Origin of the sequence: Gluconobacter sp. OJA, assembly GCF_039638325.1 — a bacterium.
Classification (GTDB): domain Bacteria; phylum Pseudomonadota; class Alphaproteobacteria; order Acetobacterales; family Acetobacteraceae; genus Gluconobacter; species Gluconobacter cerinus.
Map to the genome: position 1 here is coordinate 945419 of NZ_JBDIWI010000001.1, position 55246 is coordinate 1000664.

The 55246-nt window shown below is 57.5% G+C and carries 58 protein-coding genes (2 of these 58 cut by a window edge); 26 read left to right on the forward strand and 32 right to left on the reverse strand.

Going from position 1 to position 55246, the window contains the following annotated elements; all coding sequences use genetic code 11:
- Positions 1 to 377: the beginning of a glutamine-hydrolyzing carbamoyl-phosphate synthase small subunit gene (carA, locus tag ABDK75_RS04405; protein ID WP_346005071.1), read on the reverse strand. The gene continues 985 nt to the left of window position 1, outside the view; 377 of the gene's 1362 nt are visible here — the first part of the coding sequence; the start codon lies at positions 375 to 377; its stop codon lies off the left edge, out of view.
- A 242-nt stretch (positions 378 to 619) separates the two neighbouring features.
- On the opposite strand from carA, the gene ABDK75_RS04410 reads away from it, so the two are divergent.
- Complete coding sequence (locus ABDK75_RS04410; RefSeq protein ID WP_346005072.1) at positions 620 to 1075, forward strand: GatB/YqeY domain-containing protein; 456 nt, start codon at positions 620 to 622, stop codon at positions 1073 to 1075.
- Positions 1076 to 1224: 149 nt separating this feature from the next.
- Positions 1225 to 2181, forward strand: coding sequence for a cation diffusion facilitator family transporter (locus ABDK75_RS04415; RefSeq protein ID WP_346005073.1), 957 nt, complete (start codon positions 1225 to 1227; stop codon positions 2179 to 2181).
- Positions 2182 to 2190: 9 nt separating this feature from the next.
- Here the strand turns inward: ABDK75_RS04415 and ABDK75_RS04420 are convergent, their stop codons facing one another.
- The 7 genes from ABDK75_RS04420 to ABDK75_RS04450 form a co-directional block, all read right to left on the reverse strand.
- Positions 2191 to 3081 (reverse strand): alpha/beta hydrolase, encoded by an 891-nt coding sequence (locus tag ABDK75_RS04420; protein WP_346005074.1) that lies wholly within the window; start codon positions 3079 to 3081, stop codon positions 2191 to 2193.
- A gap of 50 nt (positions 3082 to 3131) precedes the next feature.
- Positions 3132 to 4160, reverse strand: coding sequence for a retropepsin-like aspartic protease (locus ABDK75_RS04425; RefSeq protein ID WP_346005075.1), 1029 nt, complete (start codon positions 4158 to 4160; stop codon positions 3132 to 3134).
- Positions 4161 to 4246: 86 nt separating this feature from the next.
- Entirely contained in the window at positions 4247 to 5230 is a 984-nt protein-coding gene (locus tag ABDK75_RS04430; RefSeq protein WP_346005076.1) for a zinc-dependent alcohol dehydrogenase family protein, read from the reverse strand.
- Positions 5231 to 5264: 34 nt separating this feature from the next.
- A complete protein-coding gene (gene adhP / locus ABDK75_RS04435; RefSeq protein ID WP_339407225.1) occupies positions 5265 to 6293 on the reverse strand; it encodes an alcohol dehydrogenase AdhP in 1029 nt (342 codons plus the stop codon).
- 23 nt (positions 6294 to 6316) lie between these two features.
- Entirely contained in the window at positions 6317 to 7738 is a 1422-nt protein-coding gene (locus tag ABDK75_RS04440) for an NAD(P)(+) transhydrogenase (Re/Si-specific) subunit beta (protein WP_346005077.1), read from the reverse strand.
- Complete coding sequence (locus tag ABDK75_RS04445) at positions 7735 to 8055, reverse strand: NAD(P) transhydrogenase subunit alpha (protein ID WP_202207682.1); 321 nt, start codon at positions 8053 to 8055, stop codon at positions 7735 to 7737. Before ABDK75_RS04445 ends, ABDK75_RS04440 begins: the two co-directional genes overlap by 4 nt.
- Positions 8052 to 9272, reverse strand: coding sequence for an NAD(P) transhydrogenase subunit alpha (locus tag ABDK75_RS04450; RefSeq protein WP_317215558.1), 1221 nt, complete (start codon positions 9270 to 9272; stop codon positions 8052 to 8054). The genes ABDK75_RS04445 and ABDK75_RS04450 overlap by 4 nt, the downstream gene beginning before the upstream one ends.
- A gap of 333 nt (positions 9273 to 9605) precedes the next feature.
- Between ABDK75_RS04450 and dnaG the strand changes: the two genes are divergently transcribed.
- The 7 genes from dnaG (at position 9606) to ABDK75_RS04485 (ending at position 17013) form a co-directional block, all read left to right on the forward strand.
- Positions 9606 to 11444, forward strand: coding sequence for a DNA primase (gene dnaG, locus ABDK75_RS04455; RefSeq protein ID WP_346005078.1), 1839 nt, complete (start codon positions 9606 to 9608; stop codon positions 11442 to 11444).
- Between the two features lie 134 nt (positions 11445 to 11578).
- The gene (gene rpoD, locus ABDK75_RS04460; protein ID WP_064275007.1) at positions 11579 to 13534 is read left to right on the forward strand and encodes an RNA polymerase sigma factor RpoD; all 1956 of its coding nucleotides are present in this window, start codon (positions 11579 to 11581) and stop codon (positions 13532 to 13534) included.
- 11 nt (positions 13535 to 13545) lie between these two features.
- Positions 13546 to 14118 (forward strand): GNAT family N-acetyltransferase, encoded by a 573-nt coding sequence (locus tag ABDK75_RS04465; RefSeq protein ID WP_046901238.1) that lies wholly within the window; start codon positions 13546 to 13548, stop codon positions 14116 to 14118.
- A 158-nt stretch (positions 14119 to 14276) separates the two neighbouring features.
- Positions 14277 to 14759 carry a 30S ribosomal protein S6 gene (gene rpsF, locus ABDK75_RS04470; RefSeq protein WP_046901239.1) on the forward strand — a complete coding sequence of 161 codons (483 nt, stop codon included), beginning with the start codon at positions 14277 to 14279 and terminating at the stop codon, positions 14757 to 14759.
- 5 nt (positions 14760 to 14764) lie between these two features.
- Entirely contained in the window at positions 14765 to 15055 is a 291-nt protein-coding gene (gene rpsR, locus ABDK75_RS04475; RefSeq protein ID WP_046901240.1) for a 30S ribosomal protein S18, read from the forward strand.
- A 10-nt stretch (positions 15056 to 15065) separates the two neighbouring features.
- Positions 15066 to 15659 (forward strand): 50S ribosomal protein L9, encoded by a 594-nt coding sequence (rplI, locus tag ABDK75_RS04480; RefSeq protein ID WP_064275005.1) that lies wholly within the window; start codon positions 15066 to 15068, stop codon positions 15657 to 15659.
- Between the two features lie 133 nt (positions 15660 to 15792).
- Positions 15793 to 17013 carry a cyclopropane-fatty-acyl-phospholipid synthase family protein gene (locus tag ABDK75_RS04485; protein WP_346005079.1) on the forward strand — a complete coding sequence of 407 codons (1221 nt, stop codon included), beginning with the start codon at positions 15793 to 15795 and terminating at the stop codon, positions 17011 to 17013.
- 4 nt (positions 17014 to 17017) lie between these two features.
- On the opposite strand, the gene ABDK75_RS04490 is transcribed toward ABDK75_RS04485, so the two are convergent.
- The 10 genes from ABDK75_RS04490 to ABDK75_RS04535 all read right to left on the reverse strand — a co-directional run bounded on the left by ABDK75_RS04490 (position 17018) and on the right by ABDK75_RS04535 (position 27465).
- Positions 17018 to 17593: a DNA-3-methyladenine glycosylase I gene (locus tag ABDK75_RS04490; protein WP_346005080.1), complete on the reverse strand. Its 576-nt coding sequence runs from the start codon at positions 17591 to 17593 to the stop codon at positions 17018 to 17020.
- On the reverse strand, positions 17574 to 18398 hold the full coding sequence (rsmA, locus tag ABDK75_RS04495) for a 16S rRNA (adenine(1518)-N(6)/adenine(1519)-N(6))-dimethyltransferase RsmA (protein ID WP_346005081.1): 825 nt from the start codon (positions 18396 to 18398) through the stop codon (positions 17574 to 17576). Before rsmA ends, ABDK75_RS04490 begins: the two co-directional genes overlap by 20 nt.
- A 1-nt stretch (position 18399) precedes the next feature.
- Positions 18400 to 19758, reverse strand: a complete 1359-nt coding sequence (locus tag ABDK75_RS04500; RefSeq protein ID WP_099213214.1) for a peptidylprolyl isomerase — start codon at positions 19756 to 19758, stop codon at positions 18400 to 18402.
- Positions 19759 to 19760: 2 nt separating this feature from the next.
- Entirely contained in the window at positions 19761 to 22079 is a 2319-nt protein-coding gene (locus ABDK75_RS04505; protein WP_099213215.1) for an LPS-assembly protein LptD, read from the reverse strand.
- A complete protein-coding gene (gene lptG, locus ABDK75_RS04510) occupies positions 22079 to 23266 on the reverse strand; it encodes an LPS export ABC transporter permease LptG (protein ID WP_346005082.1) in 1188 nt (395 codons plus the stop codon). Before lptG ends, ABDK75_RS04505 begins: the two co-directional genes overlap by 1 nt.
- A complete protein-coding gene (lptF, locus tag ABDK75_RS04515; RefSeq protein WP_046901247.1) occupies positions 23263 to 24411 on the reverse strand; it encodes an LPS export ABC transporter permease LptF in 1149 nt (382 codons plus the stop codon). The genes lptG and lptF overlap by 4 nt, the downstream gene beginning before the upstream one ends.
- Before the next feature lie 56 nt (positions 24412 to 24467).
- Positions 24468 to 24950 carry a hypothetical protein gene (locus ABDK75_RS04520; protein ID WP_211508724.1) on the reverse strand — a complete coding sequence of 161 codons (483 nt, stop codon included), beginning with the start codon at positions 24948 to 24950 and terminating at the stop codon, positions 24468 to 24470.
- Between the two features lie 3 nt (positions 24951 to 24953).
- Entirely contained in the window at positions 24954 to 25967 is a 1014-nt protein-coding gene (locus tag ABDK75_RS04525) for an L-threonylcarbamoyladenylate synthase (protein WP_346005083.1), read from the reverse strand.
- On the reverse strand, positions 25964 to 26761 hold the full coding sequence (locus ABDK75_RS04530) for a 3'(2'),5'-bisphosphate nucleotidase CysQ (protein ID WP_346005084.1): 798 nt from the start codon (positions 26759 to 26761) through the stop codon (positions 25964 to 25966). The genes ABDK75_RS04525 and ABDK75_RS04530 overlap by 4 nt, the downstream gene beginning before the upstream one ends.
- 65 nt (positions 26762 to 26826) lie before the next feature.
- Positions 26827 to 27465, reverse strand: coding sequence for a hypothetical protein (locus ABDK75_RS04535; RefSeq protein WP_211501390.1), 639 nt, complete (start codon positions 27463 to 27465; stop codon positions 26827 to 26829).
- A gap of 105 nt (positions 27466 to 27570) precedes the next feature.
- Here ABDK75_RS04535 and ABDK75_RS04540 point away from each other — a divergent pair, with 105 nt between their 5' ends.
- The 10 genes from ABDK75_RS04540 (at position 27571) to ABDK75_RS04585 (ending at position 37253) form a co-directional block, all read left to right on the forward strand.
- Complete coding sequence (locus ABDK75_RS04540; RefSeq protein WP_346005085.1) at positions 27571 to 29052, forward strand: leucyl aminopeptidase; 1482 nt, start codon at positions 27571 to 27573, stop codon at positions 29050 to 29052.
- Positions 29053 to 29054: 2 nt separating this feature from the next.
- Positions 29055 to 29498, forward strand: coding sequence for a DNA polymerase III subunit chi (locus ABDK75_RS04545; RefSeq protein WP_346005086.1), 444 nt, complete (start codon positions 29055 to 29057; stop codon positions 29496 to 29498).
- Between the two features lie 65 nt (positions 29499 to 29563).
- Positions 29564 to 30409, forward strand: a complete 846-nt coding sequence (locus ABDK75_RS04550) for an aldo/keto reductase (RefSeq protein WP_346005087.1) — start codon at positions 29564 to 29566, stop codon at positions 30407 to 30409.
- Between the two features lie 105 nt (positions 30410 to 30514).
- Positions 30515 to 31762 carry a hypothetical protein gene (locus ABDK75_RS04555; RefSeq protein WP_346005088.1) on the forward strand — a complete coding sequence of 416 codons (1248 nt, stop codon included), beginning with the start codon at positions 30515 to 30517 and terminating at the stop codon, positions 31760 to 31762.
- Positions 31759 to 32619 (forward strand): hypothetical protein, encoded by an 861-nt coding sequence (locus tag ABDK75_RS04560; protein ID WP_346005090.1) that lies wholly within the window; start codon positions 31759 to 31761, stop codon positions 32617 to 32619. The genes ABDK75_RS04555 and ABDK75_RS04560 overlap by 4 nt, the downstream gene beginning before the upstream one ends.
- Complete coding sequence (locus tag ABDK75_RS04565) at positions 32616 to 33137, forward strand: hypothetical protein (protein WP_211503325.1); 522 nt, start codon at positions 32616 to 32618, stop codon at positions 33135 to 33137. Before ABDK75_RS04560 ends, ABDK75_RS04565 begins: the two co-directional genes overlap by 4 nt.
- Complete coding sequence (locus ABDK75_RS04570; protein ID WP_211498456.1) at positions 33137 to 34228, forward strand: hypothetical protein; 1092 nt, start codon at positions 33137 to 33139, stop codon at positions 34226 to 34228. Before ABDK75_RS04565 ends, ABDK75_RS04570 begins: the two co-directional genes overlap by 1 nt.
- Complete coding sequence (locus tag ABDK75_RS04575; protein WP_346005091.1) at positions 34198 to 35664, forward strand: hypothetical protein; 1467 nt, start codon at positions 34198 to 34200, stop codon at positions 35662 to 35664. The genes ABDK75_RS04570 and ABDK75_RS04575 overlap by 31 nt, the downstream gene beginning before the upstream one ends.
- A 14-nt stretch (positions 35665 to 35678) precedes the next feature.
- Positions 35679 to 36146 (forward strand): hypothetical protein, encoded by a 468-nt coding sequence (locus ABDK75_RS04580; RefSeq protein ID WP_346005823.1) that lies wholly within the window; start codon positions 35679 to 35681, stop codon positions 36144 to 36146.
- 171 nt (positions 36147 to 36317) lie between these two features.
- The gene (locus tag ABDK75_RS04585) at positions 36318 to 37253 is read left to right on the forward strand and encodes an ROK family protein (protein ID WP_346005092.1); all 936 of its coding nucleotides are present in this window, start codon (positions 36318 to 36320) and stop codon (positions 37251 to 37253) included.
- Between the two features lie 85 nt (positions 37254 to 37338).
- Here the strand turns inward: ABDK75_RS04585 and ABDK75_RS04590 are convergent, their stop codons facing one another.
- From ABDK75_RS04590 to ABDK75_RS04600, 3 genes are all read right to left on the reverse strand, one after another.
- The gene (locus tag ABDK75_RS04590; protein WP_046901261.1) at positions 37339 to 38220 is read right to left on the reverse strand and encodes a phosphatidylcholine/phosphatidylserine synthase; all 882 of its coding nucleotides are present in this window, start codon (positions 38218 to 38220) and stop codon (positions 37339 to 37341) included.
- 14 nt (positions 38221 to 38234) lie between these two features.
- Positions 38235 to 38912, reverse strand: coding sequence for a phosphatidylserine decarboxylase (locus ABDK75_RS04595; RefSeq protein ID WP_317215575.1), 678 nt, complete (start codon positions 38910 to 38912; stop codon positions 38235 to 38237).
- A gap of 61 nt (positions 38913 to 38973) precedes the next feature.
- On the reverse strand, positions 38974 to 39690 hold the full coding sequence (locus ABDK75_RS04600) for a methyltransferase domain-containing protein (RefSeq protein ID WP_346005093.1): 717 nt from the start codon (positions 39688 to 39690) through the stop codon (positions 38974 to 38976).
- 40 nt (positions 39691 to 39730) lie between these two features.
- On the opposite strand from ABDK75_RS04600, the gene gloB reads away from it, so the two are divergent.
- On the forward strand, positions 39731 to 40447 hold the full coding sequence (gene gloB, locus ABDK75_RS04605; protein ID WP_346005094.1) for a hydroxyacylglutathione hydrolase: 717 nt from the start codon (positions 39731 to 39733) through the stop codon (positions 40445 to 40447).
- Positions 40448 to 40502: 55 nt separating this feature from the next.
- Here gloB and ABDK75_RS04610 read toward each other — a convergent pair whose 3' ends face one another.
- The 8 genes from ABDK75_RS04610 to ABDK75_RS04645 form a co-directional block, all read right to left on the reverse strand.
- Positions 40503 to 40658, reverse strand: coding sequence for a DUF2474 domain-containing protein (locus tag ABDK75_RS04610; RefSeq protein ID WP_086633006.1), 156 nt, complete (start codon positions 40656 to 40658; stop codon positions 40503 to 40505).
- 19 nt (positions 40659 to 40677) lie between these two features.
- Positions 40678 to 41703 carry a cytochrome d ubiquinol oxidase subunit II gene (gene cydB, locus ABDK75_RS04615; protein WP_046901265.1) on the reverse strand — a complete coding sequence of 342 codons (1026 nt, stop codon included), beginning with the start codon at positions 41701 to 41703 and terminating at the stop codon, positions 40678 to 40680.
- Positions 41704 to 41709: 6 nt separating this feature from the next.
- Entirely contained in the window at positions 41710 to 43134 is a 1425-nt protein-coding gene (locus ABDK75_RS04620; protein WP_046901266.1) for a cytochrome ubiquinol oxidase subunit I, read from the reverse strand.
- A 210-nt stretch (positions 43135 to 43344) separates the two neighbouring features.
- A complete protein-coding gene (locus ABDK75_RS04625; RefSeq protein ID WP_346005095.1) occupies positions 43345 to 44421 on the reverse strand; it encodes a DUF2125 domain-containing protein in 1077 nt (358 codons plus the stop codon).
- A gap of 250 nt (positions 44422 to 44671) precedes the next feature.
- Positions 44672 to 45421, reverse strand: a complete 750-nt coding sequence (locus ABDK75_RS04630; protein WP_346005096.1) for a lysophospholipid acyltransferase family protein — start codon at positions 45419 to 45421, stop codon at positions 44672 to 44674.
- Positions 45422 to 45465: 44 nt separating this feature from the next.
- On the reverse strand, positions 45466 to 46107 hold the full coding sequence (locus ABDK75_RS04635; RefSeq protein WP_408874405.1) for a YdcF family protein: 642 nt from the start codon (positions 46105 to 46107) through the stop codon (positions 45466 to 45468).
- A complete protein-coding gene (locus tag ABDK75_RS04640; RefSeq protein WP_211508738.1) occupies positions 46056 to 46955 on the reverse strand; it encodes an FtsX-like permease family protein in 900 nt (299 codons plus the stop codon). The genes ABDK75_RS04635 and ABDK75_RS04640 overlap by 52 nt, the downstream gene beginning before the upstream one ends.
- A complete protein-coding gene (locus ABDK75_RS04645; protein WP_046901269.1) occupies positions 46952 to 47629 on the reverse strand; it encodes a cell division ATP-binding protein FtsE in 678 nt (225 codons plus the stop codon). The genes ABDK75_RS04640 and ABDK75_RS04645 overlap by 4 nt, the downstream gene beginning before the upstream one ends.
- 122 nt (positions 47630 to 47751) lie before the next feature.
- On the opposite strand from ABDK75_RS04645, the gene ABDK75_RS04650 reads away from it, so the two are divergent.
- The gene (locus ABDK75_RS04650; protein WP_346005097.1) at positions 47752 to 48219 is read left to right on the forward strand and encodes a zinc-ribbon domain-containing protein; all 468 of its coding nucleotides are present in this window, start codon (positions 47752 to 47754) and stop codon (positions 48217 to 48219) included.
- A 9-nt stretch (positions 48220 to 48228) separates the two neighbouring features.
- On the opposite strand, the gene ABDK75_RS04655 is transcribed toward ABDK75_RS04650, so the two are convergent.
- A complete protein-coding gene (locus ABDK75_RS04655; protein ID WP_086633011.1) occupies positions 48229 to 48639 on the reverse strand; it encodes a hypothetical protein in 411 nt (136 codons plus the stop codon).
- Between the two features lie 117 nt (positions 48640 to 48756).
- Between ABDK75_RS04655 and ABDK75_RS04660 the strand changes: the two genes are divergently transcribed.
- From ABDK75_RS04660 to ABDK75_RS04680, 5 genes are read left to right on the forward strand one after another with little or no spacing between them, the layout of a single operon-like run.
- Positions 48757 to 50577, forward strand: a complete 1821-nt coding sequence (locus tag ABDK75_RS04660) for an ATP-binding protein (protein ID WP_346005098.1) — start codon at positions 48757 to 48759, stop codon at positions 50575 to 50577.
- Positions 50574 to 52478 (forward strand): response regulator, encoded by a 1905-nt coding sequence (locus tag ABDK75_RS04665; protein WP_346005824.1) that lies wholly within the window; start codon positions 50574 to 50576, stop codon positions 52476 to 52478. Before ABDK75_RS04660 ends, ABDK75_RS04665 begins: the two co-directional genes overlap by 4 nt.
- Positions 52479 to 52533: 55 nt before the next feature.
- On the forward strand, positions 52534 to 53112 hold the full coding sequence (gene hslV / locus ABDK75_RS04670; RefSeq protein WP_211496620.1) for an ATP-dependent protease subunit HslV: 579 nt from the start codon (positions 52534 to 52536) through the stop codon (positions 53110 to 53112).
- A 1-nt stretch (position 53113) separates the two neighbouring features.
- Positions 53114 to 54430, forward strand: a complete 1317-nt coding sequence (gene hslU, locus ABDK75_RS04675; protein WP_346005099.1) for an ATP-dependent protease ATPase subunit HslU — start codon at positions 53114 to 53116, stop codon at positions 54428 to 54430.
- Positions 54431 to 54444: 14 nt separating this feature from the next.
- Positions 54445 to 54879: a SufE family protein gene (locus ABDK75_RS04680; RefSeq protein WP_211501406.1), complete on the forward strand. Its 435-nt coding sequence runs from the start codon at positions 54445 to 54447 to the stop codon at positions 54877 to 54879.
- A 63-nt stretch (positions 54880 to 54942) separates the two neighbouring features.
- Here the strand turns inward: ABDK75_RS04680 and ABDK75_RS04685 are convergent, their stop codons facing one another.
- Entirely contained in the window at positions 54943 to 55152 is a 210-nt protein-coding gene (locus ABDK75_RS04685) for a hypothetical protein (protein ID WP_346005100.1), read from the reverse strand.
- Positions 55153 to 55237: 85 nt separating this feature from the next.
- Positions 55238 to 55246, reverse strand: partial view of an energy transducer TonB gene (locus ABDK75_RS04690; protein ID WP_346005101.1) — the final stretch only. 648 nt of this gene lie beyond the right edge of the window; 9 of the gene's 657 nt are visible here — the last part of the coding sequence; its start codon lies off the right edge, out of view; it ends in the stop codon at positions 55238 to 55240.

The window sequence follows — 55246 nt, forward strand, 5'->3', positions numbered from 1 at the left end:
ATCTGCCCAGCGAAAGACGGGTCTGTCAGGGTTTCCTGATAGCCGGTCATGCCGGTGGAGAAGCAGAGTTCACCGACGGCGCCATCGGTATGGGCGCCGAAGCCTCGGCCCCACAGGACCGTGCCATCTGCAAGGACAAGGGCGGCATTGGCGCCGGCAGGGCAGGAATTGGACACGTCCGTCTCTCTTTCTTGCGGGGTTTCAGCGGAAGTTAGGTCCTGGAGTTCGATTCCGGGAACGCGCAGTAGGGCGGGCCAGTGCTTGGTCGGCACGGTTCGCGACTGACGCCACTTTCGTACGGCTTCAAGGCCGACACCAGCCAGCGCGGCGATTTCTTCCGCGCCGCCAGCTTTTTCAATGATTCTGTCGATGTCCATGGTCGCCCGTTCCTGGCTCCGCGTTCATTTTCCCGTCTGATAGGCGATCGAACCGGAAATGGGAAGTTTTTTCCCAATGAGTTTTTGTGTCTGTGGAATGGCATGGGAAAAAACTTCCCTACACCTTGTGACGATGCTGGAAAGAGCTGTGCTTTCCATTGTTGGGGGGAGGCTTTTATGCGATTTTGCCGCCATTGACTGAACAGGGGCTTTTCAGGCCCCGCGCAAACAGGAGAAGACGCATGTCGCTTCGCACGCAGATCATGGATGACCTCAAAACAGCAATGAAGGCTGGTCAGTCTGAGAAGGTGGCGCAGATCCGTGGTATCACGGCGAAGCTGAAAGATCTTGAAGTTGCTGCTCGCGCCAAGACAGGGGAAGTGACGGAAGCAGAGATTATTTCTGCTCTGCGCTCCATGATCAAGTCCCGTACTGAATCCGCAACGATGTATCGTGAAGGTGGCCGTCCGGAACTGGCGGAAAAGGAAGAAGGTGAGATCGCGACGATCAAGGCCTACCTGCCGCCAGAACTCAATGAGGCAACTCTGAAGTCTGCCATTGATGAAGCCGCCACTGCTGTAGGTGCGGAAAGCATGAAGGACATGGGCAAGGTTATGGCAGCGCTGAAAGAGCGTTTTGGTGCCGATCTGGACCCGGCCAAGGCCAGTGCACTTGTGAAGGCACGTCTGTCTGCCTGAAGCGGGCTAGGCATCGTCGCTTGAAGAAGGCCGTCCCTTGTGGGCGGCCTTTTTTATGTTGGGGTCATGAACCCCTGAAAGCCCGCAAAGTTTGACTTAGGTTATCCGAGGTCCCCAATCTGGCCTTTGCTTACGGAAATGAGGGCTTCATGTCTGCTGGTGGTTCAACAAAAGTCGTTTTCATCGCGCTGGGTGTCAATTTCGGCATTGCCTGCGTGAAAGGTATGGCTGCCCTTCTAACCGGCTCTGCTGCGATGTTGGCTGAGACGGTTCATTCCTTTGTGGACTGCGGAAACCAGATCCTGTTGTTGGTGGGCATGAAGCGGTCCGCGGCTCCGGCAACAAAAGAGCATCCGCTGGGCTACCATCGTGAGCTGTATTTCTGGACGATGGTTGTAGCTGGCGCGCTGTTCGTAGGTGGCGGCGTCGCGTCTCTTTATGAGGGCTGGGAGAAGGTCATGCATCCGGCGGAAATGCAGCCGGTGCACCTCTTGGGTCATGTCTTTCCGGGATGGTGGATGAACGTGGCCATTCTCGCAATTTCCGGCAGCATGGAAGGGTATGGGTTCATTGCTGCGGTGAAATCCCTGCCACGTAGCGAGGGGGTTTCATTGTGGAGAATGATTCGCCGGAGTGCCGATCCCGGCCTGTTCGTCGTGCTGTTTGAGGATGGGGCCGCGCTGGTCAGTCTGGTGATTGCGCTGGTGTTTACAGTGCTTTCCGTAGTGACAGGTTTGCACGTTCTGGACGGAATTGCATCTCTGCTGATTGGTGTCGTTCTGGTTGTGGTGGCAGCATTGCTGACCAATGAGACGCGCTCTCTTCTTGTGGGTGAGAGCAATCCGGAAATTGATGCCTTTGTGCGCGCTGAAGCGCGGAAATTGCCCGGTGTTGTCGGCATCAATGAGATTGTGACGGAGACCCGAGGCCCCGAGAGTATTATCGTTCTGCTATCTCTGGACTGGGATGATGCGATCTCAGCCGGAGACGTGGAGCGGGGAGTTTCGATGCTGGAGAAAATAACCCGCACGCGATACCCTGCTGTATTGCGGATGTATGTTGAGGCGCAGGACAAGAGGGACGGGATTCCAGCCCCTCTGGTCTGATGGCGGGTACTACTTCGCTGCTAGGAACGGCTCGACGGCTTTAAGAAAAGCCTCGGGTCGCTCAATGCTGGGGGCATGCCCGGATTGCGGAATGACCGTCAGATGTGCGCCGGGAATTTTTGCAGCAAAATCGTGGCCGTCGGCCAGTGGAATGACCTGGTCATTCTGTCCCCAGATCACGAGCGTTGGAATATGAATGGCCTTCATGCTGTCATCGAGAAAGGTGTCCGGCGCATTGGCGTTTCTGGCGAAGCTCTCCTGCGTGTATTGCGCACCTTCGGCCAGTCGGGTTTGGAATGTTGCCTGAACCAGTTCATCTGTAATGAGGGCTTTATTGTAAAACAGCCATCTTAGCCCCGTGCGAATGCCAGAAAATGAAACTGGCCCGAACAGGGGAAGACCGTGCTCGATGAGGGACTTGTGGCCAGCGGCATCGCTCAGGATGAGGCGCAAGGGCATGGCCATGGAAGAATTCTGTGCCGCTTCGATTGTGTAAAGTCCCGCAATCCAGCCGCCGAGGGATTCTCCAGCGAGCTTGAAATGCGTGATGTGACGTGCTTTCAGGAAGCCATCCAGCATGTCCACCCATGTCTGAATTCCGTAGGCGATCAGCGGCTTTTCCGAAGCACCAAAGCCGAGCTGATCCATGGCGATTACATGATAATGCCGGGACAGTTCAGGGATGACTTTCCCCCAGTCCATTGTGGCGCTGCTTCCGAGGCCATGGACCAGCACAAGGTCCGGACCCGTACCAGCTTCCAGGAAACGGATCTGCTGACCGTAAACGGAGACACTTTGCAGGGGCGGGAGAGTTTGCGCCTGGCCGTGGCTGGGGATGCATGCTGCGCCAAGCGCGGATGCGAGCACGGCGGCTCGAAGTGTTTTGGACAGTCGTCTCATGGCGGCCGAGCCCTTATGGTCAGGTGATATGTTTCTTGTTCGAAATAGTATTATCGATCTGGCCCGGCTGTCTTCAACATATCATTCCCGGAATGAACGGGATCTTTCGGTGCGATGCCCTGATCATGAGCAGTTGCCTGATACTTCCGGATATGGAGGGGCGTCCACGGCAGCGGAGGTTCTTTGGTTAGAGAAGGGTCTGACGCGGGAGAGAACCAGATGGCCGCACGAGGTGGGTCCAGAAGGATATGGAAATGGTTCAGAGCATCAGTGCCTAACTCGTCATAGGCAATGGTGGAAGCGATGACGATCTTCGGGTGAGACAGCAGAAACGGGCCGATTTTCAGTGTATCGAACGTATGAAGATAGCCACCAACTGTATTGCTGGCATTGATGCGGACTGGATCATCTGTGTTTGGCTCAGGCGCAATGCCTATTGCTCTGGCTGTATCTTGCTGGATCAGGGTTCGGTTGGAGCTTAGGTTGATTTTCATCCGAACTGGATGGCCGTTGAGTTCAACAAGAACCGTGTTCGAGAGTGGATAACCGTCTTGATAGAGGTGCAGTTTGGTTGTCGGCGCGGGGAGCAAATCTCCGATCGATGGACATTTCTCATCGTCGTATCGAAAGAACGTGACGTTGCGAGAGGAGCGGTCAATCAGGGTGGAAATATGGGAGAGAAAGTGCTCTCCTAATTCGACCTGGAGTGGCGGAGTAATAGTGTTGGGTACTGAATAATCCACCACATAAGCAGTATAATTTTTGAGTGTGAGTGCACCAATATTTACGGTTGAAAGCGTTTTTACGAATACTGTCGCTTCGTCTGTCTCTGATCCGGCATCTTCAGGAGCTGAGCCCGAAAACGTGACAGTGTGATTGGCAAAAACAAAAGTATCGCTTGCCTGTGGGGCAAGGAAAAAAAGGGCAGGTAACCCGTCTATACTGCCCAGCATGGAGGGGGGCGCATTATAGTGCTCCAGTGGAACGGAGACCGCTCCATGAAGGCAAGTCTGCCAGGGCGCAGCTTGAGCATGCCCGCAGAATTGAAAGACGATCAGGAGAAGAGCTGTCTTACGCATGAAGTGCCTGTCGCCTTATTGTGACACAGTATGTCTTTCTTAGGCGGTGGGGTTGTTAAGAGCGAGGGCAGAGCAATCATGTCCGCTTATGGAATGAGAACAGCGGCTCCCTCAAAACGACCGTGGCGGAGGTCATCCAGAGCCTGATTGGCATCTTTGAGGGCATAAGGCGTATTCGTTACCTTGATGCCGATCTCAGGAGCCAGTTTCAGAAAATCCAGTCCGTCCTGCCGGGTCAGGTTGGCAACGGAGACGATTTCACGTTCTTCCCAGAGTGTATCGTATGAGAAGGACGGGATCGGGCTCATGTGGATGCCGCCACACACGACCTTTCCACCCTTGCGGACGGCTTTCAGTCCGGCAGGAACCAAAGCACCGACAGGCGCAAACAGGATTACTGCGTCAAGTGGTTCGGGGGGGAGTTCGTCTGAACCGCCTGCCCAAACGGCGCCAAGGGAGCGGGCAAATGTCTGCTTCTCTGTGTCTCCGGGGGATGTGAAGGCATAAACCTCGCGTCCCTGCCAGCGGAGCACCTGAATGATGATGTGAGCGGCGGCTCCGAAGCCATACAGGCCGATCTTTTTGCCGTCTCCAGCTTTGCTGAGACAGCGCCAGCCGATCAGGCCAGCGCAGAGCAGGGGAGCAAGATCCTTGTCCTCCCCTTTGTCACCCATGGGAAAGGCATATTTTGCATCAGCGACTGTCATGGTCGCGTAGCCGCCATTGCGGGTAAAGCCTGTGAAAAGAGGATGGTCGCAGAGATTTTCCATCCCGTGCGTGCAGTAATAGCAATGCCCACAGGTATGGCCGAGCCACGGGATGCCGACCCGTTCCCCAACGTTCAGGCTCGTAACATTGCTTCCGAGTTTATCAATTCGCCCGACGATTTCATGTCCGGGAATGATGGGAAGAGTGGGGTTGGCGAGTTCGCCGTCCACGACATGCAGGTCTGTGCGGCAGACGCCGCAGGCCCCGATGCGGATGCGGATTTCGTCCGGTCCGGGTTCGGGGTCTGGCAGCTCCACCCATTCCAGAGGCTGGTGGTGTTGGCGGAGCTGCATGGCAAACATGGCGTGTGCTTTCTAAAGTCTCAGGCGTCCTGTCTCAGGACCGGAAATCCAGAACCGTGCGGCCCTGAAGGCGGCCGTTCTTGAGGTTGTCGAAGATCGTGTTGATGTTCTCGATCTTGTCTGCTGTGACGACGGATTTCACTTTCCCACGGGCGAAGAAATCCATGGCTTCGATCATGTCCAGCCGTGTGCCTACGATGGAGCCACGAATGGTCGTGCCATTCATGACCATATCAAAGATCGAAACCGGGAAGTCTCCGGGTGGCAGGCCGTTCAGAACAATCGTGCCGCCACGACGGGCATAACCCATGGCCTGCGAGAAGGCCGTGCGGCCCACAGCCGTAACCAGTGCACCGTGCGCACCGCCAACTTCCTGTTGGATGAAGGCTGCCGGGTCCTTATCCTTGGCATTGACGGTGAGAGCCGCGCCAAGCTTTGTAGCTGTGGCGAGCTTGTCGTCGTCAATATCGACAGCCACGACATTCATGCCCATGGCGACCGCGTATTGAACGGCCATCTGACCGAGGCCGCCGACGCCCGAAATGGCCATCCACTGACCGGGGCGGGCCTCGGTCATCTTCAGGCCCTTATAGACGGTCAGACCAGCGCAAAGCACGGGCGCAGCCTGTAGGGCATCAATGTTGCTGGGCAGATGTGCGACATAATTCGGATCTGCGACGACATATTCGGCGAAGCACCCATTGACCGTGTAACCGGTGTCGTCCTGTTCTTTGCACAGCGTTTCCCAGCCGCCGAGGCAGTGTTCGCAGTGCCCGCAGGCGGAATAGAGCCAGGGTACACCGACTACGTCGCCGATCTTGGCGTGGCTGACTTGACTGCCAACGGCCACGATATGGCCGATGCCTTCATGGCCGGGAATGAACGGTGGGTTCGGCTTTGCGGGCCAGTCACCCTCTGCGGCATGCAGGTCGGTGTGGCAGACGCCGCAGGTATCGACTTTCACGAGGATCTGGTTTGGCCGGATCTCGGGAATGGGAAGCCTCTCGACAGAGAGAGGCTTCCCGAACTCACGGACGACGGCGGCTAGCATTGTATCAGCCATGAGAGTGTCTCCTTGAGAAGGGTTTACGATGCGCCGAGAGCCTTTACGGCTTCGACCATCTTGCTGAGGACGGCCTGCGCATCGCCGAAGACCATGGCGCAGTTGTCCTGGAAGAAGAGCGGGTTCTGAACGGCGGAGTAACCCATGCCCATGCCACGCTTGATGACGAAGACCTGACGGGCCTGATCCGCATTCAGGATCGGCATGCCGTAGATTGGGGAGGATTTGTCCGTCCGGGCGGATGGGTTCACCACGTCGTTGGCGCCGATGATGAGGGCGACATCCGTGTCAGCGAAGCTGTCGTTGATGTCTTCCATGTCATAGATCATGTCGTATGGGACGCCGGCTTCGGCGAGCAGCACGTTCATATGGCCCGGCATACGACCGGCGACCGGATGGATGGCGAACTTGACGTCCACGCCTGCGGCCTGAAGCTGCTTGACGAAATCGTAAAGCTTACCCTGAGCCTGAGCGACGGCCAGACCGTAACCCGGCACGATGATGACAGACGAAGCATAGCGCATCGTCGTGGCAGCATCGCTTGGAGCGACGGACTTGGCTTCTTTCTCGGGACCTGTTGCCGTGGAAGCGGAGGCTTCACCGAAGTTGCTGAACAGCACGTTGGCAATCGAACGGTTCATGCCCTTGGCCATCATGACCGTCAGCAGTGTACCGGCGGAACCCACGACCATACCGGCGATCATCAGAGCCGGATCGGCCATGACATAGCCTTCGAGACCGACAGCCAGACCCGTGAAGGCGTTGTACAGCGAGATCACGACCGGCATGTCAGCACCGCCGATGGGGATCGTCATGCAGATGCCAGCCAGCAGGGAGCCGATGAAGAACAGCAGGGTGGCGATACCGCCGCCATCCTGATGGTACAGGAAGGCTGCCATGATGCCGAGCAGGACGGTGAGCATAAAGACGGCAGCATTAACGATACGCTGGCCGCCGAAGCGGATCGGCTTGTTCATCCGGCCATCGAGCTTGGCCCAGGCAATGATGGAACCCGACAGGGACATGCTGCCGATCAGGCCACCAGCGACAGTGACGAGAAGCGGAACGATGCCTGTCTCTTTCGGGCCGGTCAGGGCAATGACGGACACAGCCGCGGCCGCACCGCCACCCATGCCGTTGAAGAGGGCGACCATCTGCGGCATGGCCGTCATGGCAACGCTGCGGCCTTTCCAGCCAGCCCAGCCACCGCCGATGACAAGGGCGAGGATGGCCAGAATGACGTTGACGACCAGATGCGGCTTTGCGGCTTCAGAAACACTGAAAATGCCGAGGAAGCTGGCTGCGGTAACGAACAGCATACCCCAACCCGCCGTCACAATGCCGGAAACGGCCGTGACGGGAGAGGACATGCGCTTGAGGCCGTAGACCAGCAGGCCGGAGGCGATAAGGGCGCTGATAGCGACGATATATTCGAGGAGGATCATTTCTGCGCTCCCTTCTGCGGAGCCGCTTTGTCACTGGGCTTGAACATGGCCAGCATACGGTCTGTCACGACGTAACCGCCGACAACGTTGCCAGCACCCATCATGACGCCGAGGAAACCAACAACCTGTTCGAGGATGGATGAGGCGTTGAACAGGGCTGTCAGCGCCCCCACGACCACGATGCCGTGCACGAAGTTCGAGCCGGACATCAGCGGTGTGTGCAGAATGGAGGGTACGCGGCTGATGACCTCATAGCCCGTGAAAGCCGCGAGCATGAAGATGTAAAGCGCGATGATGAAGGTCATTGCGGTGATCATCGTGCGGCCTCCTGTCCTGAAGCCTGTGCCGGTGCGGCGGGGGCGGCAGCCGGGGCAGGGGGTTGCGGTGCGGGCGGTGCCGGGGAATTCGGATCGACGGCCGTGCGGATGCCTTCGTTCGTGATGTAGCCATCATGAGTCAGGGCTGTGCCGGAAATGACTTCATCCGTGAAATCCAGCTGGATCTGACCGTCCTTGGTCAGGATCTGCTGGAGCAGATGCATGATGTTTTTGGAGTAAAGTTCACTGGCCTGAAGGGCGAGCATGGACGGAACATTGACCGGGCCGACGATCATGGTCGGGCCGACCTGTACGGTCTGGCCAGCCTGTGTGCCTTCACAGTTGCCACCACCTTCTGCACCGAGGTCGATGATGACGGAGCCGGGCTTCATAGCCTTGATCTGCTCGGCATCAATCAGGCGAGGAGCCTTTTTGCCGGGGACGGCTGCTGTCGTGACGATCAGGTCAGCCCGTGCGATGTGGTCGCTGATGACCTTGCGAACCGTCTGTTTTTCTTCGTCTGTCAGTTCGCGGGCATAACCGCCTTTGCCGGTGCCATCCACGCCGGTATCGACGAATTTGGCGCCGAGAGACTGCGCTTCTTCGCGTGTTTCCGGGCGGACGTCATAACCTTCCGTGACCGCACCAAGGCGCTTGGCCGTGGCAAGAGCCTGAAGGCCAGCGACGCCAAGTCCCATGACCAGCACCTGTGCGGCCCGCAGGGAGCCGACGGCCGTGGTCATCATGGGAAGGATCTTAGTCATGTGCACGGACCCGAGCAGAACGGCGTAATAGCCTGCGAGGGTGGCCTGACTGGACAGGGCGTCCATGGCCTGTGCGCGGGAAATGCGGGGCACCAGCTCCATTGCAAAGCAGGTTACTTTCTGGTCCCGAAGGGCTTTGACCAGATCAGGGTGGTTTCGGCCGTAAATAAAGGACACCAGAATGGCGCCGGGCTTCATGGCCTGAACGGTTTCAATGGTGGGAGGCTGAACGGCGAGGACAATGTCTGCATCGCCGAGGAGAGCCTTCCGGTCTGTTGAAAGGGTTACGTCTTTATAGGTTTCATCCGGATAGGAAGAGGCGACACCGGCCCCGTTTTCCATCGCGAAAGAGACGCCGAGGCTGCTAAGGCGCTCGACAACCTGCGGGATCAGGGCGACGCGACGTTCACCGCCTTCGTCCTGTTCTTTTAGTACCGTGATTTTTACGGTCATAGGTTGAGATCCTGCGTCTTTAATCTTTTGTGAAGGCGCGACTCATCCACCCCACTAAAGGGATGCAGGGGCCTGCACCTCGTTCGACTGCCATATTGACGCTATATTTGCGCCTCTTCCATTGATGGGTGTCAAAAGAAAAAAATTTCTTTTAGTTGTCATATTGTAATCGTTTCCAGATCAGGAAAACGGCTACGATTGTTTCGGAAACGACCAGTAACCTTTCTGTTTTTCTTTAAGTGCCCGCCATTCGAGCCAGAGTAGATTTTCCTGTCTCAGGCTTGTAAGAGCCATCTCTTCCGACGGAACTGATTGAAAGGCTCCTGCTGCCCGATGGCATTCGACGCCGCCTTTCTGGACGAACTCCGCAATCGAACGCCGCTGGCCTCCCTGATCGGGCGTCGCAACAAGCTGGTTCGCTCCGGTCGTAACTGGAAGACATGCTGTCCTTTCCACGGGGAAAAGACGCCGTCTTTCTACGTTTATGATGATCATTTTCATTGCTTTGGCTGTGGCGCGCATGGCGATGCGATCTCCTTTGTCATGCAGAGCGACGGCCGGAGTTTCCCTGAGGCTGTTGAGCAACTAGCCGCTGAAGCAGGCCTTGAAGTTCCGAAGCAGGACCCACGAAGTGAGGCGCGTGCGCGGGAGGTCAAATCTCTTGGCGATGTCTTGTCTCTGGTTCAGGCCAGTTACCGGCGTCGGCTCGTCCTTCCGGAAGGACGGGAAGGGCTTGCTTATCTGCGTGGGCGTGGACTGAGTGACGCGACTATCGAACGGTTTGGTTTGGGGTGGTCTGGCGATGGGCGGCATCTGGTTGAAGAACTGCGCGCCCATGATGTGACGCCTGAAATGCTGGTTCAGGCGGGCATTTTGCGCGTGGATGACCGGGGACAGCCCAAAGGGGAACTGTTTTTCAATCGCGTGACGTTTCCGATCCGGGATCGCCGCGGCAAGCTGATTTCTTTTGGCGCGCGCACCCTGGGGGACGGGCAACCAAAATATCTCAATGGTCCGGAAACGGCGCTCTTCTCCAAGCGGCGCACACTCTACAACCTCGATCTGGCACGTGAGGCTGTACACAAGGGCGCTGAGCTTGTTGTGGTTGAAGGGTATATGGATGTCATTGCTCTGGACCAGGCAGGCTTTGGCGGTGCTGTGGCGCCGTTGGGGACTGCGCTGGGCGAAGAGCAGCTCGATCTGCTGTGGCGCATGACGCCCTCTCCGATCCTGTGTCTGGATGGTGATGCGGCAGGAGCCCGCGCCGCTTTGCGGGTCTGTGAAGTCGCGCTTCCGCTGCTTTCTCCCGAACGAACGCTCAGGTTCTGTCGCCTGGACCCTAAAGATGACCCGGACAGTCTGATCCGTACACGCGGCGTTGCGGCCATGAAGGAAGCCCTGTCTGGGGCGACGTCTCTGGCGACTGAATTGTTCGGGTTGATGACAGGGGGAATGGTTGATCCCGGTCCCGATCAGCGGGCGGCGTTGCGTGAGAAGCTTGTTGCTCTGTCAAAGCTGATCCCGGATCGGGCACTTGCGTCTGAGTATCGCAGTACGTTTCTGGATATGTTTTTCGCGCGCTTCAGGCGCGGTGGTGGAAGTAAAAAGCCGTTCCAGAAGAAAGGAGCGCCGCTGCCTCTTTCAACGCAGGCCCCTGGCGAGATGCGGCATATCGAGCAGGGGAGTGTGGAGCGTCTCAACATTCTGACTGCGATGCTGCTGCGCTATCCGGATATTCTTCCGGAGGTAGAGCAGGCCTATAGCAGTCTGGCTCTCCCAGTGGGTCTGGATCGGATTCGCTCCGCCCTTTTGGACTGGAGTTGTCAGGACGAGGATCTGACGGAAGAGAACTGCCATCGCTGGATCGAGGCTCATGGGCTGACGGATATCGTGGCAGCCGTGACAGAAAGTCCGATGCCTCGGGAAGTGGGGCTCGGAAAAGACAGGGATGAAGTTCTCAAGATCGATGTTGTGGAGAGCTGGTGGCACTTTTACGGGCTTGTAAATTTTCGCAATTTCGAGCGCGAAGTGGCCAATGACATTCAGGTAACCATCATGCAGGTCTATTCTGGTGGGGGAGGCGGAGACTCATCTTTTCCGGAAAGCCTGCTGGCGCGGATGAGGGTTCTGGAAGCGCTGCGGCGAGGTGAGGATGTTGAAGAAGAAGGGTGAAAAAGGCCGGGGCTAACGTTTTTTATTGCCCTGAAGTTGCTTTCTTTTTCGTCTAAACCTTGACTTACGGCTCAGGATCGACCACCTGCACGCTGCCGAATTGCTTGCTTTCGGTGGAGTTGAGGGAGAGACGCATGGCGACGAAAACAGCCTCTGGTACGGATCGGAACGCGCAGGAACAGGAGGGGGATGCCACTCTTCTTGATACGCAATCCGCTGCCGTGAAGCGGCTGATCGCCAAAGGGCGTGAGCGTGGCCATATTACCTTTGACGAGCTGAACGCCGTTCTGCCGCAGGACCAGATGTCCTCCGAGCAGATCGAAGACGTCATGGCAGCTCTGTCAGAGATGGGCATTCAGGTTCTGGAAAACGAAGAACAGGACGAAGCTGAGCCGGCTCAGGAAGAAGCCAAGGAAGAAGCTGAGGAATCAGACGAGCCTCAGGGCGGCAATATTGATGCCGAGGCTGCCAGCCGCACGGATGATCCGGTTCGGATGTATCTGCGTGAGATGGGGTCTGTAGAGCTCCTGTCCCGCGAAGGCGAAATCGCGATCGCCAAGCGCATTGAAGCGGGGCGTGACGAGATGATTGGCGGGCTTTGCGAAAGCCCGCTGACGATCCGCGCGATCATTTCCTGGCATGAACGCCTCAAGGACGGCGAAATGCTGCTCCGTGACATCGTCGATCTGGAAGCCAGTCAGGCTGTCGGTCCGGGTCCTGAAGGCGAAGAGGGCGAGGAAGGCGAGGAAGCTGCGGCTGACGAAGACGCTACGGACGACGATGCCGAAGAAGGCGACGGTGATCAGCAGGAAGGCAGTGGCCTGTCCCTGTCTGCTCTGGAAGAGAAGCTGAAGCCAGAAATTCTGGCTCGTTTCGAAGCCATTGAGCCGCTGTATCACAAGCTGCGTCAGCTTCAGGTCAAGCGTCTGGAGGCTCTGACGGCCGGTGAGGAAAGCTCGGACAAGTCTGAGAACATCTACGAAGAACTGCGCCATGAACTGGTCAGTCTGGTGGAGCAGGTTCACCTGCATAACAACCGGATTGAAGAGCTTGTTGCGCAGATCAAGATGCATGTTCAGCGTCTGAACAACCTCGAAGGCCGCTTGCTGCGTCTGGCTGAGGGCTGCAAGATTTCGCGTGACGACTTCCTGCTGAAGTATCGTAACCGCGAGATGGACCCGACCTGGGTTGATTTTATCTGCACTCTGCCCGGTAAGGGTTGGAAGACGCTGACGACCAAGCACCTGGACCAGATCCGGTCCATGCGTGCTGATCTTGCGGCGCTTTCTCACGAGACTGGCCTGCCGGTTGGGGAGTTCCGTCGTGTGTATGCGACCATTTCCCGTGGTGAGCGTGACTCCACGCGTGCCAAGAAGGAAATGATCGAGGCCAACCTTCGTCTCGTGATCTCGATTGCCAAAAAGTACACGAACCGTGGTCTGCAGTTCCTGGATCTGATTCAGGAAGGCAACATCGGTCTGATGAAGGCCGTGGACAAGTTCGAGTACCGTCGTGGTTACAAGTTCTCGACCTATGCCACCTGGTGGATCCGTCAGGCGATCACGCGTTCTATCGCCGATCAGGCGAAGACGATCCGTATTCCGGTGCACATGATCGAGACGATCAACAAGCTGGTGCGGACGTCCCGTCAGATGCTGCATGAGATCGGGCGCGAGCCTGCTCCGGAAGAGCTGGCTGAGAAGCTGGGTATGCCGCTGGAGAAGGTCCGGAAGGTCCTGAAGATCGCCAAGGAGCCGATTTCCCTTGAAACGCCGATTGGCGACGAGGAAGACAGTCATCTTGGTGACTTCATCGAGGATAAGACGGCTGTTATTCCGTTGGATGCCGCGATCCAGACCAACCTGCGTGAAGCAACCACGCGCGTTCTGGCATCCCTGACGCCACGTGAAGAGCGCGTTCTGCGGATGCGCTTTGGTATTGGCATGAACACGGACCACACCCTTGAGGAAGTGGGCCAGCAGTTCAACGTGACGCGTGAGCGTATTCGTCAGATCGAGGCAAAGGCTCTTCGCAAGCTCAAGCACCCGAGCCGCAGCCGCAAGCTGCGTTCCTTCCTCGACGATAACTGATCGTCTGGGTCATGCTGCCGGCCTGGCTTCATCCGCAGGGATCATCCACCCGTTTTGAGGTGGGTGTGACTTTTCTGGAGACGAGGGCAAGCCGCCCAGCTCCGGTTTTGCCAGAGGGCGTCTCTCTTGAGAGAGTTCTCCCTCCGGCATTGCCGCTATACCGCAAGCTTTACCGGGAAGTCGGTGAGGCATATTGCTGGTGGATGCGTCGTCCGATGCCGGACGAAAAACTTGCTGAAATTGTCCATGATCCTGACGTTTACTTCATGGTGCTCTGGCAGGCAGATGGTACGCCTCTCGGGTTTTACGAACTGGATCTGAGAGAGGGTGGAGACGCCAATCTGGCGTACTTCGGACTTCTGCCAGCAGCGATTGGTCATGGCTTAGGTCGGGCATTGCTGGATTCCGCGATTTCTCAGGCGTTTGCGGCAGGGTGCTGGCGATTGCGGGTCAATACCTGCACACTGGATCATCCCAGAGCTCTGACCAATTATCAGAAATGTGGGTTTGTAATTCAGTATGTTGTTCAGGAAATCTGGAACGTTCCTGACGAATATGTCCCGGCAGAGCTGCGTCGACTCTGAGTTTATCCTTGATTTCCGTTAGGCTGCATGATTAATGCAGCCTTTCCCTGCCGGGCGATGTGGCGTCGCGCCGGCTATACCCGCGCTTTCCCCAAAGATTGCACTGTCTCCGGCACGGGCTGGACCAGTTGGGTTGACCTTATCCGAAGGGAGTTTTCATGCCACTGTACGAAAGCGTGCTCATCGCACGTAACGATGTGTCTCAGGCACAGGTCGAGAGCCTGGTTGAGACCATTGAAGCCCTGCTGACCGAGAATGGTGGTTCCATCCAGAAGCGCGAATTCTGGGGTCTCCGTTCGCTCGCATACCGCATCAAGAAGAACCGTAAGGGCCATTACGTCCTGCTCGGTATCGACTGCACGCCGGATACGCTTCGTGAAGTTGAGCGTCAGCTCGGCCTGAACGAAGACGTGCTTCGCGTTCTGACGCTTCGCGTTGACGAAATCGACGAAACTCCGTCCCCGGTTCTTGCTCGCAAGAATGATGACCGCGGCGACCGTGGTAGCTTCCGTGGCGGCTCCAAGCCGGCTGGTCGCTTCGAGAGCGGCCGTGGCGGCCCGCGTCGTGGCAGCGAAGACCGTGAAGAATACCGTGCACGCGGCGAGCAGGACGATGCTCGTGAGGCGGCTGGAGCGGAGTAAGAAACATGTCCGATACAACCACCACCGACGTGAACGACGTCAACCCAGCAGCCCGTCGCACGGCTGTCGGCGCACGCCGTCCTTTTTATCGTCGTCGTAAGTCCTGCCCGTTCTCCGGCCCGAATGCGCCGAAGATCGACTACAAGGACGTGCGTCTTCTGAGCCGCTTCCTCTCTGAGCGTGGCAAGATCGTGCCGAGCCGTATCACGGCTGTTTCGGCCAAGAAGCAGCGTGAGCTGGCGCAGGCTATCAAGCGTGCCCGCTTCCTTGCCCTGCTCCCCTACGTCGTAAGCTGAGGAGAGCACCATGTCCCAGACCGCACTGATCCTGCTCCAGCGGGTCGAGCATCTCGGCCAGATGGGCGATCTTGTTTCCGTGAAGCCGGGTTACGCCCGTAACTTCCTGCTTCCGCAAGGCAAGGCGATGCGTGCTACGGCCGCAAACCGCAAGCGCTTTGACACGGAGCGCGCCCAGCTTGAAGCGCTGAACATCAAGAAGCGCGAAGAAGCTGAGCGTCTTGCCGAACGTATGGACAGCCTGTCTGTCGTCATCATCCGTCAGGCAAGTGACAGCGGCAACCTGTACGGCTCCGTCAGCACGCGTGATATCGCTGTTGCTGCTACGGACGCTGGCCTTACGGTTGCTCGTCAGCAGGTTGTTCTGGCTCACCCGATCAAGTCTCTTGGCCTGACGGAAGCCCGCATCGTCCTGCACCCGGAAGTTTCCATTCCGCTGACAGTCAACGTTGCACGTTCTGCTGAAGAAGCTGAGCGCCAGGCCCGCGGCGAAGCCGTAGGCGTGGAAGAAGAGGATGACAACATCCTCGGCGAACTGCAGGCAGAGAACGCAGCTGAAGAAGCTGCTGCTGAAGCTGCAGTCACGGAAGAAGCCGAAGGCTGATTTCGCTGGCATAGCCAACAGAAAACCCGGCCGGGTATTCCCGCGCCGGGTTTTTTGATGTCTGCTCTCCCGGTCAGGCAACTGAAGACTGTGTCATGTCTTGTCATGACGCGTGAACAGGAGGGAGACAGGCGTGAAACCCATTCTCGATTTCGTTCTGAAAAAATTTATTCAGGTCGGAACGCTGCGAGTCACGTTCAGTGACGGCACGATACAAACCTATCGTGGGGCCTTACCCGGCGTTGAAGCGGGCTTACATCTCAAAACAAAACAGGCTGAGCGTTCTCTGGTTATTAATTCCGGGTTGGCGTTTGGCGAAGAGTACATGGCTGGCGAACTTGCGCCGGAAGGATGCACTCTTGAAACGCTGATGATCGTTCTGATGGCGAACATCACGCAAGGTGGCCATGTTTTTGAAGAGATCGAGGATCGACTCCGTTATCTTCTCCGACCTTTCAAGGGGCTGAATTCCCTGAAGCGGGCATGCCGGAATGTTGCGCATCATTATGATCTAAATGGTCGCCTTTATGACTTGTTCCTGGACAAGGACCGTCAGTACTCCTGCGCGTATTTCCAGCGTGAAGATATGACGCTTGAGGAGGCTCAGATCGCGAAGAAGCGACATATTGCCTCCAAGTTGAATCTGAATCGTCCGGGACTGGAAGTTCTGGATATTGGGTGTGGTTGGGGCGGTTTGGCACTGACACTGGCAAAAGAATATGGCGCAACGGTTGTCGGTATTACGCTTTCCAAGGAGCAGTTGGAGGAAGCGCGGGCTCGGGTGCGCGCCGAGGGGCTGGAAGGGCAGGTCCGTTTCGAGCTTATGGACTACCGCAACGTTCACCACGAGTTCGATCGTGTCGTGTCAGTCGGAATGTTCGAGCACGTTGGGCAGCCGCAATTTGAGCGCTATTTTCGCGGAATCAAGGAATGTCTGAAGCCGGATGGGGTGGCTTTGATCCACTCGATCGGTCGAACGGATGGGCCTGGAACGACTAACGCCTGGCTTCAGAAATACATCTTTCCGGGTGGATATTCCCCGTCTTTAAGCGAGACGCTGGCTGCTGTTGAGCGCACTGGCCTTTGGATGACGGACTGCGAAGTTCTGCGTCTGCACTATGCCAAGACAATTGCAGAATGGCGCAAGCGTTTTGAGGCCAACAGACAGAAAATCATTGATCTGTATGACGAACGGTTTGTGCGGATGTTCGAGTTATATCTCGTGGGGAGCGAGCTGGCGTTCCGCGTGCAAGGGCACATGAATTTTCAGCTTCAGCTGACACGGTCCGTGGATGCTGTGCCTTTGACGCGTGATTACATGTTTGAAAGTGAGCGTGCGAAAAGTGCGGTCTGAGTTTTTAGACTTGGGGGTTGTAGCGAAAGCAGGATGGGTCATGATCGTGGATCAGACCCACGGCCTGCATCCAGGCATACACGATGACAGGCCCGACGAAGCGAAAACCTCGGGCTTTTAAAGCTTTAGACACAGTTACTGAAAGAGGCGACTGCGCCAGGACTGCTCCGGTCGAATTATAAATCGGAGCATTCGGGACCAGGGAGGCAATGAAACCTGCGAAATCTTCGCCTTGTTCCTTCATGGCGAGGTAGGCTTGTGCATTGCCTATGGTGGCTTTGATCTTGGCACGGGCCCGGATGATGCCGGGATCCTGCATAAGGCGATCGATATCCTGCTCCGTAAAGAGTGCTACTTTTTCAGGGTCAAAGTTAGCAAAGGCTTTTCGAAATCCTTCGCGCCGTTTCAGAACAATTGCCCAAGACAAGCCAGCCTGAAAGCTTTCCAGAACGAGGGTCTCCCACAGCTCGCGGCTATCACGGATCGGAACACCCCACTCTTCGTCATGGTACTGGCGAAGAAGGGGGTCTGTTGCGGCCCAATGACAGCGGGGAAGGTTCTCAGGCGCGGGAGCGGGCAAGATGCAGCTCTGCAAGGCGGCCAAATTCTGCAACGCTCAGGGTTTCAGCCCGGCGTGTGGGCTCGATACCCGCAGCGTCCAGAAGTGCTTCCCCACCAATCGATTTGAGAGATGAGCGTAGCATCTTGCGGCGCTGCCCGAACGCAGCAGCGGTGACGCGCTCCATCGCACGGAAAAGCTCTGGTGCGGGCTGCTCTGCATGTGGAATGAGAACCGCAACGGCCGAGTGAACCTTGGGCGGTGGGGAAAATGCCCCGGGTGGAATACGCAGAGCCACGGAGCAGGACGCGCACCACTGGGCCAGAACAGCAAGCCGCCCGTAAGCAGACGTATCTGGCTCAGCACAGATGCGTTCAGCAACTTCAAGCTGGAACATCAAAGACAGGCGTTCCCACGAATGGGCCTGTCTCAACCAGCCAACAAGAAGGGGCGTGGCAACATTATAAGGCAGGTTAGCGATGATCTGTCTGGGCGCGGGGGCAAGGCTCGCTGCATCCAGTTTCAGGGCATCCTGCCGGATAACATGCAGACGATCCGGATAGTGCCCGGCCAGCTCTTCGAGCAGCGGCCACGCGCGTTCGTCAATTTCCACAGCATCGACACGGCTTGCCGCACTATCGAGTAGAGCGCGTGTCAGGCCACCAGGACCAGGTCCGATTTCAACAACGCTTCGCCCCTTCAGATCGCCACCCAAGGCGACGATCCGGGCACAAATTCCGGGATCCAGAAGAAAGTGCTGACCGAGGGATTTTTTTGCATCCAGACCGTAAGCCTGGATGGACTCTTTCAGAGAAGGAAGGCTCACGTCAGTTGAGAGCCGGCTTCGCTGCTGGGCGGATATCGATGATGGACCGGCGCTGTAGATCCCGCTGGAGCTGACGGGACGCCTGCTCAACGCGCTCATTCATGAGCTGATCGGCGATTTCCCCCGGTGTCTGCTGTGCCAGATTTTTCTGCTGGCGGTCACAGACCATCAGGAGGGCAATGCCATCCATGGACACCAGCGGGTGGCTTACCTTGTTTATAGGCAGAGGCTCAATGATGGAGCGCATCTGGGGCGCCAGGCGTTCCAGAACCTGAGTTCCGGGATTGCTGGGGCGCTTCTCACCCTGGGCTTTGTTAAGCGCTTCCAGAGCATCGCAGCTATGGATCGTTTCAACAGCGTGCGTCGCTTTCTGAAGAGCCGCCTGCTGCTGAGGTGTAGGGTTCTGTGGGTTCAGCGGCGCATCAAACGGGAAGAAGGCCTGACGCAGAGCCACGAGCGTGCCCATCTGTTTGCCGACGACACGTTTGGCCTGAACTGTTGCAATGACGAAGCCGCCAGCAACCTGGATCGGGTTGGAAATGGCACCAATTGGCATTTGTCGCACGACATTTACGACCTGTGGGTCAAGGTTGTCTTCCTGCACCCAGCCCATGGAGCCGCCGTCGAGCGCAGACTGTGCCTGCGAGAACTGTGCGGCAACAATCGGGAAGGGCGCGCCTTCGCGAAGCTGGGAGATGATGGTGCGTGTGAACGTGAGTTCGTTTTCATCGTGGCGTGGGTCAGCAACAGGAACGAAAATTTCGCTCATCATGTACTGCGCGCGACCCTGTTCAGCCTGAAGGGCCTGTTCACGTTGTGCGATCTGGGTGGCAGTAATGCGGCCGCCTTCGCCCAACTGTTCACGAAGCACCTGCATCCAGCCAATCTGCACACGGATCTGATCGATCAGCGTTGTCAGGGAAACGCCATCGGATGCCAGACGGTCACGCAGGGCATTTTTGGGCATGCCGTTGCGCTGTTCGATGTTGCTGATGGCTCCGGCAATCTGCTCAGGCTCGACATTGATGTGTCGCTTGAGCATTTCCTGAGTTTTTAGGCGTTCTTCGATCAACTGGTGAATGATCTGGCCGCGCATGCGGTTCATGACATCCGGGCTGACGGGCAGGCCGGTGGAAAGCACGAACAGCTTGGCGCGGTTATCCACATCACGCTGGGTCAGCACCTGACCATTGATAACAGCCAGGATCTGGTCTTCAGGCGGTTTCGCTGCGGGTGCCTGCTCCTTTTTGGGAGCACTCTTGTGGGCGGGTGCAGCATGCGCCACAGCGGTTGGAGCCGCCGCAGAGAAGGCCAGCAGGGCAACCAGGGCAGTAGATGCGATGCGATGGGTCTTGGACATGCTCAGCCGTTAATTCCGAAAGTGCCGATCGTTTTGAACGTGAAGTTGAACATCACCGTGGTGTTCCGCTGCTCGCCGCCGATCCGTGTGTACTGTTTGATATACATGATATCCAGCCCGAAGCAGTCGTTGGAATACCCAATATCCCCGCCATTTGCGACGAACTGTTTCCGGGACAGACTGCGACGGAAGAAGCCTGACGCATGATACTGGCGCCAGTGGGTAGAGACACTGCCCGTAATTTCGTTTGTCTTGACAAGATAGGGCGAGTTTACGCCGCTCTCACGATAGTTGGTGGCGTAATAATAATACGGTGTCACCGGGGCATAGAGGTAGCCGGCACTGAAGCGCAAAGCCGGGATGCCGGCGCTGAACAGGCCTTCGCCGTAGTCCACCTGATGCGTCCATGGATTGTAACGACCGCGGGCCGTTACATCGAGGTACTTGTTGGGTGTAAAGCGCACACGGCCAACCGGGTCCGAAAGATGATGATCCAGGCCGGAATACGGAATGCGGTTCTTTGTGATGTGCTCCTGGATGCTTTCACCCACCAGCATGTCGATGGAATGGCCGTTCCACGTCCAGCTCTGATGAACGCCGATATTGCCGCGCAGTCCGCCATCGAGGCGATCTGTACCGGCATAGCGGTTCAGGGAGAACATGGTTGTATCGGTGAATTCGTACGTCAGGCTGTCTTCATTCGGCATATTGCTGTTGGCGGAGTTGCCGGTGTTAGGCGCGGCAATCAGCTGAACAATTGGCTCAAGAACCTGCGTGCCACGTCCGCGAGCGAAGGACCGCAGGAACGGCCAGTTCATCTTGACGGCAATGGTTGGCAGAACCTGCCCTGTGATTTTTGTGCCGCCAACTGCGTAATAGGTCGGCTGCTGTGCGAGGCGAGTGGCCCGATAGACGTTTGAGTCCAACCGTGCCGTTACAAGCCACTGCTGGCCCAGACTGTTATGGAACGGACGGTCCCACTGCATCTGAAGCTGGCCACGCTGATCAGACACGCCCTTTGTACGGTACACGTCAAAGTCTGTGGTGTTCATGCTGAAACGCCCACCCAGCGCATCAGGCTGGCCCTGATAAGCGTAGGTGAAGCGCGGCAGTGCCCACGGCAGCTCGGAGTTCTGAATGACGCCCTGGTTCAGGCCCTGATAGGCCTGTGCGTCGAGGCGGGCGTAGGCGCCTACGCCGTAGCCTTCAAGATAGACGTTCGAGTTAAGCGATTCCTGACCGTAACCAGGGACGCGGTAATCTCGCATGTAGTTGGCAGACGTCGCCAGATTGACGTTAATGCCCGCCTGCCAATGTTTGTTGATCGCGAAATTGCCCTGACCGAACACGTAACCCTGAAGGCCGTATTCGCCTGAAGAGTTGACGTTGTTTCCGAACGTATTGACGTAGCGGCTTTCTCGGTTGGTGTCGTATGCGCCACCAGCCGTGATATCCAGCGTGCCAAAGTTGAAACGGCGGCGATATTCGCTGGTGATTTCCGGGCCGGTCTTTGTGGAGACCAGTCCACGAACGGTGAGGTCCTGACTGTCGTCAATGGCCCAGAAATATGGAAGTGTAAAATACGTTCCAAGATAGCGGTCATGCGGGCTGATACCGGCCATCAGGAAGCCGCTCTGTCGTTTGACCGAAGGGTCGGACATTGAGAAGAACGGAAAATAGAACACTGGAAGACCAAGCATTTTCAACCAGGCATGGTTGAACTCGATACGCTTGTGCTGGGCATCCTGCGTCGCGCCATAGGCCTGGAACTGCCAGAATGGCGGAGCGTCAGGGTTTGTTTCGCAGATCTTGCACGCCGTATAAACGGCATGTGAGAGATCATTGATCAGACCATTGGTGCGACGCATGCCGTTACCGGCCAGCTTCGCATTGTCCTGCATCTGCATGTAGATGGACGTGCCGATGCCGTCATGCATGCCATGGCTGAATTCCATATAGGCGGCATACGTGGTGCTGCCGTCTGGTTCCATGATGGCGACATGGCCGCGCGCTGCCAGAACGCCGGTGTTCCGGTCATAGGTGATCTTGTCGGCACGGAGAGCGTGGTCGCCCTGCCAGATGCGGACATTGCCTTCCCATGTGACGAGACCGTTCTTTGCGTAGCTTTCGCTGTCAGCCAGATAGGTGAGAGGGTCATGCTCGGACGTCGGCTTGCCAATGACGATGATATGCGAATTGTCGCGCTGCATCGTATTGGCAAACATGTCCTGCGGCGCCACGAGCGCAGTTCCCGTCAGGGCGACGCCTGCAAGAGAGACGCATCTGCGGGCGCGTTTTGGGAGCCACCGGGGCACCGACATCAACCATCCTCCATATGCAGCAAAAGCGCGACCGCAAGGCAGAGCCCTGCGCCCGTGGGCGCCCATGCGGCAAGAACCGGCGGCAAAGCGCCAGATTCACCAAACTGTTCAGCCACTTTCGAGATCGTGAAAAGCGCAAAGCCTGCCGCAATTCCCGATCCCAGCATCCGGGCCACTCCGCCGCGTCGTGCGGGACGCATCGAAAACCCTGCGGACACCAATGCCATTGTACCAGCAAGGATGGGAAGAGCCAGAAGCGATTGGAAATGTAACCTGTGCCGAATTGAAGGGAAACCGGATCGCTCCAGAAGGGAGATAAAGCTGGGTAGAGCAAAGACCGATAGCGTATCGGGCGATGCAAAACTTTCCTGAATGCGACTGACCGTAAGATCGGACGGAAGGCTCAGGGTTCCGATTTTTTCCGGCAGATGATCCGGATGCAGCAGAGACGAATCATTCAGGCTCCACTGCTGATGGGCGAGTGTTCCGGTTGGCGCTTCGACGCGGACGATCAGCCGGTCCCGCTCATCCAGGCGGAAAATGGTCACGCCGGAGACATCGAGCGTATCCTGCGCAAGTTTGACGTTCTGGGCGTGGAGAATGGCGACGCCGTGTGGGATCAGTCCATCGTCGGCCTGCCTGAGCCAGAGTTCGCCACCCTTGAGTGTGAGAACGCCGCCACCCGTTCGAAGATAAGACTGATCCAGAAGCTCCGCCTGCCGATACATCGACGAGGAAAGCGCTGAGATGCCGGTGGTTGTGAACAGACCGATCAGGAGGGCGCAGGAGAGAGGGCTGGCAAGAAACTGCCAGGCAGAGATCCCTGCGGCTCTGGCGACAATGAGTTCGGACGACCGTGTCAGGCGGGAAAAGCAGACAATTCCACCAAGCAGGATACCAAACGGCAGCACGTAAATGACGTAATACGGAATGTGCAGTCCTGCGATTTCAAGAATGAGGCTGGTGGGCACATTGGGTCGGGTTGCGGCGCGCCTGAGCAGATCAATGAAGTCAAACAGGGACACAAGCCCTGTCAGAGCCAGAACCATCGACAGCGTATTTAACGTGAAATGACGTGCGATGTAGATCGCCAGGGTCGTAGAAAACCCGACTTCTGCTTCCTGTGGTCTCAGGGTGTGGATGAGCGTGGAAAACCAACTGCGATACCCGTCAGTGGTGGATTTCATGAGGGGCGTCCAGTCTGGCGCGTGGTTCCGGTCCACTGCTCGGCGAACAGAAGAGCTGCACAGATGATGCTTGGAAGAAGGGCTGCAACCCAGAGCAGGGGAACAAGAGCAAGATTTCTGCCAGCAAAATTCTGGAGCATGAGTGAAAGTGCGAGAAGCCCCACGACTGTCAGAATGGCGATCAGAGGACGGGTGATATTTCCGTGCCTGGAGAACGTCCCCCGAAGAACAGCCACAAGCCCGATCATGGCGAAGGATAGCACAGTCAGTGGCGCAGTCAGGCGATGCCACCCTTCGACCGCAAATTTGCCCCTGTCACGCTCGGACACCTCGTTTGGATCCGGGTGGAATAGATCGTGCAATGGCATTTCCGATGCGTCCCGCTCTTCATGGTTGTTCTGGCGGGACGACGTTAGATCAATCGTGTTGCGGCCAAATGTCAGTACGTTCAGTCGCCCTGTATGCCGGTCAATTTCTTCACGAGAGCCATTGTAAAGGACGACGCGAGGCTTGTCGTTGACGGTTACGATCGTGCCTCGTTCGGCCAGAACGGTCGTATGGGCATCCGGATCGCGATCATCTTCCACCAGAACACCGTGCAGCAGCCCGTTGGAATCCCGGGAGCGGACATACACGGTCATGTCTCCCGAGACCTTTGTGAAAACACCATCCTGAAGCAGGAAGGCCGCCATCTGATTGCGGATCTGGAATTCGTATCGATGGAAGGCGTGATAGGACACCGGAGCCAGCCAGAGCGTCAAAACGTAGCACAGTCCCACGCAGGCTCCTGCGCAGATCAGGCCAGGGCGTGCCAGTTCCAGGGGGGAACGGCCAGCGGCGCGCATGACGGTCATTTCCCGGTCGCCGGACATTCGCTGATAGGTAAAGAGGATCACGAGGAAGGTTGTGATCGGCAGAATGACAGCCACAAAGGACGGCAACATCAGGGAGGTAAGCTGCAGGAAGACGCGCAGCGACAGCCCATGCTGAACAATCATCGATACAAAATGCAGCGATTGTGTCAGCCAGATGAGCGCTACGGCTCCTCCTGTCAGCGCCAGAAGGGCGATGACAAGCTGGCGGAGAACGTATCGGTCAAGAAGGGGCAGCAGATGTCGCTTTGCAGCGCCGGGGGAAGAGGCCATGGCCCTTCATCTATCCTTAGCCTGTGACGGGAGAAAGGCAAAAAAACAAAACGGTATCAGCGAAAGTAGACTGATCGGTCAATCGGAGGCCGGTCTGTCAGGCTATGGTAGAACTGGCTTGTCGCGATCCCAAGCAATAGCCCCGCGCTGATCCCAAAGGCAATTGTAATGTAACGCCATGGGCGCTGGGCACGCTGTGTCGCGATCTCGGTCATGAGAGCTCGGCTCTCCATCTGCGTATGACTGAGGGCGCCCTGAGCGGACCGGAGGTGACCCTGGGCTTGGCGCAGTTCACGCTCAAGCTCGGAAATTCTTTGGCGGAACTGTTTTTCCCGATCGGCTGCGTTTTGGCGTCCGGTGTCGGCAGCAAGGCTTGCGAAAAGGTTTTTGAGTGCGCCGCCTGACAGATTATTGCGTTTGGCACGGAGACGGAGTGCTTCGAGCGCATTTTGGGCAGAACCAGACGGCTCTGCGAGAACCAGCGCGAGAATATCGGAAAGAATTTTGATATCTTTGGGGTCGAAGCGGTTCTCAGCCATGTGTCAGCCAAGAGCTTGAGAAAGTGGACGTGGTTCAGCCGCACGCCGCAGACGATCACGAATTGCAAGCCCAAGGCCCTGACGGGGAATGGGCTGTGCCGCGATGCATGTCAGTCCGCGTTTGGTGCCTTCTGCGTCCAGGAAGCGCAACCCTGCAAACAGGCGCGCCGCCGCCTCTTCCAGATTCCCGGTTTCACTCAGATTCCACGTCAAGCCAGCATTGGAAAGCGCCGGGCCAAAGGCCAGCAGTGCTTCGTTGGGGCGGACGTCATAGGCGTCAAGGCGGACTGGCAGCGAAGGCGCATAATGCGATGCCAGCCTGCCAGGGGAAGAGGGAAGCGCTTCGGCAAAATCGTCCGGATGCTGGATTGGGCCACAGAGAGCCGTCAGTTCTTCCAGCGTCACGCCACCCGGTCTGAGCAGGACAGGTGTATCGCGTGTGAGATCCAGAACGGTACTTTCTACTCCGACGGAGCACGGACCAGAATCCAGAATGGCATCAATCCGTCCATCCAGAGACCGCAGAACATGCGAGGCGTCTGACGGGCTGACAGTCCCGGAAATATTCGCAGATGGCGCTGCGATGGGGGCGCCAACCTCACGGAGGAGGGCAAGAGCCGTTTTGCCTCTAGGGACGCGAAGGGCTAGCGTATTCAGGCCAGCGGCGGCCAGGTCCGAAACAGTGGAGTGTGATCCGCGGGGCAGGACCATCGTCAGGGGGCCCGGCCAGAACTTGTCGGCCAGCGCATACGCCATGTCTTTGATCCGCCCATGCAGATCTGCCTGTGCAAAGGCGCTTTCTGCATCTGCCAGATGGCTGATGAGGGGATTGAAGCGGGGACGTCCCTTGGCTGCAAAAATACGCGCGACTGCGGTGTCCGACGATGCGAGCGCCCCCAGGCCATAAACGGTCTCGGTTCCGAAGGCGACGAGCTTACCGGCCTTCAGAAGCTCTGCAGCGCGGCGGATTCCGTTTGTGTCAGCAGTCAGGCATTCCGTGTTAAGGGTCTCGCTCACGAAGCGCCTCCGGTGCAGTAAAATGAAGAGTTCAGGCGGTCGGGCTTACCGTAACGCAAGGGCTGGCCGTTTTCATCCAGTAGGCTCCCCCCTGCGGCTTCGAGAATGGCCTGCGGGGCGGCGGTGTCCCACTCCATTGTTGGGCCGAAACGGGGATAAAAATCCGCAGCGCCTTCTGCAACGCGCATGAATTTTACGGAGGAGGCCAGCTTGTCGATGGACGCGACTTTCCGTCCGGCGAGCCACCGCTCAAGAAGCTCGGTATTCCCATGATGGCTGGACGCCAGAACGCGTAGCCCTTCAGCAGAAGGTTTGGCCGTGTGGATAGGGGTATTGGTCGTGCCATCGAAACGATGCGCGCCGAGCCCTATGCCCCCGCTGTAGATCAGTCCGTATCCTGGAAGTGCGACCACGCCCAAAGCGGGTCTGTCTCCACGGATCAGGCCTATATTGACGGTGAAGTCCTTGCCGCCGGACGAGAAACCACGGGTTCCGTCCAGTGGGTCCACCAGCCAGTAGGCGTGCCCGGCTGTAACCTCAATCCCCGCGGACATTTCCTCTTCCCCGATTGCAGCGAGCGACGGACACGCGGTGCGCAGGCCACGTAGGATGTGGTCTTCAGAGGCGCGATCTGCCTCCGTAACCGGAGAGGCGTCTTTCTTGACTTCCGTGAGGAAGCCTCGGGCACGGATTTCGTTGATGATGTCCGCTGCTTCCGAGGCCAGACGGAATGCGAGGGACAGCAGGGCGCGGTCATCGTCTGGGGAGACCGTATGGAGGGGGGCTGAGGTCATGCCTGCAAGGCTACTTCATGAAAGGCGTTTCGTCATGTGCTGATGCGAGAGATGTCACGTCGTGATTACGGGAAGCATCCATCTGGAGAGGAGGGCGGCCCCGCATCGGCGGACAGGGGCAGGCCTGTAACGACTTTCATTGCGATATCGGAGCTACAGAATGTGCCCGGGACTGCGATCTTTTTGACAAAATGAAAATAGAGCGGTGTCCATCCGGGAACGCCATCTGATGCGACAAGGCTGTAAATGTAAATGATGGTTGGGCCACGAGAGGTTACAGGGCCGTCTTTTGGGTTTCGAATGGCCTCGAACAGGAGAGTCGCGGGTTTTCCATCCAGTTCGCCATGAGCGAACTGAATAGTGGTCAACGCGTCCTCACCCGTATGAGGTGAATCTCTCAGATGGTCTTCAAATGAGTGATCGGGTGTCTCTGCGGATCCTTCGATGCCAATGACGCTGGTTCTTTTGTCGATGACGGTCGTCAGAACATACATGTGATACCCCCACGCATTTCCGTTGTCCCGCCATGCCTGGAAAACGGAGAACGGTCCGAGTGGGCTTTCGAAAGTGTTCAGTCCGTCATGCAGGGGCAGGAGTGAGAGCTGGCTGATTTGCCCGGAGGCCGCGTGCGCTGTTGCATGCGGAGCAGAGCACGCCAATGAGGCGATGATTGCAGCGGAAATGAAGCCGGAACGCAGTGACATGTGACGTCTCCGTTGTGCTCATCGAACTGCTCCCCTCTTGTGTGGAAGCACGCTGTTCCCGATAACGGGAGCACTGAAATGGTTCTGCCATGCAAAAGGTGCGATATGCTCGATATTTCTTTTGGTTCGCTTCCAGCGCTGAACGACGCCCAGCCACAGGCCGTTGCCCTGATTGGGCATGGGAAGGCGACCTTTGAAGACAGCACCTTCAAGACACTCGATGACGCGACGGCTGGTGCATTGAGCCGTGCTGCGTCTTTCAAGGGTTTCAAGGGCGAAGTTGGGCAGACAGTTGTGCTGACGGCGCCATCTGCGGGGCTGTCTCAGGTTGTTCTGGTGGGGTGTGCGGCTAAGGATGGCTCGGCTGTCGGGTCGGTTGCTGTTGAAAATGCTGGTGGCTCAGCGGCTAAAGCGCTCGATGGCGTGGCTGATGCGGTTCTCGCCCTGACGGCAGATATTGCAGAATTTGCACCAGAAGCTGCGTTGGGTGCGCGTCTGGCTCGTTACGACTTTGCTCTGTATCGCACGAAGAAGTCTTCCGAGAGGCCGGTTCTGAAGGCTTTGACGGTCGTGGCTTCGGATGTTGCCGCCGCTGAAGCGCGCTGGACGGCTCTGGATGCCGTATCTCGCGGTGTGTTTCTGACCCGTGACCTTATCAGCGAACCCGCCAACATTCTGTCTCCGGAAACGTTCACAGCGCGGATCGAAGCGCTCCGTGAGACGGGTCTTGAAGTGGAAGTTCTCGATGAAGCCGCCATGCAGGAATTGGGCTTTGGTGCCCTTCTGGGTGTGGCACAGGGAAGTGCGAACAAGCCCCGCACGGTAATTGTCCGTCATAATGGCGGTGGTGATGAGGCCCCTCTGGCCTTCATCGGCAAGGGCGTAACGTTTGATAGCGGTGGAATTTCGATCAAGCCTGCTGCCGGCATGGACGAGATGAAGACCGACATGGGCGGTGCTGCCACGGTGATCGGCCTCATGAGCGCACTGGCGCGCCGCAAGGCTCCTGTGAATGCGATCGGTGTTGTCGGACTGGTGGAAAACATGGTGTCTGACCGGGCCCAGCGTCCGGGCGATATTGTGACGAGCTATAGCGGCCAGACCATTGAAGTGCTGAACACGGATGCCGAAGGTCGTCTGGTTCTGGCAGATGTGCTTGCCTACACAAAGGATCGTTTCAAGCCGAAGCTGATGGTCGATCTGGCCACATTGACCGGTGCGATCGTGGTGAGCCTTGGAACGGAAAACGCAGGTTTGTTCAGCAATGACGACGTGCTGGCTTCCGGTCTGTTCGAAGCTGGAAAGCAGGTTGGCGAAGGTCTGTGGCGGATGCCGATGGGCGAGGCCTACAACCGCCAGATCGACTCTGACATTGCTGATATGAAGAACATTGGTGGCCGTCCGGGGAGTGCCATTCTGGCGGCTGAGTTCCTGAAGCGCTTCGTTGGTGAGACTGTCTGGGCGCATCTGGATATTGCCGGCACGACATGGAAGACGACGGCGTCCCCAACGGCTCCAAAGGGTGCAACTGGGTTTGGGGTTCGTCTTCTGAACCAGTTCGTACAGTCTCATGAGGCCCGTGCCTGAGAGTGGATGTCGGATTTTATCATCTGACGCGGACGCCTCTGGAAGAGGCGTTGCCTGCGCTTCTGGGGAAGACGCTGGATGTCGGGGAGCGGGCCTTGGTCCGTTGCCCTGATGCAGCGTCCGTCACGGCTCTGGATGCCGCACTCTGGGCGTCCCGCGATCCCGTGTGGCTTCCGCATGGCACTGCGAAAATGGGTCATGCGTCCTGGCAGCCAATCTGGCTGACAGAAGGAGCTGATGTGCCGAATGGCGCAAAGTTCCTGTTCCGGATTGACGGCGCTGGAGAAGACGATTTTTCTCCGTTCACAAGAATTTTTGACCTGTTCGATGGGCGTGACCCCGCGAGCGTCCAGAGGGCCCGTCAAAGATGGGTAGCCTTGAAAGCGGCTGGCCATACTCTTGTGTACTGGCAGCAGCAGGAGCGGGGCTGGAAGAAGTCCGGCTGAGGTTCAGGCGGAACATCTTCGGGGGTATGTCGTTGTGTGACAGAGTTCTTCCCGGGAGACGCCTTATGAAAACCGTTACGCTCCGCAACGGCACCACCGTTCCTGCATTGGGAATGGGGACATGGAATGTCGGAGACAGTGCAGATCGCCGCGCTTTGGAAATCGAGAGTTTGCGCACGGGTCTGGAAGCCGGTTTGCGGGTTATCGACACAGCGGAAATGTATGGAAACGGCCGGTCTGAAAAGCTGGTTGGGGAAGCCATCGCGGATGTGCGGGATGATGTTTATCTCGTCAGCAAGGTTCTCCCGTCCAACGCGTCTTATGACGGCGTGCGCCGGGCCTGTCGGCGTTCGCTGGACCGTCTGGATACGGACTGGCTGGACATGTATCTGCTGCACTGGCGGGGTGGTACGCCACTGGAAGAGACCATTCGGGCGTTTGAAGACCTTCAGACAGACGGGCTGATCCGGGGATGGGGTGTTTCGAATTTCGATGTTGATGACATGGAAGAAATCGAGGCGCTTTCAGGATCCTGTAAGGTCAATCAGGTTCTTTACAGTCTGGAGCATCGCGGAACAGAGTTTGATCTGCTGGATCATGATCTTTCGACCGGCACTGTGACGATGGCTTATTCTCCGCTGGGGCAGGGCGGTGACCTTCTCCAGCACCCCGCTCTTGCCGAGATCGCAGGGAGACATGAGACGTCTGCTGGCCCGGCTGACCCTGCTCAGATTGCACTCGCTTGGGTGATGCGTCGGGAAAATGTCATGGCTATTCCCAAGGCTGGCTCTCCAAAGCATCTCCTCTCCAATGTTGCCAGTTTGGAAATCAGCCTCACCGAAGAGGACCTGAAAGTTCTGGATCATGCTTTCCCTCCGCCGCAACGCAAGGTATCTCTCGCCATGATCTGACGGGCATGATCTGATACGGCCCGTTCCCACTCTGGACCGGACCGTACCCTGCTCACTTTTTCTGCCCTGTTTCATACTGATCCGGTCTCTCTTTGCCTCGCGGCATTGACGTTTCCTACTGCTCTTAAGACAGACCGGGAAAGCCGTGTTGGCCGGGGGCGCTTTGCCCTTCCGGCAGCTCTTGCGGCTGTATTGTTGACGTCTGCTCCGGCTGTTGCTGTAGCGATTGGCGTGCTGATGACGCAGGAGCGCAAAGCGTGCCCGGTATGGTGGGCGCTGCCAGCTCTCATATGCTCGACGTTGATGCCAGACAGTACGTTGGCGCTTCTTTCTCTCTTTCCGGTGCTGTTCTGGCCTGCGCTCTTTACGCGTGAGGGTGCGCTGTTTCCGGCGTTGTCGTCTGTTCTTGCCGTTGCGCTTGTCTGGCATGCGGGGGCCGTCGTCCCTATTGGCTGTGCAGCGGGACTGGCTGCTCTTGTTTTGCTCGTTTTGGGGCGCAGCGTGTTCTGGGGAATTTCCCCGGGCGATCTGGGACTGGTCCGGCCTGTCATTCTGGCAACGCTTCTGATTGCAGCGCAGGATGAGGGCATGGGAACAGGCGCGCGGATTGCGCTTGAAAGCCTGTTGCTGGATCTCACCCTGATAACGCTGTCCGTTCCGGCGCTGAGACTGATGCCAGTCCTCGTGACGTTGCGTCTGCCGTTTCCACCCCTGCCGGGGTTTCTTGTGTTGTGGCTGGGAATTCACGCTGCGCTGGGGCTGGCTGCCGGTGTGCAGGGCTGGAGCGTGATTGGAGTGCTTGTGGCGCTTCTGATTGGCCTGATTTCACTGTTTGATGTTTTGACTGTGGGGCGTCGGCCCGACACGGGTGTTTTGCCTATCGGTCCAGCTGGTGCGGTCTGCGGGGTTATTCTGGGCGCGCTGCTGCTGCCGGTGGCAGTGTTTGGCGTGTTCAGTCCCGTGCTTCATCACGTCGAGGGAGAGTGGGTCTGGCCGTTCTGGTCTTTGGGCGGCGGAGACGGTGCGCACCTCAAGGTGCCAGCTTTGATGTTAATTCTCAGTGTGATGTGGCTGTTCTTTGTAAAATCGTGGCGCACGGAGCGCGGTCTTGAAAAGGCGATCGCGAACTTACTGCTTCCGGGGACGCAGACTGGCCGATCAGAGACAGGACTCTTCGAAGAGCCTCCGGCTCTGCCCTGGATCATGCGTCGTTTGATTGTCGGTGGTCGGATCCGTCTTCAGGCACTGGCAGCGCTTAAGAGCGGTCAAATGCCAGATATGCGGCAGATGGCGGTGGGGCTCTGGCTTGTGCTGCTTGCGCTTGTTCTGGTGGTTCTGGGTCTGACGGCATGATGATGACCGGTCTATGGGCTGTCGCCCAGACGTTGTTTCAGCTTTTTATTCTTCTGGCTCTGGCACCTGTCATGGCGTGGGCGCTGGCGGAGTTGCCTCGCTGGATAAATGGCGAAGCCATTTGCGGGCCTCAGCGTCAGATGCGCAGGGCAATCCTCTTCTGGGGCGTTGTCTTAAGGCAGCCTGTCGCACCGAGACTGGCGCTCGTTCTGGCTATCGCATTGTTGATCTTTGTTGTTCTGCCTGCCGTGACGACGGGCGGGGCATTTGTTTCTCTCGCCAATCCTCTGCTGATCGGCCTTTTGCTGCTGGCCGGTCGCCTCATGTTAGGCGTTCCACAGCAAAGGGAAGAATGGCGGCGGGTTCTCCCTGCCGTTCTGGTGCTCTGCCTGACGGAAGCCTTGATTGCGCTTGCGGCACCGGGCGCGGATGGTCTGGGGGGCTTATGTGCCATGTTGCACATTGAGCCAGCACCAGGGCTGGAAGGCGCGCTGGGCGCATGCGCATTGGCGTTGGCAATTTCCTGCCCGCCCCTGCGTGAAGACGATATGATCCAGCGTCTGGACGGCGAAAAAAGCCGTCAGGCTCGTGAGATGTCGCGGAATGTTGCGGAAGTTTTGAATGCGGCCTGGCTTCTGCTGTTGGCTGATCTCGCTCTGCCCATCACGGTTGGTCTGGGTGGAAGCGATGTGACGGGCTGGTTTGTTGGATTGGGTGGGCTGTTGGGTCGACTTGCTCTTGTGGTGGTCGTGCTTATTGGACTGAGGCTCACCGCACAGGAACGCAGTGAACGACTGACGGCGCTATTTGCCGGCGTGGCGCTTCTGCTCGCGCTCGCCGGGAGGTTTGCGACATGATTGTCGGATTTGGCATGCTCCTGCTGCTGGCGCTTGCCGGGCTGGGGCGAGATGGACGAGGCCTGCCACTTTACGGTCTGGTATGTGCTTTTGCAGGGGCGACAGTCTGTGGAGGGCTTTTGGCGCTGCTTACCTCGATCGCATTAATCGGTCTGAATATTGGTGCCTGGATATGGCTCAGGCGGTTCGCTGGTCATGTGCCAGATCGCGGTGCTGTGCTGCCTGTGGTCGGTGCGTTGCTTCTGCTGCTGGCACTTGGCCTCTCAGGTGCGAGTCTTGGTTTGGCGCCTGTGTTGGGAGCGGGAGCCGTTTTGGTAGGCCTTTGTGGCGCGGCTTTCGGCCCAGCCCTTGTGCAGTTTACAGGGCTGCTGATGGCTGCTGACGGACTGATTGTCATGGCGTGTGTTCTTCAGTCGTGGCCGTTCTTTGCTGCGGCTGTAGCGCTATGGGGTGTTCTGGGCGCACTGGGGATGACACTGTTGCCACGCCTTGCCTGGCGGCGGGTGGAGGAAAACTGATGCATCCACTTGCTCCCGTTGGAACTCTGTTCGCTGTGACAGTCTGGCCGCTTCTGGCCGCTTTTCTGCTACTCATGACGCCTCCCGGTCGACAGGCTGTCAGCAGTCGCACGTTTGCGATTGCTGGTGCTCTCATGACCCCCGTTGCGGTTTGGCTGATGCCGGGTGCGGATGCGCTCGCCGCCGCGTGCTCCTGCGTGGTTGCAGTCATGCCGCTTCTTTTGCCGCCTGCGGGAGACCGGGTTGGACGCATTCTGCCTTTTCTGGTGACCGGATGCGCTTTGATGGCCCTGAATGTTCATTCAGCTTTCGCCGTTACGGTGCTGTGTGGCGCAGGAACGGTTCTCTGGGCGTGGCGCGAGGGCCGGGGCGCGCAGAAGGCTGCCATTGTCTGGGATATGGCAAGGTCACGTCTCGGTGGAGTTATTCTGGGAGTGCTTGGGGCATCCCTGCTGTCGATGGATCAGTCTCCTCTGGGGCCAGTTCTGCTGACAGTCGGGTTGTGCATGATGGCCGGTCTGGGGCCGTCTCCCGTTCCGGAACCTGATGCCGTGCTGCTTGATACGGGTCTGAGGTTTGCAGCCATTCTGCTGATGTTGCGACTGGACGGACACCCGCTCGTTCATATTCTGGTGCTGGTAGCTGGGTTCGGGACACTGATCATGCGTATGGCAGGCCAGTCCCGAGGTCGCGGTGTCTTCTTGCCCATTCTGTCCTCGCTGGGTGCGATTGCCGCGGCAGTTGGTGAAGGAAGTGCAATTGTCCTTCTTTTAGTGGCGTCTGTTGGGTTGGCTGTTCTGGAGCGTCAGAATGATGGGCGTCGATACGAGATGGTTGCTGCTGGCGTAGCGCCATGGCCGGTCTTTTGCGCTTTGTTGGCGATCGGTCGTTCTCTTGAGCCGTTGCTCCTTGTGCTGATGATCGTTTGTCTACTTCCCGGGTTGAGGCAGGTTCGTCTGGCCGGGCTGATGCCGTCCGGTCTTAGTCTCAAGGGTGGCATTGTTCCGGCCGTTGAAGCTGTTCTTTTGCTTGTCGGTCTTTGCGGGCCGCTCCTTCTGGCATGGCATCCAGCACCTGGGTGGCGCCCATGATGAGCATGGAACGCATCATCCGAAGTGGTGAGCGGGTTGCGCTGGCGCATTACCATCTTGATTCCGAGCAATGGGAAGCGATGCTGACTGCCCCCGGCAGAGCTTTGTCACTGTTGTCCTGCTGGGCGGATGAGCAGCGTGTTTACGTGCTGTTGCTGGACGGCGATTGCCCTCTGATGACCAGTACGGCGGTGGAAGATCGTCGTTATCTGGCGCCATCTTCACGTTTCCCTGCGGCGGAGTGGGGGGAACGCGTAGCCTATGATCTCTGGGGCGTTGAGGCCATGAGTGCCTGCGGAGATGGTCGTCCTGCCCTTGATGATGGTTTCTGGGAAACGACATGGCCGCTGTCCTCACGGCCGGGGCCTGGAGGGCAGGCTATGCCCTTGCCTGCGGGCCGTAGTCGCCTGCGCGCGGAAACAACAGGATTGAGCGGTCCGCTCGAACTCTCTTTCGATGTGGTGCGCGGCGCAGTGCAAGGGCTGTCCGTCGATGCCGGGCTGGCTCATCGCGGTGTGTTGCAACGCATGGTTGGATTGTCGCCTGAAGAGGCACTTCCGCTGGTTTCCCGTATGACCGCTGGGGGTTTTGTCGCTCACCCAATGGCGTTTTGCCGGGCTGTTGCCCAAGCGCGCGGGTTGCAGCCGGGTCCAGGGACGCGGGATGCCTGGATGATCCTTCTCGAAATCGAGCGAATTTCCGTCCACCTCTTCGATATGGCGAGAACAGCACGTGCCGTGGGTGCGGGACTGCTGGCAACATACTGCGAGCATGCGCGGGAGGCTATTGCCGCTGTTTGTGCAGAGCAGGGCGTACCGCGCCGACTGACGGACGTGATTACGTGCGAGGGTGTGCGGTCTGGTTTGGAAATCGTTCCGCTGGCTCAAGCTGTTCTGGAAGTCATGTATTCCCGCATGGCGCAACTGCGCGAACTGCAATCCGTATTTGCACCCCGTTTGAAGGGACTGGCTGTTTTGGCGCCCGCGCAGGCACGTGAATTTGCAGTAGGTGGTCTAGTCGGTCGGGCTTCAGGTCGAAGTCTGGATGTGCGTCGCAGGGAAGTCGGTATGCGGCTGGATGCTTTGCGGGCAACAGGCTCCAGCGATGGCGATGCGGCGGCCCGCGATGCGCTGCGTTTGACGGAAATCCGGGATTCTCTGGCTTTAATCAAGCGGATTTTGGGGAGCATCGGCATGGATGATGACGAGCCCGCACCTGAAGCCACGCAGGAAGGCATTGGCGCGGCTGAAGGGGCGAGAGGTGACGTCTGGTACTGGGTCCGCCTGAAGAATGGGAAGATTGAGTCTGTCCATGCCCGAGACCCGGCTGTCTCTTTGCTGCCCGTTCTGTGTCGCGTTTTGCAGGGAGAGGCTCCAGAGCGTTTGAGCGCCGGGCTGAAGTCTCTGGCTCTGGCCCCGTCTGGAGTGGCAATGTGACAGCGTTGCAGACTATGGGCCCACTCAGTGTGTTGCATGCTTTCCTGAATGTCTCGCGGTGGAGAGTATCCGCTGACAAAGGCACGTCTGTCCGTCCTGATACGATCAAATTGTACGTATTGGAGACCGGAGGATGTGAAGGCTGCGCCATGGAAATGGAGAGTTTATGCGGCAGTGCTTTCGCTCTTGAGCAATATGGCTTCGCACGCGTTACCGATCCGGCAGATGCAGACTGGCTGTTGGTTACGGGTCCGATGGGCAGGGCCTGTGTTCAGATGCTTGAGCGGGTCTGGAATGCGATGCCGACTGGAAAAAGTCTGGTGGCTGTAGGGGCCTGCGCTGTTGATGGCGGAATGTTCGGGCCGAATTATGCCACTTTGGGAGGCTTGAAAGCGCTCACGCCGGTCCGCCAGGCTATTCCAGGATGTCCTCCGTCTCCCCAGGACATTCTTGTGGGTCTTCAGCGTCTCGCTGAGAGATGAATGGCGGAGTTTGACCAGCACTCGATCCTACAAAAACAGAAACATTGATTTTTTGTGATCGGATGACTTGCCGACAGAGGCTTTCACGTTCAATCAGACGAGCGCATACAGTGCGTTAATCTGTTTTCAGGCTCTCTTTTCAGACGGCCGCCAAACAACACAGGGCATGAGATGGCTGACTATCGCCTTGGTATTGATCTCGGTGGAACCAAGATCGAGATCGCAGTTCTTAATCGTCAGGGCGACCTTGTCCTGCGTGAGCGAATTCCTAATCCAGGTGTTTATCCGGAAGCGGTTCTTGCGATCCGTGATCTCGTGACGAGTGTGGATCATCGTCTGGGGGCTGTTCCCAGCCACCGCGTGTCTGCCGGTCAGAGCACGTCCACGCTGGGTATTGGCATTCCAGGATCGATTTCTCCGGAGACGGGGCTGATCAAGAACGCCAACGCGACCTGGCTGAACGATCAGCCTTTCGGCATGGATCTGGAATCGGCTCTGTCCCGCCCTGTTCGCACAGAGAACGATGCAAACTGCTTTGCGTTGTCTGAGGCGGCCGATGGTGCAGCCAAAGGTGCACAGACTGTTTTCGGTATTATTGTCGGAACGGGCATGGGCGCTGGCATTGTCAATAACGGCCGTGTGCTTGAGGGCCGCCACCATATTGCTGGTGAATGGGGGCATCTGCCGCTTCCCTGGCCGCTCCCTGACGATGGTGAGCCGCGTCCTTGCTTCTGCGGAAACAAAGGCTGCATGGAGCGCTATCTTTCCGGTCCCGCTTTGGCTGCTGACTGGAAGGGGCCTGGTAACCGCAACACGGCTGGCATCGAAGATGCTGCTGCAAACGGCGACCAAGCTGCCATCCGCGCACTGAACCTTTACATGGAGCGCTTTGCACGCGCCTGTTCCCTCGCGATCAACTTCCTTGATCCGGACGTGATCGTTCTCGGAGGCGGAATTTCCAATCTGGCGTCGCTGTATGAGCGTGTTCCGCCGCTCCTGAGCAAGCACGTTATTACGCCGGTCTGCACAACGCCAATCGTCAAGAACCTGCATGGTGACAGCTCTGGCGTCCGCGGTGCAGCATGGCTTTGGGATGTCACGGAATAAGTATTTTCCGAATGGCTGGAAGACTGCTTCCAGCCATTTGGAGACATAAAAAAAGCCGCCGGTCATTCCGGCGGCTTTTTTTTGTTCAGATTGCTTCTTCTTCAACCGTTTCGGACATGTCTTCAGCGGCCCGTTTCAGCCGGTGATAAGACCGGCGGGAAAAGGGCAGTATTGCGACATAGAACAGTCCGGCGGCGGCTAGTGCGCCCCACGGGTCTGCAACGAGAACGGCCGCATAGAGGCCCGTTCCCAGCATGAGCGGCAGAACATAGCGGGCCGGAACCTTGAAATTCTTGAAAGACCAGACCGGCAGCGTCGAGACCAGCAGCAGACCTGTCAGGATCAGGCAGACTGCCGAGACGATGGGTGCACGGGCGAAAGCTGCGAGGCCTTCGGCATGCATCCTGTCTGCCTCAAGGCCCAGGAATACGGGGAACAGAACAATACCTGCGCCAGCAGGGGCTGGAACGCCGGTAAAGAAGTTGGCGGAGTAATCCGGCTTGTCATCGTCATCCAGGCTTGCGTTAAAGCGTGCCAGACGAAGGGCCATGCAGACCGTGAACATGATGCAGGGGACAAAGGCATAGCGCCCGGCATCTTCAAGGCACCAGATCAGCAGCACGAACGACGGTGCGACACCGAAGCATACGAAATCTGACAGACTGTCGAATTCGGCGCCAAAACGCGTTGTGCCGCGCAGAAGGCGTGCAATCCGGCCGTCCAGTCCATCAATGCAGGCTGCGATCAGGAGAGCGACCGCTGCGTGTGCAAACTGGTGTTCCAGCGCAAAGCGCATCCCGCTCAACCCGGCACACAGGCCGAGCATGGTCAGGATGTTGGGAATCAGCCGGTTAAAGGACGGTCCCCGCACGCGTGTGCGGGGGGTGCGTCCCATGCGGCGCAGTCGGCGACGAATGCGGCGGCGTCTGGCAGGACGGTTGGGTTCAGCCGTCTCGGGAATGGTCATTGGCGCGTTCTGGCTCAGAGCTTCGCCAGGACGGTTTCGCCCCCGATCATGGTCTGGCCTTCAACAACGATCGGCTCAACCCCCGGCGGCAGATACACGTCTGTGCGGGAGCCAAAACGGATCAGACCGAAGCGTTCACCAGCTTCCAGGTGCTCGCCTTCTTCAACGAAGCAGAGGATGCGGCGCGCAATCAGGCCTGCGATCTGCACGACGCCGATATTGCGGCCATCGGGAAGGGTCAGGCGGATTTCGTTGCGTTCGTTATGCTCTGAGGCCTTGTCGAGGCTGGCGTTCAGGAACTTGCCCGCATGATAGGCAATCTTCGTGACCTGACCGGCTGCAGGCATGCGGTTGATGTGCACATCCAGCACGGACAGGAACGTCGAGACGCGCCAGACCGGAGTTGTGCCCATTTCAAGCGCTGCCGGTGGAGCAACGAGGGAGACTGACGTTACACGGCCATCTGCAGACGCCAGTACGAGATCTGATCCCGGTGGTGGTGTGCGCTTCGGGTCCCGGAAGAAGTACAGGCAGAAGGCAGAAAATGCGATGCCAGCCTTTCCGATGAGACGCGTGAACCGCCAGGGCGTCAGGCGGCCGATGATGCCAACGAAGGCACCTGCAGCGAGGAAGGGAGTCGCAGCGCGATGCGGCGGCGACAGGACAAGTTTGAGGGACTGGATCAACGACATGGAACGCACTCTTACGGCACAGGAAGCTAGGGTCAAGAATTCGCCACAAAGAAGGCGTTTTTCAGGCAGGTTCTGCAACCTGTCTGGGGACGGTCACACGCGCTTTTTCGTCCATCAGGGGAAGGCCTGCATAGACGTTCTTGCGAGCCACCACGATATGGACGCCCGCGCAGGGGTAGCGGATCATTTTTCCAACGCGTTCTGGAAGTGTGCCTGAAAGGCGCGACAGCAGAGCAGGGGGCGTCATGAGGGCGCCAGTATGGTGTTCGATTTGGAACAGTCCCTGCTCCAGCAGTCGCGTCAGTTGTCTGGTGCTGAAGGGGACGCCGTGACCAAAGGGTGTTGCATCCGTATGGGCCCAGTAGCCGGAGCGGTTTGGCACGACGAGAATCAGGTAGCCGTCATCTGTCATGACTTTCCAGGCGGCGCGGAGAAAGTCTGCTGCTGAGCGGGTAAACTCCAGTCCATGAACGACCAGCACCGTATCCATCGACAGGTCATCGAAAGGCAGACGCCCGCTATCAATCAGGCAGTCCTGACCGATGTGGTGAAATGGGCGCTGGGTCTGGGGATGCTGCAAACGTGCAGAAATTGCGCACCCCGCTGTGGCAGGAAGATAGGGGCCGGGGTACCCTATCCCGAGCAGTCGACGCGCCCGGAGGTCTGGCAGGAGGCTGTTCAATCTTCGGTTGAGGAGGCTGGCTGTGCGTTGGCCTGCCCAGCTTTGATAGAAAGCGGCAGCATCTTCAGAACGGGTGCGTGTCAGGCGCGTCAGCATGGAAGTATCTAACCAGCAAGCTCAGTTCAGGGGAACTGTCATGTCACTTGATATTCAGTCCATTCCGGTTTTGTCAGACAATTATGTCTGGCTTTTGAAAGCAGAAGACGGGACGCGGGCTGTCGTGGACCCAGGCGAAGCTGGCCCAGTCATGGACGTGTTGGGAGAAGGGCGTCTCGATCTGATTCTTCTGACGCATCACCACGCGGATCACACGGGAGGGGTGGAAGCCCTTCGCGAACGATATGGCGCGAAAGTGTTCGGCCCATCCCAGAAACAGGAATGGCTCCCCAAGCTGGATCGTGGCCTTGAAGATGGTGACAGCTTTTATATCGGATCCACCAAAGTGGACGTTCTTCTAACGCCGGGACACGCTGTCGGGCATCTTTCCTATGTTGTGCCTGAAGTGCCTGCGTTGTTCTGTGGTGATGTGCTGTTCAGTGTTGGATGTGGGCGCCTGCTGGAGGGGACAGCAGAAGAACTGTATCGGAGTCTCCATCGTTATGATGCGCTGCCTGATAACACGCTGGTTTGTGCCGGACATGAGTACACCCGCTCGAACATCGCTTTCGCATTGCATGTCGATCCAGACAATCAGGCTCTGAAAGCGCGGGCAGCGGAAGTGGAAACGCTTCTGGAAGCGGGGAGACCGACATTGCCAGTCTCTCTGGGAACGGAGCGGGCCACGAATCCATTTCTGCGAGCGTCCGATGTGGCGCAGTTTGCGGACTTGCGTCGGCAGAAAGATACCTTCTGACGGCATGAAAAAACCCCGCCTTTCAGGGGCGGGGTTTTTCTTTGGGAGGCCTCGGTTAGTGATGGCCGCCGAAGATGATCCTCTTGAGGAGTTCAGCGCCCACGCCAACGACGAGGACACCGCTGAGCCAGAAGAGTACGAACCATCCCACCCGTTTCATCCAGGCGACAGTGCCGGTTTTCTGGTTGGGCTTTCCGTACTCGATTCTCATGGCGCGAACTCCCTGAAGGTCAGTGGTAGTGATGCTCGTTCGTCACTTTTCCACGGAACACGTAGTAGGAATAAATCGTGTAGCCGAGGATGACTGGCAGCAGGAACATCGCACCGAACAGGACGAAAGCCTGACTGCTTGGTGGTGAAGAGGCCTGCCAGATCGTGATGGTCGGCGGCACGATATACGGCCACACGTTGATCCCGAGGCCGGAGAAACACAGGAAGAACAGACCCAGTGTCGAGATGAACGGCAGCAGGTGGGACTTGCGGTTGCGCAGGCCCAGGAACAGCGCGCCAGCCACAGCTACGACAGCGACGGGAACCGGCAGGACCAGAGCAAGCTGTGGCCATTCCAGCCAATGCTGCATGTAGGTGGTGTGAAGCTGTGGCGTCCAGACAGATACAGCGACGATCGTCAGCAGCATCAGGCCGGCAAGGCCGTAGGAAACACGACGCATCGTATCCTGCAGTTCGCCTTCACAGCGCCAGATGAGCCACGTGGAGCCCAGAAGTGCGTAGCCGATTGTGACGGCGGCACCACAGAACAGTGCAAACGGCGTCAGCCAGTCCAGCGAGGTTCCGACGAACACGTTGTTCTGGACGGGAATGCCCTGCACCAGCGTCCCGAGGATCACACCCTGCATGAATGCTGCAACGATGGAGCCACCGCAGAAGGATGCATCCCAGAACAGCTGTGAACCGGGAGACTTCATCTTGAAGCGGAACTCGAAGGAGACACCGCGCAGGATGAGAGCCAGCAGCATGAACAGGATGGGCAGGTACAGCGCGGGAAGAATCGTGCCGTAGGCGACCGGGAAGACACCGTAGAGTGCGGCGCCGCCGAAGATCATCCAGGTTTCGTTGCCGTCCCAGACAGGGGCGACCGTGTTGACCATGACGTTGCGGTGATCGTGATCCCGTTCCTTGAGGAACAGGACACCGATGCCGAGGTCAAAGCCATCAAGGATGACGTAGAGGAAGATGGCTGAGGCCGCGAGAACGGCCCAGACCACGGGAAGCCAGAAAGCGGCGGATTCGGTCATGATCGCTTACTCCGCCAGACCAGCATTGTGGGGGTGATGTGAGACCTGCGTGGTACCAGCGGACATCTGCGGCTCGTGCTCGGACGGACCTTCCTCACCAGAGTGAGGCTCTTCTGCGAAGCTGCGCAGAAGAATGGTGATGCCACCTGCAAAGACCACAAAGTACACAATCACGAAGGCAACCATCGACGTCGCCATGCTCGGCAGAGCGATCTGGGAGACACTGTCGGAGGTCTTCAGGAGGCCATAGACCGTGTATGGCTGACGGCCGACCTCAGTCGTGATCCAGCCACACAGCAGGGCGATGAAGCCTGCCGGGGACATCCACAGAGCGACACGATGGAGCATCGCGTTGCTGTAAAGGCTGCCCTTCCAGCGCAGGAAGAGAGACCACAGACCAACCAGAACCATGAGCGAGCCAAGCGCGATCATGATGCGGAAGGAGAAGAACAGCAGCGGCGAATACGGGCGCAGATCCTTCGGGTAGTCCTTGAGGCCCGGCACCTTGCCATCGAGGCTGTGCGTCAGGATCAGGGAGCCGAGGAGCGGAATCTGGACCTTGTAGTGCGTCGTCTCGTTTTCCATGTCCGGAATACCGAACAGGATTTCCGGCGCACGGCCTTCAGAGTCCCAGTCGCCTTCCATCGCGGCGATCTTGGCTGGCTGGTATTCCAGCGTGTTCAGACCCTGCGTGTCACCCGCCAGGAACTGGACCGGAGCAACGATCGCGGCCATCCACATGGCCATGGAGAACATCAGGCGGACCTGTTCGGACGCCTGACGCCCTTCACGACGGGCCTTCAGCAGGTGCCAGCCAGCCACGCCAGCCACGATGAACGCGACGGACAGGAACGCTGCCAGTCCCATGTGCACGAGGCGGAATGGGAAGGACGGGTTGAAAATGATCTGCCACCAGTTGCCTGGCAGGAAGCGACCTGTCGCTTCATCAATGATGTAGCCCTGCGGCGTCTGCATCCAGGAGTTGGAGGCGAGAATCCACGTCATAGAGATCAGCGTGCCGATCGAGACCATGCAAGTGGCGCCAAAGTGTAGGCCTTTGCCCACGCGGTTCAGGCCAAACATCATGACGCCAAGGAAGCCGGCTTCGAGGAAGAAGGCCGTCATCACTTCGTAGGCCAGCATTGGGCCGAGGATGGGGCCAGCCTTCTGCGAGAACTGGGACCAGTTGGTGCCGAATTCGTAGGACATGACCAGACCGGAAACCACGCCCATCGCGAATACGACGGAGAAGATTTTCAGCCAGTATTTGAAGAGATCCAGATAGGCGCTGCGTCCCGTCTTGAGCCAGAGGCCTTCAAGAACGGCGAGATAGGCAGCAAGCCCGATCGAGAATGCCGGGAATACGATGTGAAACCCGACTGTAAACGCGAACTGAAATCGCGCGAGAAATAAAGCCGACAGGCCAAACATTGCGATGGTGCCTTCTGCTTGGGAGGCGGACCGCAGAACCGGTCCGCATGGACCCGTCAGCTACGCTCGCACCCTAGAAGTCAGGAATGAGCTGAGATCATGCGCACCGCACTGCACACATGACCCGGATCTGAATCTTGAAAGCCGCAGCACGGGAATAGTTTTCTTTCCGCGCCATGGTTTTGACAAAAATCAAAACATTCCCTGCGTCTACTCGCGCAAATGTGACGCGTCAATTTTTTGTGTGGAGATTGTTTGCAAAAGTTGTTCGAGAGCAGGTGCAGCATGACCGTTCACGACGGAAACTTCTGCGACAACAGGATGACTTTCTGCCAGTCCGGATGAGGGCGTTGCGTGCAGAATGCGCTCAAGGAAGACGCGCGTGTCTGGAGCAAGCGAGGACTGAAGGCGCGGAATATTCAGGATTTTTTCGGCGGCATCATGCCAGTTCAGAAGCGACAGGGTAAGGTGACCGTTGAGCGCTGGGTATGTCAGTTCACCGGAAAAGGAAAGATGTGCAGAAGTCGCTTCCGACCCCATCGAAAATGATGCTGTCTGCACAAGTAGGCGCTCATAGCCTTCAGGACTAAAAAGTGGACTTTCAGGATGTGTGCTGGACGTTGTGAGAGCTACCACGAGATGAGCGTTGTGCAGCGGATATTTGGCAGCGTTCAAAAATGATGTGCTGAGAGTGGAAGACAACACATCCAGTCCGAGGCGTGTGGCTCCCGCTGGGGCTTGGGGTTGGATGAGGATGCGTCCAGAAGGGCGGGACAGCGCGACTGTCTGATCCACAAGGTCCATTGCGACGGCGACTTGGGCAGAAGGAGCATGGAACATCACGGTTCCGTCCTCTGAGATGTGCAGTCTCAAAGCTTCTGTGAGAATGGTTGCTCTGGCCGAAGAAGTGATAATGCGCGCAACCTGACGACCGGGAAGGGAGACGGTGAGGCCTTTTCTGACGATTTCCGTCCATGGTCCGCCAAGCCTGAAAGTCTCACCTGCCCAACCAGCTTCAAATGGTTGGGCAGGAAAATTTTTATGGCTGAGCTGGGGTTTCTGGATGTCGATCCATGCTCCGAAAGGCCAGCCTCCACGACGAACTTCTCCAGTTTCTACAGACCATCCCGTAGCTTTCAGGTTCGCGACTTCGTTTTCAATTTGTGCCTGCATTCTGGTGGTGACGTGATGCCACAGGGCGGTATCTGCAGCTGCCACAACTGTAATGAAACAGAAGATGACAAGCGTGATTTTCAGGTAACGGGCAGTATTGGAAACTGGGTTCACTGGGCCTGTCTTTGTGTAACGGGATAAAGAAGCTGGTTCGATGGACGGTATTTTATCCCCAAAACAGCATTCCGCGTGCAGTCATTGTTTGACAGCCGAGTCTATGGAAGGCGATCTGGGCACATTGAAGTCAGGGAATAGCTGAAAACCGCAGAAAAACAGGGTTTTTTAGCTACGCATGGAAACCGTCGGGTTTCTTGAGATTCGCCCGAAGCCTCTGGCCTCAAAACTCCTTCTGTTCCGGCGGCTGTTAAACTCTCTGAAGCTCCACAGAGTTATCCACAGTATTGCGCGGTAACTCATGGGTTGCGCACAGTTCATCCCATGCTTCGTTCAGCGCGGTCGTGAAGCCGTTGCGTCCCTCTGTGGAGGGGAGTGGCGCGCCGATGACGACCTTCAAAACACCAGGTTTTTTCCGCCAGGGAGATCGGTCCCAGAAGAGGCCGGAATTGGTGGCGACCGGCACGACAGGAACATTAGCCTGTCGGGCTAAAGCAATAATGCCGGGCTGGATGGGGTGGCGCTCTCCGGGGAGAGTGCGCGTGCCTTCAGGGAAGATAATAATCTGTCGGTCAGATGCGTGAGCGCGTGCGCTGTCTTTCATCATGGTCCGCAGGGCTTTCGATCCAGCGCTTCGTTCCACAGGGATCATGCCGCTCAGAACAAGCATGGGGCCGACGAGGGGTATTTTAGTCAGTTCCGCCTTGATGATGTAGGTCGGGAGGAGAACCAGATTCATCCACACGAAGCCATCGAAGAAGGACTGATGCTGGGATGCAATGAGGCTTGGGCCTGCAGGAATATTATCCCGACCATGAACTTCGATTTTCACGAAGCAAAGCTGTGCAAATCCGAAGAGCACCGCTCTGGACCAGAGTTTGGCGTAGGAGAGTGCCAGATCCTGTCGCTTCATGAGGCGGATCGGGATTGCACCGAGGCCCATGATGACTGTGAGGATCAGGAAATAAAGATTGAACAGCAGGCCGCGAAGAATGCTCATAATTTTGTCTGCTCACCAGAAAAGCTGCGGTTGTACAAGGGGCCTTAGTGAGGCGTAAGGCCAATCTTGCCGTCTGGCAGGCCCGTCAGATTACTTAGTTCTGCGCCTAGAAGTTTGAAATATTCCCGGATTAGTAAGTGCAGGGTCTGGCGGGACAGTGGCGCTTCCAGAGCTGGCGGGAGAACCGGATAAGGCACGAGTTCCAGATCTGGGGCAGTCCGGCTGAGCTCTATAATGGCGCGGCGAATGTGGTAGCCAGCGGTAACGACCAGCAGGCTATGCATCTTGTGATCTCTGGCCCACGTCGTGGTCTCATAAGCATTGCCAATCGTGCTAACGGCACGGCGGCCCAAAGTGACACGGCTGGCCAGATCGCTGGAAAGCGTCTGGTTCTGAAGGCGCACAAGTTGATCGAGTGTAACATGGGGCCCGACGCCAGAAATCAGTAGAAGCTGGCCATATCCGCCCTTGAGAAGGGTGAGGGAGGTTTCGATACGGGATTGGCCGCCCGTGAGGGTGACGATGCCATCGCAGACAGTGGCAACATGCGGTGGCTGCCGGGAATCGTGGATGAACCAGACGAAGCCAGCCGACCAGAGCACGGCAATAAGAAACAGCGAGGAAAGAAAGGCCTTCACGGCAATCGACGAAGCCACACGAGCACAACGCCCTGGGCTGTGATCCATCCCAGAAGAGCCGCAATGACGGGCAGGGCACCGAGCTCTTTCAGGAGGCTGAGAGGTAAAATGCGGAGTGTTGTCCACCAGCCATCCAGTGTGGTCGGAAAGGTGCTTGGGACGGTGGCCTGATGCGTGAAGGGGGCGAGGGTTGTGGCAAGGGAGGTTGTCAGTGGCGTGAGGAGGACGAGGCCAGCCACGCCGCCCATAAAGCTGAGGAGTGCAGCCCGACCGGCAATATGGCTGGAAATTGTAAAGTCCCCTGCGCCAAGAGAGTGCACGATCTCCACAGCCCGTTTCTGGGCAGCGACAGAGCGCCGCACAGTGATGCCTATGGATAAAACGGCAATCGCTGCGATCAGGATAACGGCAAGCCAGGCGCATCCGACGAGGCTTGTGCCCAAATGTTCAAGCCTCTGGCCCCACTGCATGTCTTCCTGAACAATGGCTTCGGGTAGCGTCTCATGAACAGTGGAGCTTAGGTTAGCGTCAGGCGTGTGGGCGACGATGAGGACGGTGGGCAGTGAGAGCCCCGGCAAGCCTTTCCGTGAATCCGTAGGCTGGCCAAGCCAGGGCGCCAGTAGATCCTGCACCTTGTCTGTGGAAAGCTTTTGCAGGTTGGTAACGCCTGGCAAGGCTTTGAGAGCATGAATGAGTGCGTCCGTGCGATCTGAGGCGTTTGGAATGTCCGTCGGGATTTCGATCGTTGCAGCACTTCGGGCCGCCTGCGCCCAGCCGTCTGCAAGCGCTTGAACACCGGTCAAACCAGCAAGAGCCAAGCCTGCCAGCAGGGTCATGAGAGCAACAAGCAGAGGGAGGCTGCCTGAGCGCAGACCGGGAGAGACGCGGCGGCTCACGCTATCGCCTCATTTGCATGCGGATCGAGCGTGCCATCACGGAGCATGATGGATGGGGCGGGAGCATCGCGCACGAGACCTTCGTTATGCGTCGCGACAATCACGGTTGTTCCCAGATCAATCAGTTCCTGGAACGTTGCAAGAAGGCGTCTGGCCTGAGAATCCTCAAGAGCGTTTGTTGGTTCATCGGCGAGAAGGATGTCGGGGCGTCCGATCAGGGCGCGTGCAATAGCAACACGCTGCTGTTCGCCCCCGGAAAGAGTGGTTGGCCGGGAATGGGCGTGCGGGGAGACATCCAGCCAGTCCAGGACGGCAAAAACCTCCTGTCGAATATCGCGTTCGGAGCGCCCGCGCAGACGCAACGGGAGGGCGACGTTGTCAAAAACATTCCACTCCCCGATCAGGCGGTAATCCTGCGGGACGAACCCGATGCGTCTTCTCAGGTTCCGGAGGGTGCTTCGGCTGGCGCCCGTGACTGGGGTGTTGAGAATATCCATTTGGCCAGAGGCGGGTTTTGCCCCGAGTGTCAGAAGCTTGAGAAGGCTGGATTTGCCTGCGCCTGATGGCCCGAGAAGCCAGCGGAATTCTCCCTGAGGGATTGTCAGGGTCATGCCGTGCAGAACAGGCTGCCCAACGCCAGCAGGTTTCAGGGAGACATCGCGCAGGCGGATCATATGAAAACGATCAAAGGTGTTGCAGGCGTATTAACCATTTATTAACGACAACCTCGTCATATGGGCAACCCAGTTGAGGTCAGACCGAGGCCGGTACGGTCTGATTTTTGAAGGATACCGTGATGCGTGTTGAATGTCCCCACTGTCATGCTGTTTTTGAAGTGCCTGATGCACTTTTGGAGCAGGCGCGGCGGCTGCGTTGCGCGAACTGTGGGGATAGCTGGCCTTTACAAGAGGCGCACGAGCCGGAGCTTGCACAAAGTCCGCCTGATGACTTGTCCTTGCTCAAGGCTGAGACTGAAAAGCCTTCAAGCCCTGAAATATCACAGTCTTATCCTGTTGGATTGAGCGCGTCCGAAGCACGGGACGCTGCGAAACATGCGTTTGTTCTACATTCCCGGACAGTAACGCGCGGTCTGGGTAAACCCGAGACTGTCGGGACGAAAATGATTGGAAGTCTGGGGACTTGGAGTGCCGCGTGGGGGCTCAGCCTCGTGGTGGTCGGCGGAGGCGTGGCTGCACTGTGGCACTGGAAGGCTGGAGAGCTAGTGACTTTATTGCCGGGTATCGGCCATGTCCTTACTCCCTGAGCCTAGGGTTTACATGTTGCGAGCAGCCAGTGCGGACAGGGTCGCTCCAATTGCGGCAAGTCCCATCAGGAGAAAGCCGTCGAACATGAGGGAGCCTGGGGTTAGCAGGTGACTGCCGATTTGAAGATGGGTCGGCAGGGTGCCCGCCACATGGTTCATGATGTCTTTCGCCTGCGGGTCAGCGCTTGCAGCACTCGTCGTAATGGCGTTCACGATGTGCGGCAGGATGTACCAGCCCAGACCAAGAATCAGGAGAAGCGGAGCGAGAAGCTCTGCGACCTGTTGGGCAAAGTAGAAGGCGAAATAGCAGATGGACCAGATGCCCGTCCGGATCAGCGCGCCGGTTGAAAGAGGGCCGCTTTCCCCGCTGCGGGAGTTGAGCAGGCGATCCGTCAGGTTGCGCGAGGGCTGAATGTCCATGAGATACGGCTTCCACTGATCCGGTAACGGGAGTTATCTTCGCCCCTTGGAAATCGGACGAACATCAGCTTCGGACTAGCTGCAAGAGGCCGTTAATGCAAACATTCCGTCATTCTCATGCTGCCTTCTGATCTTAAAGCTCCGCTCGGAGCCACAGAGACCGCACGTGTTCTGCTCGTGGAGCCGGATGACGCTCATGCCCAGCGGATCTGGCGTGTTCTTCTAAAGGAAGGCTTCACCGTCACCTGTCTCGGCAGCGGTGAAGCTGCTTTGGGAACGGTTGAGGATCTGATGCCTGACCTTGTGGTCGTGTGCTCTGAGCTGCCCGGTATGACGGGTGGGCAGTTGGCGCGGCGTTTGAGGCTGGATGCCCTGACACGCACCATCCCGATCCTGATGCTGACGGAAGATGCTTTTCCCGGTGGTGAGCGAGAGGGGCTGGAAAGTGGGGCAGACGCCTATATTTCCAAATCCGCTCATCCTGACCTGCTGGTGTTGCGGATGCGGGCTTTGCTTCGGGAAGGACCGGAGCTTCTTCAGGTGGATGAAGCCTCTCGCTTTCGTCGGGCAAGAATTGTCATCGTCAATTCTCCCCGTGAAGAGGAGGACGACGAAGAGATTACCGAAGATGCACCCGAGACAACGTTGGGGGAGCTGCTCTGGCGTGATGGGCATACGGTCACGTCCATCGAGCGTTCAGACGATCTGATTGATGGTGGATGGTTGCGCGGCGCAGACGGCCCGGACTGCCTGGTGCTGGAACTGGGGAGCGGGGATGAAGATCTCAAGTTCTGCCGTCTTCTGGATGCGCGGCGTCAGGCTGTGCTGGAAGCTGGTGGAATTCCGTTTCGAACGCTTGGCATTGTGGAGGCTTCACGCTTCCGGAGGCAATCTTCGGGTGAATTCTTCGAGGCCGGCATTGACGATTTGGTTCCCAGCGACATTGCCATAGAAGCCCTCGCCATGCGGATCAGGACGCTGGCGCAGAGACGCATGGCGCAGGATGAGTTCCGACAGCAGGAAATTGAGCGGCAGCAGAATGCGCTTACTTTGGAAGCGGCAAGGGCGAAGGCCGAAATGGCTGAAGCTCTTGCGCAGGCCAATATGGAATTGGCGCGCACAAACGAACAGTTGATTCAGGCGCAGTCGAAACTCGTGCAGACTGCCAAGATGGCGTCGCTGGGTGAACTGGTGGCGGGTATCGCTCATGAGATTAACAATCCGCTAGCCTTCACGATTGCTCATGCCGATACAGTGGAGCGGACGTTGAAACGCCTTCAGACGCTGGGAAGCCCGGAGGATGGGGCGCCGCTCATGCAGAAGGGGATTTCACGTCTGGAATCCATGAAACTCGGGTTGCAGCGGATTCAGAATCTCGTTTTGAGTCTCCGGCGATTTTCCCGGCTGGATGAAAGCTCATTCCAGACAGTCGATGTTCCTGGTGCGCTTGAGACAGCATTGGCTTTGCTGGGACATAAGCTTGGCCAAGACATTAAAATTGAAAAGGATTTGCAGGCTCCGGCGCATTTGGTCTGTCAGCCTGCGTTTCTGAATCAGGTGGTTATGAACATTATTTCCAATGCGGCCGATGCATTGGCGGATATCTCGCCTGAGGGCGGCCCGGTGCAGGGGCGTATTGTGATCAAGTCCCGTCTTGAAAATGGCCGGTATGACATGACGATAAGCGATGACGGTCCGGGTTTGCCGATGGAACTGCGAAACAGGGTGTTTGATCCGTTCTTCACAACCAAGCCGGTTGGAACAGGCACGGGGTTGGGGCTTGCGATCGCTTATAGTGTGATGGAAGCCCATGATGGCATTATCGAAATCACAGATGCCCATTTGCCGGATGGCCGCGGAATAGGGGCGTGTTTCCGACTCAGCCTTCCCGTCACAATGACGGAAGATGGACCGGTGGCAACGGGGCGTTCCGTATGAGTGTGTGGAGTGTGAAGGGGCCAGTACGTCCCCGTATTTTGCTGGTGGATGACGAAGAAGAAATCCTCGTTGCCCTGGAAGATCTGCTGGAAGACCAGTACGAAATTCTTGCAACGACGGACCCGCTGAGAGCTCTGGAGCTTTTGCGGGCGCATCCGGATGTCGCCACCATTATCTCCGATCAGCGGATGCCTGGACTGACAGGGGATCAGCTTTTGATGCGCGCGCGCGAGTTTTCGGATGCGCGCAGTATTCTGCTGACGGGCTATGCGGATCTGGATGCTGTGGTGTCTGCCCTGAACCTTGGACAGGTGCAGGCTTACGTGCACAAACCCTGGGATTCGGACGCGCTTCGATCTTTGGTTGGGGAAGTGACGCAGCATTGTATTGCCCAACGGGCGCTGCAGACGGAACAGGCTCTTTTGCGGGGCCTGATGGATGCCCTTCCGATGGGGCTTGTTTTTTCGGATGCTCAGGGGCGCTGTATTCGCAGTAACGTGCGCGATGAGGCTGCACAGGATCTGAACGACGAACTGATGCATTTCCCGGAAGTGCTGCGTGCTGATGTTCAGCAAATGCGTGACGATGTTCGTAGCACGGGGCAGGAAGAGCGGCTGGTTGCTGAAGTTCTGTCAGATCATGACGGAGGAACCGTTCAGCGCTGGCACGAATTGAGCCGCCTTTCATTGGCCTGGCCGCAGGGAGTTCCGACGGAAGACCGATGGCAGGTCAGCATGGACCGGGACGTTACGCAGCGAGTGCTGATGGAAAGCCGTCTGCGGCAGGCGGACAAGCTTCAGTCCCTGGGCACATTAGCCGGGGGAATTGCGCACGATTTCAACAATCTTCTCGCTGCCATCTCCGGGTCCCTGGAATTGCTGGAAGACATGGTGGACCTGGATGAGACATCCAGTGCTCTGGTGAAGAACGCTATGGAATCTGCGCAGCGTGGTGCTGTGCTGACACGGCGGTTACTTCAGTTTGGACGCCCACGTGAGGCACGCTTGGCACCGGTAGCGTTGCAGGATCTTCTGCCGGGGCTTGAAGCGCTTCTGGTTCAAAGTCTCAAGCGCCGAAGTGGCGAAAGAAGTGTGGCCTGCAAGCTGTCGCTTGAGGATATGCCTGCTGACTTTCCCGCTGTCTGGTCAGATCAGGATCAGCTCGAAATGGCGCTTCTGAATCTCTGTGTGAATGCTCGGGATGCCATGACGCAGGGTGGGACAGTATCGGTGTCGGCGCGTGTAGTGGGGCAGAAGTTCAAAACCCTACCTCCGGAATGCTGTCTGGATCGTGCGGTGGCCATTGATGTGGTTGATGAGGGTGAGGGCATGTCACCTGAGGTGATGAAGCGGATTTTCGATCCATTCTTCACCACCAAGGACGTCGGGCGCGGAACAGGGCTGGGCCTTTCCAGTGTGTATGGCTTCCTGAGCCGCAGTTATGGTGAGATCGTTGTGGACAGCACGCCTGGCAAGGGGACGTGTATGACATTGCTGCTTCCTGTCGTCCGAAGCGATGTCGTGGCAGATCGGGTGGCGGACGATGAGAAACCTCATTTCCTGAAGGTATTGGTCGTCGATGATGAGGCGCCGGTTCGTATGGTGACGGAGGGTTTCCTTCGCCATGACGGGCATAATGTAGCCGCTGCGTCGTCTCTGGCGGAAGCTCTGACCCTGACAGACGAAAATGGTCCATTCGATCTGGCTGTGATTGATATGCGTATGCCTGATCATGATGGCCCAACCTGCGCAGCCATTCTGATGGACAAAATGCCTGAGCTGAAAGTGCTGTTTATCAGTGGGCACACAGATGCGCAGTCTGAAAATGCGCCGTTGCCCAAGCCCTTTACACAAAAAGGGCTTCAGGATGCGATCAAGCGGTTGATGCAGGGGGCAATATAACCTGACGGGAGAGGTCCTCTTGTCAGGCGCTATATCCGCACCATCTTTTTGAGTGATGTCTTACCAAATCACTCCCCACGATCCGGTCGGCTGGCATGGCACGACCATTCTTTGTGTCCGTCGCGATGGCCGGGTGGCCATGGCGGGGGACGGCCAGGTCTCCCTCGGGCAGACCGTTATCAAGGGTAATGCTCGCAAGGTTCGGCGAATTGGACCTCACAGCAATATCCTGGCGGGTTTTGCTGGTGCCACGGCTGACGCCTTTACCCTGCTGGAACGGCTTGAAGCGAAACTTGAGCGGTATCCAGGGCAGCTTGAGCGGGCCTGCGTCGAACTGGCGAAAGACTGGCGCACGGACCGCTATCTGCGGCGCCTGGAAGCCATGATGCTGGTGGCTGACGCAGATCGCTCTTTCACCCTGACCGGAAATGGCGATGTGCTGGAGCCAGAGGATGGCATTGTGGCCATTGGCTCCGGCGGAAATTACGCACTGTCTGCAGCGCGGGCATTGATGACGGTGGACGGTCTGAGTGCGGACGAAATCGCGCGTCGGTCCATGAAAATTGCCGGTGATATCTGCGTTTACACGAACTATTCCGTGACGCTGGAAACATTAGGCGGGGAGGCCTCCTGAGATGTCTGTTCCAAATTTTGCCCCCCACGAAATCGTATCCGAGCTTGATCGCTTTATTGTTGGCCAGTCCGACGCAAAACGTGCAGTTGCCATCGCGATGCGTAATCGCTGGCGCCGGTCCCAGCTTCCTGACGGTTTGAAGGATGAGGTTGTTCCCAAGAACATTCTCATGATCGGCCCCACGGGTTGCGGCAAGACAGAGATCGCCCGTCGACTGGCCAAGCTGGCGCAGTCTCCGTTCCTGAAAGTGGAAGCGACCAAGTTTACGGAAGTTGGCTACGTTGGGCGGGACGTGGATAGTATTGTTCGGGATCTCGTTGAGGTGTCTCTGACCATGCTGCGGGATGGGCGCCGCAAAGATGTGCAGGAGAAAGCTGAAGCGGCGGCTGAAACCCGGCTTGTTGATGCGCTGGTTGGCGAAGGGGCGACAGCCGACACCAAGGTAAAGTTTCGCCAGATGCTGCGAGATGGTGCTTTGGAAGACAAGGAAATTGAAATCCAGATTGCGCCTGATCCACAGCGCGGTAAGGATAGCGGCGATATTCCAGGGCTCCAGCCAGGGCAGGTCATCAGTTTCAACGATATGATGAAGGGGTTCATGAACCGGATGCCTTCACGCAAGAAACTGAAGGTTTCGGTGGCCCGTGAGCAGTTAATCCGTGAGGAAGCTGACAAACTTCTGGATGACGAAGCCCTGACGCGTGAAGCGATTGAGCACACCCAGAACCATGGCATCGTATTCCTGGATGAAATCGACAAGGTCTGCGCGACATCTGAACATGGAACGCGCAGCGGAGATGTCTCTCGTGAAGGCGTGCAGCGTGACCTTCTTCCGCTGATTGAGGGGACGACCGTCAGCACGAAGTATGGCTCGGTGAAGACGGACCATATCCTGTTTATCGCGTCCGGAGCTTTTCACATTGCCAAGCCTTCAGACCTTCTGCCGGAATTGCAGGGGCGTCTGCCTATTCGTGTGGAGTTGGCTGGCCTGAGCAGGGACGATCTGAAGCGTATTCTGTTGGAGCCTGAGCATTCGCTTCTGAAGCAGTATGTGAGTCTGCTGGGTACGGAAGGTGTGACGCTGGAATTCGGTGACGATGCCGTGGATGCTTTGGCGGAACTGGCGGCTGATATTAACGAGCGGGTTGAAAACATTGGGGCCCGCCGTTTGGCAACAGTTCTGGAAAAGCTGCTGGAGGACGTCTCATTTTCTGCATCTGACCGGAAAGGCGAGACCGTGAGGGTGACGGCAGAGGATGTTCGTGACAGGGTGGCGCCGCTTGCCCGCAAGGGTGATTTGAGCCGCTTTATCCTGTGACGGAGACGTTTTTTGTGAGTGATGCCTTTCTTGCCCCTCAGGAAGAGACGGCGACCGCTGCCATCGAGGAAATTGAAGCCGAACTGGCGATGTTCGACGATTGGATGGAGCGGTATCAGTATATTATTGAAATGGGCCGCAAACTTCCGGCTTTCCCTTCGGAATGGCAGGACGATGTCCACCGTGTTCCGGGGTGTCAAAGCCAGGTCTGGCTCGAAGCGGAAGACCGTGATGGTAAGCTCTTCTTTGCTGGCGCTTCAGATGCGGCCATTGTTCAGGGATTGGTAGCCCTCTTGCTGAGAGTGTATTCAGGACGAAGCCGTGAAGAGATCCTTCAGACGAGCCCGGTCTTTTTGCATGATATGGGACTGGTCAAAGCACTGTCCACGAACCGTGGGAATGGTGTTGAGGCAATGGCTCAGGCGATCCTCAAGCGTGCTGCTGCCTAACGATCTCAGTATTTAAAAAAGCCCCTGTCAGCAGACGCTGACAGGGGCTTTTTTTGTTTGAGCTTAGTGAGCCGACTGAGCAACTTGTGGGGCTGTTACATCACACTTGGTGAACTTGCCTTTGGCATCACGGCAGGCCTTCGGCTTCTTTGGGGCTTCACACTTGGTGAATTTGCCTTTGGCGTCCCGGCAGGGCTGAGACTTGGCATGTGCGAACTGGCCGCCGAAAGCGACGGTAGCGAAGGCAAGAAGAGCAAATTTGCGAAGGGTCATGCGTAGCCTCTGTGCAGTTTTTGCCCTGAACCGACAGGGCTTTCGACGCTGATTATGGAATGGACTGGCCTACAGACACAAGGTTTCAGCGGAA

What these genes read in the sequence shown, in the direction of transcription:
- rpsR (WP_046901240.1), top strand. Translation starts at nt 14,765, where the DNA reads ATGTCCGATACAACCACCACCGACGTGAACGACGTCAACCCAGCAGCC.
- ABDK75_RS04590 (WP_046901261.1), bottom strand. Translation starts at nt 38,220, where the DNA reads ATGACCATTCCCGAGACGGCTGAACCCAACCGTCCTGCCAGACGCCGC.
- ABDK75_RS04575 (WP_346005091.1), top strand. Translation starts at nt 34,198, where the DNA reads ATGGCATCCAGCACCTGGGTGGCGCCCATGATGAGCATGGAACGCATC.
- ABDK75_RS04645 (WP_046901269.1), bottom strand. Translation starts at nt 47,629, where the DNA reads ATGATCCGCCTGCGCGATGTCTCCCTGAAACCTGCTGGCGTTGGGCAG.
- ABDK75_RS04560 (WP_346005090.1), top strand. Translation starts at nt 31,759, where the DNA reads ATGATGATGACCGGTCTATGGGCTGTCGCCCAGACGTTGTTTCAGCTT.
- ABDK75_RS04620 (WP_046901266.1), bottom strand. Translation starts at nt 43,134, where the DNA reads ATGTTTGGCCTGTCGGCTTTATTTCTCGCGCGATTTCAGTTCGCGTTT.
- lptG (WP_346005082.1), bottom strand. Translation starts at nt 23,266, where the DNA reads ATGAAATCCACCACTGACGGGTATCGCAGTTGGTTTTCCACGCTCATC.
- cydB (WP_046901265.1), bottom strand. Translation starts at nt 41,703, where the DNA reads ATGACCGAATCCGCCGCTTTCTGGCTTCCCGTGGTCTGGGCCGTTCTC.
- ABDK75_RS04420 (WP_346005074.1), bottom strand. Translation starts at nt 3,081, where the DNA reads ATGAGACGACTGTCCAAAACACTTCGAGCCGCCGTGCTCGCATCCGCG.
- ABDK75_RS04430 (WP_346005076.1), bottom strand. Translation starts at nt 5,230, where the DNA reads ATGTTTGCCATGCAGCTCCGCCAACACCACCAGCCTCTGGAATGGGTG.
- rpsF (WP_046901239.1), top strand. Translation starts at nt 14,277, where the DNA reads ATGCCACTGTACGAAAGCGTGCTCATCGCACGTAACGATGTGTCTCAG.
- ABDK75_RS04665 (WP_346005824.1), top strand. Translation starts at nt 50,574, where the DNA reads ATGAGTGTGTGGAGTGTGAAGGGGCCAGTACGTCCCCGTATTTTGCTG.
- ABDK75_RS04655 (WP_086633011.1), bottom strand. Translation starts at nt 48,639, where the DNA reads ATGGACATTCAGCCCTCGCGCAACCTGACGGATCGCCTGCTCAACTCC.
- ABDK75_RS04450 (WP_317215558.1), bottom strand. Translation starts at nt 9,272, where the DNA reads ATGACCGTAAAAATCACGGTACTAAAAGAACAGGACGAAGGCGGTGAA.
- ABDK75_RS04520 (WP_211508724.1), bottom strand. Translation starts at nt 24,950, where the DNA reads ATGGCTGAGAACCGCTTCGACCCCAAAGATATCAAAATTCTTTCCGAT.
- adhP (WP_339407225.1), bottom strand. Translation starts at nt 6,293, where the DNA reads ATGGCTGATACAATGCTAGCCGCCGTCGTCCGTGAGTTCGGGAAGCCT.
- hslV (WP_211496620.1), top strand. Translation starts at nt 52,534, where the DNA reads ATGTCTTACCAAATCACTCCCCACGATCCGGTCGGCTGGCATGGCACG.
- ABDK75_RS04535 (WP_211501390.1), bottom strand. Translation starts at nt 27,465, where the DNA reads ATGTCACTGCGTTCCGGCTTCATTTCCGCTGCAATCATCGCCTCATTG.
- ABDK75_RS04635 (WP_408874405.1), bottom strand. Translation starts at nt 46,107, where the DNA reads ATGGATCACAGCCCAGGGCGTTGTGCTCGTGTGGCTTCGTCGATTGCC.
- ABDK75_RS04600 (WP_346005093.1), bottom strand. Translation starts at nt 39,690, where the DNA reads ATGCTGACGCGCCTGACACGCACCCGTTCTGAAGATGCTGCCGCTTTC.
- ABDK75_RS04595 (WP_317215575.1), bottom strand. Translation starts at nt 38,912, where the DNA reads ATGTCGTTGATCCAGTCCCTCAAACTTGTCCTGTCGCCGCCGCATCGC.
- rplI (WP_064275005.1), top strand. Translation starts at nt 15,066, where the DNA reads ATGTCCCAGACCGCACTGATCCTGCTCCAGCGGGTCGAGCATCTCGGC.
- ABDK75_RS04425 (WP_346005075.1), bottom strand. Translation starts at nt 4,160, where the DNA reads ATGCGTAAGACAGCTCTTCTCCTGATCGTCTTTCAATTCTGCGGGCAT.
- ABDK75_RS04585 (WP_346005092.1), top strand. Translation starts at nt 36,318, where the DNA reads ATGGCTGACTATCGCCTTGGTATTGATCTCGGTGGAACCAAGATCGAG.
- ABDK75_RS04440 (WP_346005077.1), bottom strand. Translation starts at nt 7,738, where the DNA reads ATGATCCTCCTCGAATATATCGTCGCTATCAGCGCCCTTATCGCCTCC.
- ABDK75_RS04565 (WP_211503325.1), top strand. Translation starts at nt 32,616, where the DNA reads ATGATTGTCGGATTTGGCATGCTCCTGCTGCTGGCGCTTGCCGGGCTG.
- ABDK75_RS04465 (WP_046901238.1), top strand. Translation starts at nt 13,546, where the DNA reads ATGCTGCCGGCCTGGCTTCATCCGCAGGGATCATCCACCCGTTTTGAG.
- ABDK75_RS04550 (WP_346005087.1), top strand. Translation starts at nt 29,564, where the DNA reads ATGAAAACCGTTACGCTCCGCAACGGCACCACCGTTCCTGCATTGGGA.
- ABDK75_RS04530 (WP_346005084.1), bottom strand. Translation starts at nt 26,761, where the DNA reads ATGACCTCAGCCCCCCTCCATACGGTCTCCCCAGACGATGACCGCGCC.
- lptF (WP_046901247.1), bottom strand. Translation starts at nt 24,411, where the DNA reads ATGGCCTCTTCCCCCGGCGCTGCAAAGCGACATCTGCTGCCCCTTCTT.
- ABDK75_RS04540 (WP_346005085.1), top strand. Translation starts at nt 27,571, where the DNA reads ATGCTCGATATTTCTTTTGGTTCGCTTCCAGCGCTGAACGACGCCCAG.
- ABDK75_RS04505 (WP_099213215.1), bottom strand. Translation starts at nt 22,079, where the DNA reads ATGTCGGTGCCCCGGTGGCTCCCAAAACGCGCCCGCAGATGCGTCTCT.
- dnaG (WP_346005078.1), top strand. Translation starts at nt 9,606, where the DNA reads ATGGCATTCGACGCCGCCTTTCTGGACGAACTCCGCAATCGAACGCCG.
- rpoD (WP_064275007.1), top strand. Translation starts at nt 11,579, where the DNA reads ATGGCGACGAAAACAGCCTCTGGTACGGATCGGAACGCGCAGGAACAG.
- gloB (WP_346005094.1), top strand. Translation starts at nt 39,731, where the DNA reads ATGTCACTTGATATTCAGTCCATTCCGGTTTTGTCAGACAATTATGTC.
- ABDK75_RS04660 (WP_346005098.1), top strand. Translation starts at nt 48,757, where the DNA reads ATGCTGCCTTCTGATCTTAAAGCTCCGCTCGGAGCCACAGAGACCGCA.
- ABDK75_RS04685 (WP_346005100.1), bottom strand. Translation starts at nt 55,152, where the DNA reads ATGACCCTTCGCAAATTTGCTCTTCTTGCCTTCGCTACCGTCGCTTTC.
- ABDK75_RS04570 (WP_211498456.1), top strand. Translation starts at nt 33,137, where the DNA reads ATGCATCCACTTGCTCCCGTTGGAACTCTGTTCGCTGTGACAGTCTGG.
- ABDK75_RS04610 (WP_086633006.1), bottom strand. Translation starts at nt 40,658, where the DNA reads ATGAGAATCGAGTACGGAAAGCCCAACCAGAAAACCGGCACTGTCGCC.
- ABDK75_RS04415 (WP_346005073.1), top strand. Translation starts at nt 1,225, where the DNA reads ATGTCTGCTGGTGGTTCAACAAAAGTCGTTTTCATCGCGCTGGGTGTC.
- ABDK75_RS04650 (WP_346005097.1), top strand. Translation starts at nt 47,752, where the DNA reads ATGCGTGTTGAATGTCCCCACTGTCATGCTGTTTTTGAAGTGCCTGAT.
- ABDK75_RS04630 (WP_346005096.1), bottom strand. Translation starts at nt 45,421, where the DNA reads ATGAGCATTCTTCGCGGCCTGCTGTTCAATCTTTATTTCCTGATCCTC.
- ABDK75_RS04500 (WP_099213214.1), bottom strand. Translation starts at nt 19,758, where the DNA reads ATGTCCAAGACCCATCGCATCGCATCTACTGCCCTGGTTGCCCTGCTG.
- ABDK75_RS04580 (WP_346005823.1), top strand. Translation starts at nt 35,679, where the DNA reads ATGGGCCCACTCAGTGTGTTGCATGCTTTCCTGAATGTCTCGCGGTGG.
- ABDK75_RS04445 (WP_202207682.1), bottom strand. Translation starts at nt 8,055, where the DNA reads ATGATCACCGCAATGACCTTCATCATCGCGCTTTACATCTTCATGCTC.
- hslU (WP_346005099.1), top strand. Translation starts at nt 53,114, where the DNA reads ATGTCTGTTCCAAATTTTGCCCCCCACGAAATCGTATCCGAGCTTGAT.
- ABDK75_RS04410 (WP_346005072.1), top strand. Translation starts at nt 620, where the DNA reads ATGTCGCTTCGCACGCAGATCATGGATGACCTCAAAACAGCAATGAAG.